Genomic DNA, 57,671 nt, shown 5'->3' with positions numbered 1-57,671 from the left:
GGTTAGCTCCCGCAGAATCAGTCAAGTCATTATTGGTGTCACCCCGACGTGCAGAGCCAGCAGCAGACCCTTGCAGTGATTCATCAGAACCGAGGGTCACCTCAAAGGTTTTCTCTTCAGAGCCGCGCATAACGGTAATCTTGACCTTCTCGCCCACCTCACGAGCGCGCACAGCCAAAATAAGTGCATCGGCAGACGAGATAGTATCATCATTAATCTTGGTGATAACATCGCCTTCCTTTAGTTCTGTAGCAGCGGCAGGACTACCAGAGGTAACGCCTGTGATATAGGCACCCTGATTAACCGAAAGCTTGTTGCGCGCAGCATTAGACGCGGTAACAGTTTGCAGAGAAACACCAAGGTACGCATGAAGAACCTGCTTGCCTTCAATAAGAGTTTTGGCAACCTTGATAGCATAATTAGATGGAATAGCAAAACCAATGCCTGCATTTGATCCAGAACTGGACTCAATAATGGAATTGATACCTACAAGCTTACCTTCTGCATTTACCAAAGCACCGCCCGAGTTACCGGGATTGATAGCCGCATCAGTCTGAATGAGATTAGCATAGATAGTATTACCAGAAGCAGAAGGCAACATAGTTGAACGATAAAGTGAAGACACAATACCGGACGAGACAGACTGGTCAAGTCCGTAAGGGCTACCAATACTCATAACCCAATCGCCAACAACCAAGGAATCAGAATCGGCAACTTCAATGGGCGTAAGTTGAGCACCATTAGGGTCAATCTTAAGGACGGCAAGGTCACTTGAAGAGTCAGAGCCTATAACCTTTGCCTCATAGCGCGTATTGTTGAGCGTAACGGTAATAGTCTCTGCTCCATCAACTACATGGTAGTTAGTAAGAATATGGCCATTGGTATCCAAAACAACGCCTGAACCAACGTAGTTTTTGCTGCTAGAGGCAACATAAATGGAGGCAACAGAAGGCAGACACTTCTTGGAAACCGCCTGAGCTGTTGTAGCTTTTTCATCCGTAGTGCGAATAGAAATAGTCTGCCCTGCAGAGCTTGTATTTGACGTTAAAGGCATGTTGAGAAACCCACCAAACTTAAGACCACATACAATAGCTGCAGCACCTACGGCACCACTTACTAAAGAGATGAGCACAACCCGCCCATAACGGGGCTTCTGTGGGTCAGGCATTGGGGTAGATGAGGATAATGTAGATGTGGGCGTGGCTGCAACTGGTTGAGAAACAGTCGCAGCATCGTCCATCGTTGTTGGATTGGGTTCATTGGAAATATCAGACATGGAGCACCTCTTTAGAACTAATGCAACTGGCTCACTCAATACATACGTATAGGATGTCCAAATTTTAACCGTCTTAAGAGCTGAATTTCTCCAAACCGCAATTCCAACAAAAACATGGTCTCAAGCTGTATGCCCAAGACCATGAAAAAACGTTCACATAAGTAACACTACGACTTGCGCGATAGCCTAAAGCTTAAACAGATAGCCAATACCGCGCACTGTAACAATATGACCAGCTATTTGAGGACCAACCTTGGAGCGCACTCGACGAATATGAACGTCAACGGTACGCGTACCGCCACAATACTCAAAGCCCCAGACACGATGTAGAAGCGTATCTCGAGAATAAGCACGTGAGGGATGTGTTGCCAAGAATGAAAGGAGCGAGTACTCCATAAGTGTCAAATCCACGGGTTTATCGTCCACATAAACCTGATAGGTTGCAAGGTTAATGGTCATGTTGTCTATGGTGACAATATCAGAAGGAGCGCTTTCTTCGCCTGGCCAAAGAAGCTGAGAAACGCGCACTTCCATCTCTGCTTCCGAGCAGTTTGAAACGACAAAATCCGTCTTAAACTGAATGGGAATCCTCATGTTAGGCAATGCAGATTTATCCACCACTAACAGCAGCGGCATCATCCCGTTATCAGAAAGATATGCCTCTACCGTTCCAAAAAAATCACTCGTTACACCCGCGAGATCTAAAATTACCAGGTCAAACTCACGATTAGAAGCGATTGCTTGAGCAAAGGTATCTGGAGATGCAATAAGTGCAGAGGCATCCAACGAGTGTGTAAGCTCACGCATATACTCACGATGACGGGAAGTCGTCGATACGTACAAAATATTCCTGTGGTGCACTGATTCCACCTCCAACCTGGTAGGGTAAGAAAGATGCTCGACGTTGAGAATACCATAGCATCGAGCATCTGTTATTGCTTGAACTTCACCGCACAGTAACTGCAAGTTTTAGCTTGTATTCTACCGCTTAATGCAGATTGTATTCAGCAATGTGTCTACACTATTGCTTTATACCATAAACAATTAGAAACCGCCGTAATACCGAGCCTGCTCCCAATCTGTAACAGAAGTACGATACTCTTCCCATTCGCGCTTCTTTACATTAAGAAGATAGGTAAAGATATGCTCACCCAACGCCTCTTGCATAAGCTCACTGCTCTCAAACCGAGCAATTGCCTCACCAAGATCACGTGGCAGCGGCTGAATACCCTTGGCGCGAAGTTGTGCACCGCTTAGGTTGGCATCTTCCAAAGTAGACTCAGGCTGGAGCTCCAACTCCTCCTGAATGCCACGCATACCAGCTGCTAAAGTTACAGCAAATGCCAGATACGGGTTGCATGTTGGGTCAGGGCTGCGCAGCTCAATACGCGTTGCAGCTTGTTTTCCAGGTTTATGCGTAGGAATACGAACCAACGCAGAACGATTCTTACGGCCCCACGTTGCGTAACAGGGAACCTCACCATTGGGAATGAGGCGCTTATAAGAATTGACAGTTGGGTTTGTAGCCAAAGAAAACTCTGGAGCATATTTAAGAATGCCTGCAATGTAATGCTTTGCCAAGCTGGAAAGACCAACACCACCCTCGAGTTTCTCATCATCTGACCAAAACAGATTGTTTCCGTCATGATCCATTAAAGACTGATGAACAAACATGGCAGAGCCAGGAATACCATTAAAGGGCTTGGGCATGAAGGATGCATAGCGACCTTGATTATACGCAGCCTCCTTGATGACCAAACGTGCAGTAATAATATTATCTGCGCAGGTACGAGCCTCTGCATAGCGAAGCTGGATGCCGTTTTGTGAAGGTGCAATTGAATGATAAGAATACTCTACGGGAATAGACATCTTCTCGAGCGCAAGCGTAGTGCTACGACGCAAATCCTGCGCATAATCAGAAGGAGTCAAATCAAAGTAACCGGCGCTGTCCAACAATTGAGGAGTCTTGTCATTATCGAGATAGAAATACTCAATACCAGAGCCAACGTTAAGAAAATACCCGTGCTTCTCGGCCTCGCGAAAAAGCTTTTCTAAGCGAGCACGAGAATCTCCAACAAAAGGCTCGCGGTTGGGTGTCTTAATCTCACAAAACATGCGAGCAACGCCATCTTCCTTGGAACGCCAAGGAAGCAATTGGAAGGTTTCTGGATCAGGAAATGCAAGCATATCCGACTCTTCCAAAGGAACAAAACCATCTACTGCAGAGCCATCAAAACCAATGCCCTCCTCAAAGGCTTCTTCGAGGTCTTCTGGAGAAATAGCGAGTGACTTTAAATTGCCCAATACATCGGTAAACCACAGCCGGATAAAACGAATGTTACGCTCTTCAACCGTACGAAGTACGAAGTCGATATTCTGCTCGTAGGACATAGTCCCTCCCGGAGGATTGAAGCTAAAAACTTACTTTCTAACATAGTGAGTTTGACACAAAGTTGTTTCACTCGTATTTCCAATATATAGAAAAAAGCAAATGGCTGTAGATTTCCGAAATGCGGTAGTCTACAACCATGACAAAAAGTATGTATGCCTCAGAATATGCCTCTTATTTATGAGAAGACAACTTAGCTTCCATTCCAGAAACAATAGATTCAGCTGCTGTACAACAACTTTTTTCTCCGCCATGAGAAGAACAGCCGGACGAGCTTCCGCAGCTTGCACACTCGCCTTTAGAACGCATAAGTGAACGAACAGCTAGCGCAATAATTGCCACGACAACAGCAAAAATAACAATATCCACTAAAGACATGTGGCGCCCCCAAGCTTTACCAAACGTTGTAGTGTTAACTGCATATAACTATACCCTGTTTTGAGTGTGTTTACCTAAAAAAGCTATGCGCACAAAGCTTGCAAAGTTCCTCGTGAGCACAGGAATACAAAACTTTTGCAGAACCAATGCACTGAAGCACCACACCAGCTACTGCACCGTAAATACGAGGTCACCCATATTAATTTTTGTGCCCTTATCCAGACCGACACCCTCACAAGACTGCGAAGTTGCCTTGAAAACAAGCAGACGAATACCCTGGTTACTACAGCCAAAAGAGAGATTGACGGAAGGTCCGCACACATGCAAAACAGAGGCAGTTTGTTTGGCGGAATCAGAAGCAGCTTGAATGAGCTTGTCTTGATTTTCCTGTATAGAAAAACCTGTCTTTGCTGCCGGGTTTTCTAGTTCTTCTAGGTTTTTAGCTTGTGGTTGAGGAAGTTGCTCATATACCTCTACAGGTACTTCATCTGCCACACCAATCTGAGGCGGTTCATAGGTCTTTGTAAAATCGTACAGGCAGCCATAACAGATATCCATATCTGCAAAAAGAGTTGCCCCGCAACTCGGACATACTTTTGTAGGCCCTCCATCTTGCTTGCTGCTTGTTGCCTGAGCTGTCATTTCTTCGGTAGTCATCTTCAATACTCCTTCTTTAAGAGAGCGGGCAAAGTCATAGGCAAAGCCATAAATAAGCGTTTTCTATACCACCACCCCCGACCGATACGGATCAACATACAAACGATATTCATACGTCATAAACGGCGGTGGGCTAAAGGTAATCCCAGCAATAACAAAATGAGATGGCCAAGGTTTTATGCGCAGAATACAAAGGTACTCATGAACCTTAGGCAAGAAACTAAATGTAGTGGTCTTTACAGCAAAATGATTGCGCTCACGCACCTGCACCTCCACCTCTCCCACGTCTTTGAGCTGCAAGTTTTTCTCGATAGCTTGCTGTACTGCCATGGGATTACCTATTTGTTGAGCAGCAGAGGTCCCGGTAGTTCCCAAGTTAACAATCGCGTGGGAACATTCAGCAGAAAACTTCATGCCTAATTCAAGGTATCGAGCAAGGTTATATACCACAAGCGACATAACCAGTACCACAGGCATCAGAACTGCCAGCTCTACACTCATTTGAGCATTATTTTGTCGAGCCCATATGTGAATGAATCGCCGAACCATCTGTCTCATGTAAGACCCACCAGCTTTCTTACGTCAATGGTAAGCGGGATAGAAAACTCCGTACCTGGTATAGGTAGGTCTGCAATAGTGAAATACTCATCGGGCAACTCGTTAATAAGAACAACACCCATAGCCTGAGCAACTTGCTGAGCCGTTGCATCTGCGGGCAGTGATTGTATCTTTGAACGCAGTACGTCCATACCGCTAAAACCAGCTTGTGTAAGCACGTTTTGCGTATTGGTAAGCACGGGCTTTCTTGCCTGCAAATTTACAGGTTTTAAACCAGTGTCCTCAATCAAACCAACCAGCTGATCTTGCAACATATGCGCAATAGTCCCGCCGGCAACACCCTCAAGCTTTTCAAAGAACGAATCTGCCACCTGAGCTGCAAAATCATAACCGTCTTCATATGACATCAGCAGCTTTCCCCATACGGTACAAATATGCTTTGACAAGCCAACGAGAAGCCCTTCGTGTTTAAGCGAAAAACCATCCAATAAATGAGAAAGCACGTTATCTTGTTTATCTGCAGCATCTGGAGCAAGTACTGCAGCAGAAATAGCCATACCAGCTGGAAGTGCTGGAGCCTTAATAAGGGATGAATGTAGTACTGGAGCCTTCGCAGACATACTTTTACGCATTACCAACGATACACATCCCCAGGCGCCAGGAGGACATAACTTAGGACGATTAACCTTAAGAGCATCAAGAGCTTCTCCAAAAGCACTACTTCCCTCTTGAGCTGTTTGCTTCATTTGTTTTTCTGCTTCAACCTGCTTATTTTTTGCAGCTTGGTAACGCTTTGAAGCGCGAACAATTGTCGCCCAATAATGCTCAAATCCATTGTCGATTGAAGTTGATGCAGCTGGTGTTTTACCCACATCACTCGTCTTAAAATGACAGATTGAACACTCTTGTACGATTCCCGCATCTAAATCTGCAAGTGATGCGAGTCCCAAATACGTTCCTTTTGCAGCAGGGCAACTGAGCGAATAGTGAATAGTAGGAACACCATTAACACTGGTTACCGGCCACATTTTTTTGGTATAGAGCTCGGTTTGTTTAAGTTCCTGCGTATTTGACGGCAAGGAAGGCAAATCCAAATCAACAGAGCCGTCTTCATGCTGCTGATAGTGACCTTCATTAAGCTTGTTAAACGCATACTCATAAAACGCCGTACGAGCCGCAGATTTGGATGCTTCTTCTACACTTGAAGATTGAGGCTGTTCTGCCATATACCGCGCACGATAATAGGCACGAGCTCGAAAGAGCGGAACGCCAAAGTTCCATCCATCAACCGACGCATAATACGGATTATTACTTGGCGAAATATGCGATAGCGTTTTTGCACGTTGATACAAACAATAGGGGTTGTCTACACAATCTGCTTGCCATCCCTCTAAAAGAGCATCATCCACCTCTTGTTGAGCCACTGCTACTTGGTCTGACTGTTCCCCCATTTTGCCAGCTAAATCCTCGAGTTTTCCAACATCTTGCGGTGACTCATCAAGCACAAATTTGCTTTGTGATGTTTGAGGAAACGGGATGGCCGCTCCAGAATATTCAAGCACATCTGTGTTGTTTGCCTTAATAACGTCTGCTGAATTTTTTGCAACAAAAAACGGAAGTGAGACTTCTATCTTTTGTAATCCAGAATTGGCGCTCTTAGCAAACTTTGCACGCGCATCTAAAATAGTTTTTGCTGTTTGTACTGTTTGTGCTCCTGCAGCAGACAAACCTGGTACAGCAGAGATAATTAAACCAGCTCCACCAACCAATACACCCGTGATTCCCATGCTTAAAACACATGCATCAAGCACTTGCGCAACAGTGGCATAGCCTGCTATAACATTTTGCCCAGCAAGAGCCGCACTATCTGCAATAGCCTGTGTTTTGTTTGCCTTTGCCACATACCAGCTGGCACCAACCATGCCAAACAAAAGGCTCAGACTTACCAATAAAGAGGTGACTACTGCTAAAGAGGTATAACCCCCTGTTTCCTGAAGAAACAGATTAAGAGGACCTCTTGACCTTCTTTGTAATGTAGAGGCTTTATTGATCCCACATACCAATCCAACTTTCATAGTCACCTCCTAACCAATCTGGTCTGACTTGGGAATGTGCGGTAACCGTCAAAATGATTCCTTTATCATCAGTCTGTGCAAACAGTTTTGAAGCTGTATAAAACAGCGGTAATGGCTTTACATGACCAGAGATTGAAACTTCAGCGTTTTTCTCGGTATATCCCGAGCAGGAAATATCCCAATCTTGAGTTCCACCTACATGAAAGAGCGGTATTTCTGGAATAGCCTTCAGACGGCGCTGTATGTAACTCGTAACCGCGAATGTATCCTGAGTTGTCTCTATGCACCGTAATGCCTGATTGGCGGTAGACCACATGGTTGCCTGGGTATACATCACACAAAGAGGCTGCAAGAGGCAAAGCAACACCAACATACACACAGGGACAATAAAAGCTGCTTCTACACTTGATTGAGCGTGAGTCTCAGAATAAAAGGACATCCTGCCACACCCCCAAACTCTGCGAGCCCCCAAAGGTAAAAGGCAACGCCGTAATTACATGAGATAAAAATCTCCCATCACTCATGGCGTGAAAAACAGCAGCTAATCCCAGTAGAATTGCCATAAATGCCAGTAGTACCACCGTGTATTCCACTGTTGCTTGGCCCGTATTACGTATCCAATACGTATGAACTCTTGGCAAGGTTGGCATATCGAGAAGCCCATTGCGCAGCTGTAAGGTGAACGGTTTTAACCTCGCACTGATCTTTTTTGCATTGAGAAACAAAGACAACATCCACCCACCCCTTCCCACATAGTACGCAGCTCCATACATTTCCACATATATCCAAGTATCCAGAGTGTGCAAGGGTACAATCCTGTCTTGATTGATACGTTTGTAAGATTGATGTGGCACACTCAAGTAACTCAGTCTGCTCGTAGCGTGTGCTCACCTCACCAGACTCGGTAGCCACTTTTGACAGTCCTGGTAAATCATTAAGCATGGTGTGGTTACCAGATGGCAGCGTCAGATTGTATTTTTGAGTAGGAGCACTCTTGTTACTAACTGAATCTTTTGTGCCTGTATGGTTATTGGGATGAGCGGCATTAACATATCCAAAAACCACTATAAAACAGACTAAACCTATCAATAAAATACCAGCTACAACCCGTCGCTTGTGCTTAAAAAACCGAGTTGTCATAGCGAATTAATGCCTTGTGAAATAGCATCCCAAAGCTGTGTAACCTTATCTTTAAACGACAAGATTGCCACAATAGCAATGACTACCAACACACCTACCAAAATAGCGTACTCGGTAGTACCTTGAGCCTCTTTTTCATCGCGTATCATTGTTATCGTGTGTAGCAGTGTGGTATATCCACGAGCTGCTACTGCCAACATACGTACTTGCATAGAAATCTCCTTCTATAGACTTCCTGACGCTGCACTGAGCAACGGTCCTAAAATTGCCAACAACATTGCAGGTACAATGAGCGTTCCTAATGGAATAAGCATCTTAATAGGCACTTTTTCTACCCGCTCTTCTAAGGCATTTCTTTGTTCTTCTCGAATGAGTTCTGCTTGAGCAGCCAAGGTATGCGCCAGTGGGGTACCAAACCGCAGTGCTTCATCTACCGTATGTGCAAAGCGAGTAAACGATTGTAAATGCAACTCTTTTGCCAGTGACTGAAGCGCTTCTGCACGACTTTGCTCTCCTATTTGCCAACTCAACAAAGATCTACGTAAGCGCATAGCTAAATCGGTATTGAACTTAGAGCAATACAACTCAAGCGATGCATCAAATGACATCCCCGCCGATAATCCCAAGTTAAGAATGTCGAGAAACACAGGAAAATGAGTCAGGCACTCCGTTTGCGCTTTACTAAGCTCTGCTCGTTTTTGTATGTTTTGCACCAAAGGTAGGTTTTGCCACCAAACAACCAGTAGAAAAAGTTTATTGCTTTGTTTGTTGTGCACGAGACCTGATTGCATTTTCGTTCTTTGCATAACAACAAATGACCAGGCAAACCCTACAGCTAAACATCCTGCAAGCAAGACCAGCTCATGCGCGTTCATTGTGAGATTCCTTGCATCAACTTCTTGATAATGAGCAATGCAATTCCATCAAGTATCAAAGAAATTGCCACACATACCACGCCTTGAATCGTAAAAAGTCCCTGCCGAAAGTCTTGTGAAATTGCCGATAGCACGCAGAGCATCAAAAAAGGAAGACCACAAACAATCTTGACCGAAAGACGCGCCTGAGCTGTCTTGGTGCGAAGCAGCCGGGCTAGCTTTTCTCGTTGCTCTACCATGCGCGAGGAGGTAGCTAAGATCTCTCCAAGGGGGCTGCCTGTTCTTTGAGAAATCTCCAAAGCAATAGCTAACAATTCCCCACCTGGTACTGAAATCGACTCATTAAGCTGTAACAACACTTCTTGCATAGGCATACCGCAACGTAGAGAAAGCGCTGCTACTGAAAAAGATTGAGAAAGAGTTCCTTTTGCATGGGTGCCAATGTATTCCATAGCCTGGAACAAGGTCTTTCCAGAACGCAAGGCAATGGACAACGATCGTAGGATTTCAGGCATTTCTTGTTGCACACTTTGCAGGGTATCCTGCTTTTTTTGATGCGAAAGCCATAATGCAGACCCAAACACGGCTGCAATCATAAAGAAGGGAGCAAGGAAAACACCAAAGACGAAACAAAATAAGACGCAGACTATGCAGCTCAAAAGTATATGCACTGCCGCTGCATTCAAAAGGTTTAATGAAAGACCATAAGCCTCTCCCACCCGCTGTATTTTTTCAAAGCTCGCTGCAAAGAAATCCTGCCGAGAAAACCAAGTAACTGCAGATGTTTTACTCAAAGCATATACGACAGCGGGTAGACGCTGCGCAGCGAGCGTATGCACATTGGAACTTATAGAACCCTTTGGCACACAAACAAAAACTCCTACGCCAGTTATAACTAACGCGCTTGCAAGCATGATTGCTTCCACGCTTCCACCTCCTTATAAGAAAGTCTTCCTTCCTCCACGCACTTCTGGATGAACGCTGGTACATAAAGCAAGTGCCAGCTGTGACTGGACAAGTCATAGGAAATAAAATCGCGCGCTTGTATGCCACGAGCAGCATCTCTAAAAACCTCTGCCGCAGAAGTAATGACACGAGAGCCATCAGGCAGACGTGCAGACATAACGATAAGATCGAGCGCTGTTGCTACCTGCTCTTCTATGACATCTACAGGCAAGTTCATACCAAAACGAGCCATAAGCACTAAACGCAAAAGTGCTTCTTGGGCAGTGCCTGCATGCAGTGTGGTAAGTGAGCCATCATGCCCTGTATTCATGGCCTGAAGCATGTCAATACACTCTTCGCCACGCACCTCTCCCACCACAATACGATCTGGGCGCATACGCAGTGCATTTTTTACCAAATCGCGAATGGTAATTTGGCCGGTTCCCTCTAAAGAGGACTCACGTACTTCTAATCTAATAACATGCGGATGCGTATCAAAACGTAGCTCAGCCGAATCCTCAATGGTGATAATACGTTCTGCTGGATCAATCTCACAGGACAGCGCGTTAAGCAAGGTTGTTTTTCCTGAACCTGTACCACCTGCAACAGCAATATCCTTGCGGCAGCTCACCGCCCATGACAATAGCTGTGCATACCAACCAGGCAAAGAGCCCAACTGAACCAACTCACGTAAGGAGGTAATCCTGTCAGAAAACTTGCGAATAGTTAGAATGGGTCCATCAAGAGCAACGGGCTTATTGACCACATTAACGCGATAGCCATTAGCTAGGCGCGCATTAACAATCTGATTTTGCTCATCTAAGCGACGACCTAACGGTGCCAAGATGCGATCCACTACCATCAGTATTTGCTCGTCAGATTCAAACACACGCTTTGCAGCATACATCTGACCTTCTCGCTCAAAAAACAATGCGCTTGGACCATTAACCATAACCTCGGTTACACTTGCATCATCCAGCAATGGCTGCAGGGGGCCTAGCCCCAAAATCTCATCAAGCACCTCTTTAATGAGCTGTGATTGGTTTTTGGGCGTAACACCTTCATAAGAATGTGTATTCAAAATGGTTTGACAGGCAACACCAAGCTCGTTATAGGCTGTACCAACATTTGACTCTTGGGCAATACGCGAGATGGTTGATAAGCCCATCGTAGCAATCAACTGTTCTTTAAGCTGCCTGCGCAGTTCATCTTTTGTTTGCTGCTCCTCTTGACCAGAAGAAGATACATCAACGCTCTGAGTTTTTTGTACACGCGCAAGCAGGGACATTAGCCTGCCTCCCTCATACGTGCAAAGAAACCTTTAGGCTTTTGAGTAAAACTTGCCGTAGACGCCTTTTGTGCATCTTCATTTTGGGGAAGACAACCAAGCTCAGACAGTACTTTCGCTAAGCAAATTTTGGTAGTGCGCATAAACGCGCCGCCTGATTGCATTATATGAGCTGCATGTCCCGTACTAAAAAGCTCGGGAATCTCTGCTCCGCCATCAGCCACACGTAATAAACGAGCAGCCTCTAAACCAATATCTGCTCGATATAAATGATGTTCATTCTTACTACTAACATCACTTCTACTGGATACGCGCATAATACGAGTACGCGCTACCCCTAAACGAACTGCTAAAGCAGCACATCTAGACATGGCACCCACTGCCCCATAGCGATCATCAGAAACAAGCAGCAAGCGATCACACAGCTGTGCAGCTAAACCAACGCAGTCAGTCCACAAGGTTGACGTATCCACCAACACCAGATCGTACGTATTGGAAAGTGAAATCAATAAATTGTTAATAAGCGGAGCTACGGTCTCTGCCAATTCTGGTTTAGAACAGGGACCCCATAACGTAATGTTTTCTTCTACTTTGGTGCCTGCTGCCAACACATCATCAATCTTTGTTTGTTTCACAAATCGCGCTAAATCGGTTCCCTGCTGCATGCCAAACATGCTAAACAAATTGCCCGAACCAAGATCAAGATCAACTAACGCAACCTTCAGCCCCCAACGCGCAGCATGTAAAGCACTTGCACAAATTAAAGTTGATTTTCCAACACCTCCACGACCAGAAGCCACAACTACAATAGGCGCACAACCCTTTTTGCGGACACTGGTTGGCGCAGGCGCTGACATATTTTGCGAGGGCTTTTGATGTATGGGTTTTTCAATTGCTGGCTCATCTAAATCACCTGCAAGCTCGCTGGGGAAATCGACAGCATCCTGAGCCTGCAACTCCTTTGCTTGTTTCGCTGCTGCCACTTCCCCAGCACGTATCTTCAGGTCTTCTAGACTATACACACGTGCAATACCCGCGCGCACAGCTCGAGACCTCAAAGATCCAGATGGCTTTTTGCCAACCAAAACAACTTCATCTGCATACCCATCGCGCACCAATGCCGCAGCAACATTGATTGCTGTTGGATCATTAACCTCTGGCCCCACTACCGCAGAAGCACGATGAGGTGCTTGTTCAAGTAATCTCTGACGCATAGTATGCGGACAAGGTTCATCAATAATCAAAGCATGAGGGTGCAAAGCACGCGTTGCAGATAAGATTTCATCTTTATATCTTTTACCAGTGCAGACAAACCAAATACGAGCCATCATGTTCCCTATCTTTTTGTGAACAACTGTTAAGGTATGGATTACTCAGCATTGCTGTCTTGCTGTTCAGTAACATCACAAGCAGCAACAGAATCTGGAGCTTCTTTTTTCTTATCAGGCAAGGAAGAGACGTCTTCCGCGGGTACCACTAAACGCAACTGGCCTGTTGCGCTTATCGATAAGATCTTCTCTACATCTGCAACAGGAACTGCAAGCGTAAGCACTGATGATTGACTTTGCTGCTTAGATCCCGATGCCAAAATTAATACATTTGCCGAGATAAGCGATGTACCTGAATCATTTGTTGCATACGCAGCAACACTTGTGCCTGGCAAGGTAGCAGCAGAAATACCAATTTTGTCCGACAAAGGAATGCTGATAGCAACCATGCCCTTAGGCACTTCAATGCCAGAACCAGCTTCTCTAAAATTGAACTCAGAGAGCGGAGCACCTGCACAAATAGGAACGGTTAGCGTCTTACCAATAATGGAATTTGCATCGGTAATAGCTCCTTGTGGCACTAATTCCGCCACCCAATCACGCATTTGAATATCGCTTGAATCGATTACTTTGCCAGCTTCAATCGTATTTGTTGCAACAGCAACCTGTGCGATTTCTCCTCCGTATTTAGACAGCACTTCTGAGCGCATAGCTTGTGCCTGCGCTTTAACAGACTGGGCATACGACAAAAACAATATGCCAACAAGTACCGCGCACGCTACCGAGAAAACAATCCTGAATTTTAGTGACATAGCTACTCCGCACATCGAATCCAACCAGTGATTCAAATTGTGCGGGAACTCACATCTATAGACGCAAGAAAATAAAGAAAGTCAGATGTGAGCTATCAGCAATCAAACAACTATCCAACTATCGGCCAATGGCAAGTATCTAACATCAAACAATCGCTGATAAACACCAGATACCCAGCCACTAACCTGCAACAAAAAAGCCACCAAACAAACAATCTGGCTCTGCTTAACTGTTATTTAAGCGTTATAACACGATGTCTGGATCGAGCGTTTGCCTAGATGAACGCATCTCTGCCGCCAAAGCAAGATATGCGGCTAGACGCTCTGGACAATACTCACCTGCAGCCGCATGAGACAAAACTTCACATCCTGGCTCATGCGTATGCGTACAATCTCTAAACTTACAGCCCTGAGCTGCAGAAGCAATCTCTGGAAAAGCCAGCGACAAACCGCGTTCATGTCCTACAAGGGGAAGACTTCTCAAACCAGGTGCATCCACAATAATGCCAGCACCAGGGATTTGTACCATTCGTCGCGTAACTGTTGTGTGACGGCCCGCATCATCCGAGCTACGCACGGCACCCGTCTCAAGAATCTCTTTACCAAGCAGCGCATTGAGTAAGGTAGATTTACCTGCACCAGATTCCCCTAGCACAATTGCTGTAGTCTGAGGAGCAACCAGTGCTGTAACTGATTCAATTCCCCAACTCACCTGCGCGGGAACTGCCATGGTATGTACATAAGCCTTCAAAGATGCAGCCTCATTAAAGTTAGAATCCGTATTTTTTGCCGCACCTTCGCGACCAGCTTGTGTACCAGCACTTGTAACCACAATGGGTACCTCTACACCAACAACAGCAGCGAGTTTATGCAACTGCTCTGCCAGCTGCATGGGACTAATACAGCGGTCTGCCTTGGTAAGCACAATCGCAGCACGTGCACCACAATCACGTGCAACAACCACAGAGCGAGCAATACGATTAACATCCAAGCCACGCTCAGAAAGCGCCTGAGCAATAAGCACCAAATCAACGTTAGCAGCCAGTGTCTGATGTTCTCCACGGCTATTTCCACGCCAGCGAGCCACATCACTTACGCGAGGTAAAATCGCCTCAATCACACCCATATCATGCATCTGTGGGCGGCGTACTACTACCCAATCACCCACTGCTGCATGGGTATTTGTGTTACGAGATAACACCACAGAATACTCAGCTCTAAAAACAGCATCTGCGCAGGAAATAGCAGGGAACCCACGATCAAGCCTCACCACACAGCCCAAGTGATACTCCGCAAGCTCAACGTTATTCTCGGCAGAAAGCTGAGCAGACGTATGCATAAAGGCAGTGCGTTGTATATCAGAAAGTGGCAGTGCATCAAATGTTGGCACATCCAACAATGAAGAAAGCGCCGGCAGGGACATATGCTCCCTACCGGCACTCTTACGATTGCGACTATGTTTACCTTTTTGTGCCATATGCACTAAGTGTAACGGTTCTGTTAGCACTTGTCCTTATCAACCGCGCGCATAATTGCCTTTTGCACCTCTACAATGGGGATGATAAGAACAGCAAGCAGCATTGCGGTGAGGTACTCTGCAAAACCAATCTCGGCAAAACCAAATGCATGAGCCAGTGGTGTCTCGATAACCACAAAGGTAAGCAACAATGCCATGGCAAACGAACACCATAGCCAAAGATTTTGCTTCTTAAGCGTAAAGATAGACTGACGACGACTGCGCATGTTAAGCGAGTGAAACATCTCAACCATAGATAACGTCAAGAAAGCCATGGTCATGCCCTCAACACCAGCAGCAGGATTGGCAAGTACCTGGGAAATGTCTAACGTACCGTACTCGTACCAATGGCCAATAAAATAACTTACCAGTGTAAGCAAAGCAATAACGGTACCCTGAACCACTGTGTCAATACCCATACCGTTGGAGAAAATACCATCTTTAGCATCACGAGGCTTACGCTTCATAATGCCAGGCTCTGCCTCCTCAGTTGCCATAGCAAGTGCAGGCAAAGAGTCTGTAATAAGATTAATCCACAGCAGATGGGTAGGCTCCAAAATGGTAAAGCCAATAAGCGAGGCTATAAATACCGAAATAACCTCTGCAAGGTTAGAAGACAGCAAGAACTGAATGCACTTACGAATATTGTCGTAAATGCGACGACCCTCTTCTACTGCGCCAATGATGGTAGCAAAGTTGTCATCCGCCAAAACCATGTCCGCAACATTTTTGGTAACGTCCGTACCGGTAATGCCCATGCCAATACCAATATCAGCGCGCTTGATGGAAGGTGCATCATTCACGCCGTCTCCGGTCATACCAACAATCTTGCCTTGCTTTTTCCAAGCATCAACAATGCGTACCTTATGTTCTGGCTGAACACGTGCATATACACCATAGTTTCCAATAGTCTGAGCAAGCTCCTCATCAGAAATGCGATCAAGGTCTGCACCAGAAATTGCCTGTGCACGCTCGGAAATAACACCAAGCTCCTTGGCAATAGCAACGGCAGTATCAATGTGGTCACCCGTAATCATAACAACACGGATACCAGCAGACTTAGCCTCTGCAACTGCATCTTTAACCTCAGGACGAACGGGGTCAATCATGCCGGACAAACCAACGAAGGTCAGATCATGCTCAAGATTTTCTGGGCTAAAATCACGAGGCTCTTCAGAACCCCAGTCACGACGAGCAGAAGCCATAACGCGCAGGGCTTTATCTGCCATTGCCTTATTGGACTCCATAATGCGAGCACGCAGCTCATCGGTCATGTCCACAATGCCCTCTGCCGATAAGTACTTGGTGCAGCGCGCTAATACAACATCAGGGCCACCCTTGGTATGCTGCATAAAGCCATCTTTGCCGCGCACAACAACAGACATCATTTTGCGGCCAGAATCAAAAGGAGCCTCGCCCACACGAGGACGAGAAGCGCTCAAGAGCTCGGTAGTAAAGCCAGCTTGAGCTGCATCCGCAACCAGCGCTGCCTCTGTGGGTTCACCTACTGCGATATTCTCGGCAGCATCCCATTTGGCATCAGATGCCAATGCCATCGTACGAATGTGTGCGGTCTTGTTATCGGTAAAGTGCTCTACCACTGTCATCTTGTTTTGTGTAAGCGTGCCAGTTTTATCAGAGCAAATAATTTGTGTGCTACCCAGCGTCTCTACTGCAGAAAGCTTACGAATAATAGCGTTTTGCTGGCTCATCTTAGTTACGCCAAGAGAAAGCACGATGGTTACAACAGCAACCAGACCTTCAGGGATTGCAGCAACTGCCAAAGAAACAGCAATCATAAAGGTGTTAAGCATAAGATTAATGTTGCCAAAGAAGCCCGTGCCGTACTTAAACAGGCCCGTAAGGAACACGACAACAGAAACACCAATGACCAAAAGAGTAAGGATATGAGAAAGCTCGGACAGCTTAATTTGCAAAGGTGTTTGACCGTCCTCTGCCTTGGCCAATGCATCTGCAATCTTGCCCATCTCGGTATCCATAGCCGTGGCAACCACAACAGCACGACCACGACCAAACACAACGGTTGAGCCCATGTAACACATGTTTTTGCGATCGCCTAAAGGAACATCATCTGCTCCCTCATCCAGCGCAATGGTATGAGCATGTTTGGTTACTGGCACAGACTCGCCCGTAAGAGCAGCTTCCTCAATCTTCATAGAGGCAGATTCCAAAATGCGACAATCTGCCGGAACAGAGTCACCTGCCTCCAAAATGACTATGTCACCCACCACAAGTTCGGATGAAGGCACCACTACCTGTACACCATCACGAATAACCTTACTTGTAGCAGCAGCCATTTCTTGCAAAGCTGCAAGGGCCTCCTCTGCCTTGGCCTCCTGTACAACACCAAGCACCGAGTTAAGGATAACAACGAACAAAATAATAATGACGTCTGCAAAATCTGCGGAACCCTTGTATAGGCCTTCTAATGCAGAAATTAATGCCGCAATAAGCAGCATAATAATCATGGGGTCAGCCATTTGCGAAAAGAAGCGCTTCCACAGTGGATCTTTTTTTGCTTCCTTAAGCTTATTGGGGCCATTTTCCTGCAAACGCTGATTTGCAACGCCTGCACCCAAGCCCTCAAGCTCGCTTACGCCAACCTCCTTAAGCACATCTTGAGCGTCTACAAGATACTCCCTCATGTGTCCCTCCTTGATCGGGCTGTGGCTCTATAAAACCACGTTACTCCACACTCGTTTGTTTGATGCCCGATCATAATTCCCCGTTTTTGGGGCAAGGGCTCACCAAGCTAAAATTGAGTGCCTTAAACGCTGTATTTTAGCAAATAAAAACGGGTTTCTCGACAGGATTTGAAGCCTATCGAGAAACCCTTGTATACAAGCAAGCGCCTTCAACAAGGCGTTTGCTGTAGCTATTTATTTTTGTACGTGCATGCCACCAATAAAGGTATCAACCACCATAAGATCCGCATCCAAGACGTTAAAGTCTGCAGAACGACCTGGCAACATCATGCCGCAAATGTCATCAATGCCTGCAGATTTTGCTGCCACCTCACTTGCCATACGAATGCCCTGCTCGGCCGTGACAATATTCCAATCCACTACGTTGCGCACCGCTTGATCCAACGTCAAAACAGAGCCCGCAATACTGCCCAACGTACCATCAGCAAGCTTGAGACGTGCCAAACCACCTGTGAGGCGAATGGGGAAATCACCCAAGAAGTAATCGCCCGCAGGCATGCCACCACAGCGCAAGCAATCAGAAACCAAAACCACGTGCTCCCAACCACGGGCACGCACAAGAGCTTGAATAGCACCAGGTAATACATGCATACCATCACAGATAATCTCTGCGTAGGTAGCAGAGGTGGTCATGGCACAACCAACCAAGCCAGGATTGCGATGATTCAAACCACTCATACCGTTATACGTATGCACAAATGCCGTAGCGCCAGCTGCAACAGCAGCCATACCCTGCTCGTAGGTAGCATCAGAGTGTCCCAGCGCCACTACAACACCCATTTCGTGCAACGTAGCACAATATTGAGTGGAGCCATCACGCTCGGGAGCAAGAGCACTTTTACAAATCAGACCATGTGCAGCTTCCTGCCAATCGCAAAACAAATCTACGTCTGGATCACACATGTTATCTGGGTTTTGAGCCCCCTTGTGTTTCTCTGTAAAGAACGGACCCTCCAGATAAATGCCATCTATATTGGCACCCATAAAGTCATCCGCACGCGCCTCCACTGCCTCGCGCACCGTAGCACAGGCAGCCTTAATCTGATCTGCAGGCTGCGTAAGTGTAGTAGCAACCCATGACGTTGTGCCATGCTTTGCCAGCTCCACGCTTGCCTCGTTAAGACCATCTACATCACAGTCCATAACATCATGACCAGCAAAACCATGAATATGCGTATCCACATAACCGGGAGCAACCCAACAGCCAGAATAATCCAGCACGTCTGCCCCCTCAGGAAGCTCAGATACAATCTCGCCAAACAGGCCGTCAATAACCTCCAAATAACCTTCGGATACTACGCAGCCAGGAAGAACAAATTTACTTGCTTTAACAAAATAGCTACTCATTACAGCCGTCCTTTTGTAGGCCTGATAAAGCACCAATACATCTGTAATTCTACTCATTTATTCGTAAGTTACACAGTAATAAGTTACCCAGTAATAACTACTATCCAAAAAAGCGACTACACTAGAGTGTACCTTTGTACAATTAGATACACCCTTCTCGCACTCTTGCGATGACATAAGAAAGGACTGCGCATGAAAATTTTAGTCTTTGGTGCCAAGAGTTATGACATCGAATCCTTCAATAATGAACTCATCAACTATCCCGATATAGAACTGGAGTACACTGAGTCCAACCTCACTCCTATGACAGCCCCGCTATCAAGTGGCTACGATGGTGTCTGTGCGTTTGTTAATGACAACCTATCCGCCATGACGCTAGAAATCCTCAGTGGTCTGGGCGTACAACTCATCTTGATGCGTTGTGCAGGCTTTGATGTAGTCAATGTTGCATACGCAAAAAAGCTGGGTATGACCATTACCCGCGTTCCCGCCTATTCCCCCGAGGCTATAGCAGAGCATGCCATGGGCCTGGCACTCACAGCAAACAGGCGTATACACCGTGGTTACAATCGTGTTCGCGAGAATGACTTCTCGTTGGTAGGTCTTGTAGGAGAAACGCTTTATGGTAAAACCGCTGGCATTATTGGCACGGGCAGAATCGGTGCTGCACTGTGCCGTATTTGCAAGGGTTTTGGCATGACCGTTTTAGGCTCTGACCCTTACCCCAACCAAAAGCTCATTCATGAAGAGCACGTCATTGATGAGTACGTATCTAACAAAGAGCTTTTTGCGCGCGCAGATCTTATCTCTTTGCATGCGTTTCTTAACGAAGAAAGCTATCACATGATCAATGATGTCAGCATTGCCAGCATGAAGGATGGTGTGATTTTTATTAACACAGGCCGTGGCGGTTTGGTAGACACTCACGCACTTATACGTGGCATTTTGTCTGGCAAGATTGGCGCCGCAGGCTTAGATGTGTATGAAGAAGAAAACCCCAACGTATACCGCGATCGTACGGATGAGATTTTTAATTCACCAACGGCACAGCTTTGCTCGTTTCCTAACGTAGTAATTACCAGCCATCAGGCATTCTTTACGAAGGAAGCATTGGCTCAAATTGCACATACCACCTTGGCAAACGCACGAGCTTACGCCGGCGATAAGAACTTTATTGAGCACAGTGTTGTTTGCTAGTTATACTTTGATGCCCATTTATAGTTCTGAGCGCGGTATACTTTTTTGTAACTACATGTTTAAAACGTATGCAACACCGTCACAAGTGGCCTTGTACCACAAAGAAAGGAAGAGCTGTGACCAGCAAGAAAACTAAAATTGTTTGCACTATGGGCCCCTCTACAGAGGATGAGAACGTCTTGCGTGAGCTTATTCGCAATGGCATGAACGTTGCTCGTTTTAATTTCTCCCACGGCTCTCATGACTATCATCGTGCTGGTGTAGAGCGCGTCCGTAAAATTGCTGCAGAACTTGGTGTTCCTGTAGCCATTATGCTGGACACCAAAGGTCCCGAGGTGCGTACGGGCGAGCTTGAGAATCACGAGAAGGTCACGCTTACCACCGGTGATGAAGTTGTTATTACTACTGATGATGGCGTTGTTGGTAATGCCAAGCGTTTCTCGCTTGACTACAAAAATCTTCCTAACGAGGTAGTTCCTGGATCCATCATTCTTATTGATGACGGCCTGATTGGCCTTGAGGTTGTTTCTGTAGATGGCAATGATATGCACTGCATTGTAAACAACGGTGGTGAACTGGGTGAGCGCAAAGGCGTTAACCTGCCTAATGTTGAAGTTGGCCTTCCTGCAGTTACTGAGCGCGACCGTGCTGACATCATTTTTGGTTGTGAGGTTGGCATTGATGCAATTGCTGCTTCCTTTATTCGTGATGCAGCAGGCGTAAATGAAATTCGTGCCATTTGTGCCGAGCAAGGTGCAGAACGCATCTCCGTATACCCCAAGATTGAGTGCGCACAGGGCGTTAAAAACTTCGACGAGATTCTAGAAGCTTCTTCTGGCATCATGGTTGCCCGCGGTGACTTAGGTGTAGAGGTCCCTGCAGCTGAAGTTCCCCACATTCAAAAGACCATTATTAGCAAGTGCAATCAGGCTTATAAACCTGTTATTACTGCAACACAGATGCTTGACTCCATGATTCGTAACCCTCGCCCCACCCGTGCAGAGGTTAACGATGTAGCAAACGCAATCTATGATGGTACTGACTGTGTCATGCTTTCCGGTGAGACCGCAGCTGGTAAATATCCTATCGATGCTGTTAAAACCATGGCATCCATTGCCACGGAAACCGAGAAATACCTCAAAGAGCGCAATACCTACTTTGACCGTGGTGGCGTAAAGAATGTTAATGGCGCTATTGGCTTTGCTGCTGTTACCACCGCTGAGCGCGTTGGTGCTACCTGCATTATTGCCCCCACAGCATCTGGTCGTACTGCTCGTTTAATTTCTGACTTCCGTCCCAAACTTCCTTTGTACGCCTTTACGCCTTCCGAGAAGACCTATCGCAAGTGCTCCTTCTATTGGGGTGTAAAGTGCTTTGTAACTGAGGATTCCGATAACTTTAACGGCACCATAGAGATTGCCCTTAAAGAAGCTAAGAATCTTGACCTAGTCAAAAAGGGTGATTTGGTTGTTATCACCGCTGGTGATCCCAAGACCTCTCCTGTTCAGGGTGACTACTCCACTTCCACCAACATGGTTATGGTCTGCCAGGTTAACTAGGGTTTGCCATACATGTAACTAGCGCACCAACGCATGCATGTAGCCTACTATCAAATGACGGTAGGCTACATTTTTACTATCTTTTTTGGAAGATGTTCAGATATGTTTAGGCAGTCTGCACAACTTCTGACGCAGAACTTTTGTGGATACACAAAGCTTCAATACAAAAATTAAGTAACAAACCTGCTGCAATTACCATACCACCTATAAGCGTGGCACCAGACTGCACATTACCCATAAGCGCATCAAGCAGAGCCCCCATGCCTACCTGCCCAATAAAGGTTAAGAGTGTTAAACGGAATGCAGGCACTTTAGGCACCGTAATATTGCATAACAAAATTACCGTTACACCGAGCGCTCCGCCCAGATACATCCAAACAGAACCAAGTTGTCCAGCAGCTACCTGTGGTAACGACGCGCCAGTAAAGCCAAACGCCAGCAGCAACGTAAGCGGCAAGCCAGTAATGTGAGCAACAAACGAGCTGCGCAGCACACTTGTTTGCTGAGCAAGACGAGCATTCACCATGCGAGAAAGGACAACGGTTACGCCCGCACTCAAAGACAATACAATGGCAACCAACGCAGATGCTCCAACTGAAGTATCCATCATAAGAAAAATGCCAGCAAAGCTACACACAAGACCAGGAAGCTGCTTACCAGAGAATGGACGTTTGGGACAATCAAATAATCCAAAGTGGTCAATAACGCACGAAGTAAGCGTTTGCCCCAGCAGGCCCAGCGCAATAAGACTTGTCACACTGATTTTGCCAAACGCAAAGTTTTGAAATACGGTAGTGATTAAGCCAATAGCACCACCCAAATATATCCAAACGGGACCCTGTCCAAAAATGGGTCTCTGTTCTTTTTCCATCTTACATAGCGCAAAGGCAACAAGACTACCTACGCAGTAAATAATAACTGCCGCCCAAAACGCACCATAGAGATTTGTTAAATTCCCGTTTATGGCAATCATTACCGATAAAACCACGCCGGTAAGCACAGATAAAAAGATACACATGTTGCTCCTTCCCGCCCTTACCTTAACGATGCAGTACTATAGATAGATAGGACATATGTCATACTAAAAAGAACAACACGTAGTCTCTCCACAAGTTGAGGTATATACCATGAAAACTAGGTGTCTTACCCAATTACAACAGGAAGCAATGGCGGCATATGGATTATCAAAAATTGATCTGACCAACTGCTGCCGCACACTATACAGCCCTGGAGAAGCCATAATTAACGAAGGAGACGTGTTTACGAGCTTTTGGCTGGTCACAAAAGGACGCGCAAAGGCATTTAGACTAGGTAATAATGGTAAAACGCTCATTGTAAGCTGGTATATCTCTAGTGGTGTTATTGGAGACATTGAGCTCATGAGCAATGCACCTCAAGCAAAAACTACGGTAAGCGCTATCACGCAGCTGGAATGTATTCAACTCCCCTATTCCCTATGCCAAAAGGAACTAACGCATAATATTGTATTCTCTAACAAATTGGGTAGTGGTCTTGCTCGTAAACTAGCAAGCTCTGCAGATTCCTACGTTTCATCCGCGCTCTACACGGGAAAGCAGCGCCTTTGCGCCTACATTATCAACAATGAAAACGCGGGGATTTTCTCTGACACGCTCACTGAAGTTTCTGCTTCTATTGGTATGAGTTACCGACATATGTTTCGTCTACTAGAGGAGCTTTGTAATCAAAATATTCTTCATCGAGAAAACCAAGGGTTTAGCATTATTAACAGAACCGCCCTTGAACGCGCTATACAAAAGTGATTGATTAATTACTTTCACATTTTTTAGATATGATAGCTACATTTACTTATACATTTACTTACTAAATTGTTTCTGTTCAATTAGTACGATACTTTTATGAGTATATTGGTTTCGTTCTTTCAATCTAGGAGCTATAGCTATATGTCAATCAGTGAAGAAACAATAGTTGATTTTGATGGAGCGACTCCTCAGAAACAAACTGGGCCTGTAAACTCGCCAAATATCACTGCCAACATCAAAAGAAATAACCTCAGCAAAGATTCCATTAGGATTATCTATACACCCACACCAACCGCAATTAGTACCTTCTTTTTCATTCAGCGGGTTGGTTACTATGAAGCAAGTAATGGCTTTATTCGCACTTCTCCTCATTTAGAGGGGTATAACATTTTTTTAACCACATCTGGATCGGGCTATTTTGATTTTGACGGTCAGCATCATGTTTTGCGCTCGGGAGATATAGTATGGCTTGACTGTAAAAAAGACTACACCATAGGTGTAGAAGATGAATCTTGGAATTACTACTGGATACAATTTAACGGCAACTCTGCTCGTGGTTACTATAAAGAATTTACGAAATACGGAAACAACTATACTCATGTAAATAACTTAGAAAGATTCAAGCATCTATTTGAGGTAATGCTTAACCTTGCAAAAAGCTCGTCAATTCGTAGAGAGATATTGGCTAACGACTCCATTGTACATATCATGACACTATTGCTTGAGAATAGAGTTGATTCAAGCCTTACGCTCAATTCAGTTCCTGAATACATTCGACAATCAATTAATTATCTTAATTGGAACTATACCAATAAAGTGAATTTAGATGATTTATCTGAACAGGTTGGAGTAAGTAAGTTTCATCTTTCTCGAAACTTCAAACGATATGTCGGTGTAAACATCAGTGAATACCTAAATGCAAATAGGATGCGATACGCACGTGATTTGCTAAAGTATACGGATTACTCAATTAAATCTATAGCACAGCTATGCGGCATACCTCAACCCAGCCATTTTTCCGCGCTATTTAAAGAGTTAGAAGGATATACCCCTCTTCAATATCGAAAAAAGTGGGAGGCAACTGGCTATTTTGAAGAAAATGAACCAAACCCTTAATACAGGAGGTATTTAAAGCAGTAACGCATACCATCTGTACAAAAACCGCTCACCATTTAAATGGTGAGCGGTCACAATGGAGAGATGACACAAAACCCTGCTATTTGATTTAAGAATTAGCTATTGAGCTCTTTCTTAATCTCAACATTACGAGCAGACATTTCCTTCATAAGCCATACAAAGCCTACAAGCCAAACAATTAAGACAATAATCCCAACAGGCTTGAGAGAGAGGCCATTTGCAATTGCCCAACGGAAATCAGGGCACTCAAGCGTAGACCAAGTAATGGAGGGATTGGAACCCATATTTGCAAGCGCGTCTGGAGAATACTGCTGTGCAAGCTGAGTACATGCAGGAGCAAATGAAGAAGCAACAAGCAAATAAACAGGAGTCGTAATGAGGCCAAGAATGAACATCTTTACAAGGTTGCCAGATGCGATAAAGAGCGCAGGAACAGCAACACAGATATTCACAATACCAGCAAATGGCAAAACGGTATTTCCAGCTGGGGCAAGAGCAACAGCAAGAACGATCTCAAATGGAATCAAAAGAATCGTAAGAACCCAAAGCTCATTAGAACCTGCAACAATAGGCCAGTCAAGACCAATGTAGAGTTCACGACCGTCATTAAACTTATTCTTCATCCAATCACCAACAGCATCAGAGATTGGAGAAAGAGCCTGCATGAAAAGCTTAGAAACCATTGGGAAAAGCTGCATTGCAGTAGCAGCCTGGATACCAAGCGTAAGAGCAGCTTGAAGCTCTCCATAAGCAACAAAGCCAAGTACAATACCAATAAGGAGACCCATTACAGCGTTCTCACCAAAAATACCAAGCTTATTGCGAAGCCACTTAGCATCATAATTCTGATTTTCAATAGCAGGAATCTTCTCGAGAAGCTTCTCAAAAGGAAGCATGAAAACTGCTGTGAAAGTCATAGAGTGAGGAACTGTAACACCCGGAATACCAGTTAATTTCTCCACAGTAGGTGCCCAAGCGTCACCAATCTTAAGACCAATAATTGCCATAAGACCTGCACCAACAAATGCAAGGACCATTGACACAACAGGGGTCATGCCGGCAGAAGTGCATGCAAAGTTAATGAGAACGGCTGTCAAAAGCAAATTCCAGACGTTCCAAAGATCAACATTAAGAGTATTGGTCTTATTGGTAACCAACATAACGATGTTGATAACAATAAGTAGTGGGAAACAAAGAACACCAAAAGGCCAGGCCCATGCAATTGCCGACATAGCTGGCCAACCAGTATCAATTGAAGTCAATACGATACCAGTTTTAGTTGCGAGGCCCTCTGCTGCAGGCTGAATTGCACCCGTCATAAAACCAGTCAAAACATTCATGCCTGTAAAAGCTACGCCAAGAGTAAGTGCAGCGATAAAAGCCTCGCCTGGCTTCATCTTAACCGCAAGGCCAAGAATGAACATAATCAATGGAACGAAGACTGCAGCTCCGAACCCAAGGATGTAATTAACGACATTTAGTAAAACATCCATTGAGAACTCCCTTCAAATCATTAAACATTGTTTGGCGTGCTCTCTCCTGCACGTGGTGCTGGCACTTCACCATGTATGCACAATATTAACACAAATAAAGAATTAATAGCTAATAAATATCTATCAAAACGAATTTTTTAGTGCTTTAATTCAAATAAATGAATTAAAGCACTATTTATACTACATTTTTGAACTAGATATTTAGATAGCCCTTACGAGGAGTAATACCCCACATGTCAGCAAGCTCCATCAGCTCAGCATCATTAATACCGCCGTTAAACTTGCCAGTACGAATAATCTCAAGATATACACCACAAAGCTTGTCAACAGATTCAAGCAAACCAAAGGCATCGTGCAAGGATTTGCCTGCTGAAAATACACCGTGATACTGCCAGATAACAAACTTACGATCCTTCATCTTTTCAAGCGTTAAATCAGCAATATTTTGTGTACCGCAAGCACAATATGGCACCATACCAATGCCCTCAGGAAATAAGAAAAGTGCCTCTGGAATTAAACGCCAAAGTGCAAGGGTAAACTCACGCTCATCCGTAGGACCAACATGCGTCATTGCTAAAACATTTGTCGCATGATTATGCATAACCACACGCTGTTCAGAATCAATTGCCAAACGAGCAGCATGTGTAGCAATATGGGCAGGGAATTCTGAGGTAGGCTTATTGTCATGCTCAAGGCCAAAAGCAATTTCGTAATAATCGCCTTCCTCAGGAATATATACAATTCCAATCAAATCATCAGGATTATCGCGAAGCTCACGGAAATATGACCCACTAGCAGTTGTAAGAATATACTTACCGCGAACAGCATCAGGTATTTGCAATTCTACTTTACGCCCAGAACCAATGGTATAGTTAAGCGAAGTTGCTTCATCTTCAGTCAAAATATAAGTGATATTGCCCCCATTAGCTTCATCCCAATTTTTATCCCACATTAGGTATGCAAGTTCTTGAACTTCCTTTGTTGCGCTAATTTCTTTCCAGTCAGTCGCCATTTTCTCTCCTTAGTTGTAGCAACGGATTGAAACTTTTACTCTGATTGATTTGTCTGCAATACCTCTTGCCGACGAATAAAATCAGCTTTTTCTTTTTCACGATATTCTTCGACCGTTAAACCACTTTTAGCTGCGACTTTTTCATACTCACGGGTAAGAGCAACTTCATAATCAATACCCTCTTTAATGGAAAGCCGTTTTGCACGCTTTTCACGACGCTGACGTAAACGTTCGTCACGCATAGCAGCCATGATTTCATTGCGCTGTTCAGTAGTCATGCCGTCTTTACCAAAACCAAAGCGCTGTCTGTATTCAGCAACCTGCATGTTGTAGTCATGCAAAATAAAATCTTTGCCATAGCGTTCAACAAAAATACCAATGGCCAATGCTCCTACTCCTAGAAGAATATTTGAGGTAAAGAAGCTTGCAATTAGCAGTAAAGCCTCCACGATAATAAAGATCAACCAACCAGCTTTTGAAATATTGAACTTATTATCAGGTTCTACATGAGCTTCTTCCCACCGCTTTTTAGAAGCTTTGCCAGGGAAAATTTGTTTTTTTCTACTTTTAGACACTTTGGTCTTCCAAATTCTATGTAAAAACTAGCGCTTATTTACTTCATCAATAGCAGCAAGAAGCTTCTTAAGCTCAGCATCTTGTCCCATGCCAGTCAAAAAACACACGCCATTAAATACAGGAATGCCCCAGTCAGTATCTTCTTTAACAATGGAAATATAAATATCAGCATTCTTGATGTAATGCTTAAGAGATTTGATATCAACTGCTTCACACTCTGCATCTGCTCCTTCAGCCTTCAGAAGGCGTTGGACCTTTGATGCAACAGTCTGAGAAGTTGCAACGCCAGAACCGCAAGCAACAATAATACGAGCCGTCATAGTAATTCCTTTCTCGACATTACGTCAAAACTCATGGCCCAATATGGCCGATTACACCTAATAGCTTAATGAACTTATATCATTCTGGTAATACGGACTTGATACACAATGCCATAGAAACAGCTCCGGCATCTGGAGTACCTAAACTCCGCTCAGCAGCAGGACGAGCACGCCCAACCTTAGGAACTAAGTTTGCAGTTGCTTGGGCAGATTCATCAGCCACAACAGATGCAGCAATCCATGCATCTTTAATGCTTAGATTCTTATCTGCAGATACTGCAAGAGATTCACCGAATGGAATTAGCACATCTAACATGGTTTTATCGCCACGTTTTGCTCCACCCAAAGAAAGCATTTTTTCATAGGCTACTTTTACAGCATTGGCAACCGTGTGGGTCGTGTATTCATCAGCAGTATCACCAATAACAGCACCTGCTGCTTGAAGGGCACTTCCCCACAACACACCAGATGTCCCACCAGCCTTTGCAGCCCATGCCTTTCCAGCTTCTTTCAAAACGGAACCTGCTGAAGCTCCCCTAGAGCGCGCCTCCCGAGCAGCTTCGAGTGCAAAGGAAGATCCTTTTACCATTCCACGACCATGATCTCCATCACCAGCAATACCATCAATCTTAGCCAACTCAGGTTCTGCATTTTCAATAGCTGCAGCCATACGACCAAAAGCATCTACTAAATAGTCAGCAGCAGCATTGGATGCCTCAGAACCTGCAACAAATGTTTCTACTACCTCAAACTGTTCTGCATAGACCTTGCGCTCGCCCGATGCCATGGAACTTGCACCTTTACGAAATGAAGCGGTATCTGCCGGAGCACTCCAATAAGTCTCCAATTCATCATCTAAATACTCAACAGCAAGCGCAATACCTTCCATGTCAAGAGAGGTTACATACTCGCCAACCAGAGGCTCTACTAGGGTATATCCCTTGTCTTCAAGAAGTTGGCGTACGGTACCCCACACAACAAAAAGTTCCTCATACTTAGTAGAACCAAGGCCATCAAGAATAACAGCAATGCGCTTAGAATCATCTGCAGGAGCTTCAGCAAGAACACGGTTAACTAAAACCTGAGCGACTTCCGCCGCAGGTTTAAGATTGTCCTCACCTACACCAGGCTCACCATGAATACCTTGGCCAACTTCCATTTTGCCAGATGGAACATGGAATAATGGCTCATTCGCACCAGGAAGCGTACAACCACGAAAACCCATAGACATAGTGCGCGTACGATCATTTGCCTTAGTGGTAATACGAACTAAATCATCAAAAGAAACTCCCGCAGCTGCAGCAGCACCAGCAGCTTTAAAGACCATAAAAGTACCTACATTACCACGACGCTTTTCAGTTTCTTCAGGAGAGGCAGACGCTACGTCATCGGTAATATAAAATGAACGAGCATCAATGCCTTCTTCGATAAGAATGTCACGCGCCATATTAAAATTCATTTTGTCGCCAGCATAATTACCGCCAACGATAAATAAACCACTACCTTGTTCAACAGCGCGCGCTACACCCAAAACATCATCAGTAGATGGAGAAGTAAAAACATTTCCGACGACCGTTGCATCCATAAAGCCATCGCCAATAATTCCACAAAAGGCCGGATAGTGACCAGAACCACCGCCATTAATAACAGCAATCTTGCCCTCAGGCATCTTTGTTGCACGGGCAACACCACCAGGTACCTCAACTACGTAGTCAGGATAAGCTGCAACATAACCACGAAGCATATCCTCACGAAAAGTTTTTGGGTCATTAAAAAGCATGTATACACTCCTTAGTCTTATTTAGAAAAGAAGTTCTTCATACCGATGTATAAATACAACCCTGCAAGCGCACCTTGGTCAATAACGCCCTGGGCCTTAGCGGCATGCACTGCTGCTTTGCCATATTTTGGAAGCATATCTTTAGTAGCTTCACAGCCTTCAGCTGCACCAGCAACCAATGCATCAACTACCTCAATAAAAGTCGCATTTACATTACTTTCTAAAAGTACAGTTGCTTTCTTCGCTGCAGCATCAACAGAATCAAGAATAGTTCTATCACCCAGTTCACATTTGCCACGCTTCTTAATACCGTCAGCAAACGCAGTTGCAAATGTCACAAGATCTGCTGGCACAAGATTTATTTGACCTTTTAAATTCTTGCCAGCTTCCATAATGCCGGACGCCATAAGTGTCCCCATAGTAGAAGGAACGAGATTTTGCATTTTCATGGCACCCTTAAAAAGCATCTTTCCTATATCACCCTCAGGCTTAAGTTCACGCAAAAAGCCTGGAAGAGCACCGTAACCTTTGCTCATAGTCAAGCCAAGATCACCATCGCCCATGGCTGCGTCCATTTCACAAAGTTCATCTTTTTTCTCAGCAAAAAGACTGCCCACAGACTCAAAAAGATTAGGTACATCCTCAAGAGACAATGTATCCATTACGGTACCTCTCTGCTAAAACTACTTCTGGCAAATGAAAGGAGTATTTACGGGATAATCAAAGTAGCTCTTAAGCTCCTCATCTACTTTGCAGATGGAAATGGAAGCTCCCATCATTTCCATGGAAGTTGCAAACTCACCAGTCCAAGAGCGATAAACCCTGATTCCTTTGGTCTCAAGCTGTTTACGAACAGAGTTATTAAGGATATAAAGCTCTTCAATACTTGTTGCCCCAAGACCATTAATAAGAACCGCAACCTCATCGCCATCGTGTAGAGGCATATCCTTTAGAATCTCGTCTACAGACTCCATGGCTAGCCCATCAGCAGTTTTAATAGGACCATTCCAAATACCAGGCTCGCCATGAATGCCCATACCAAAAGCCATCTCATTTTCATTGAGCATAAAATTTGAATGTCCAACCTCGGGAACAATGCAGGGAGTTAATGCAAAGCCAACAGTACGAACGTTATCCCCAGCTTTTTTAGCTGCTGCCGCGACTTCTTCCAACGTACCCATTTGATCAGCTTTTGCACCAGCAGCCTTATACATGAAATAGATACCAGCTACACCACGACGAGCCGCTGGATTGCTGTTGGATAAAACATCATCAGCACCAACTAAAGAAATGGATTTAATATCGTCCATTTCTAGCATCTCTGCTGCCATATCAAAATTCATGATATCGCCAGTGTAATTACCGTATAAATAAAGAACACCGGCACCAGCCTCAACTTCTTTTGAAATGTTATAAATTTGCTCAGCAGAAGGAGACTGAAATACTCCACCAACACCGCAACCATCAATAAGACCTTCACCAACATAACCAAGAAAAAGTGGAAGGTGTCCGGTTCCACCACCAGTGATAATTGCAACCTTACCATTTTTCTTTACAGCATTACAGTAACACCGAAGGTCATCTGCAGCATACGTAACCATATCGGGATGAGCTGCATAAATACCTTGAAGCATCTCGTCTACATAATCTTCTGGCTCATTGATGATCTTTTTCATACCTGTATCCCTTCATAAAATCGAACACAAGTGACCTTGTTTTGTAATTATACTGTGTGCATATAAAAAACAGACATACGCCCTTGAACACCGCGCATGTCTGCTATTTGGTAGCAATATTTTTATATTTTTATTATCTCAATTAGCTAAAATTAGTGTAGAAAATAACAAATAATCCTATGCAAATAGGTTATATTTAGTCATCTCGAACCGTCTGAGAACTGATTACGCAACGATTTGCTGGCAACCAAATGCTGCCCCACTCAAAGGGGGAACCATTTTCCAAACGGACTAACTGATCAAGATTAAGCACGGGTGCATGCTCATCACAACGTAACCATTCAGATCGTTTTTTGCCAGCCGTACGAGCGCTGTAAATCATCTCTGACTTACCAATACTGTGACCACTCAGACGCTCTACCGCTTCAAATAGACCTTCTTCATTAAAGTCAACATCCACTAAATCAGGAAGCAATTTCAAATTAAGGTGACTCTCAATAAACATAACAGGCTCGCCAAAAACCTCACGCACACGCGCAAGATACAAATATGAATCACCACGATCAATGCCAAGCGCATCTGCACAAGCTTTACCTGCAGGCAACACGCTTTTCTCGACAACGGTAGTTTGATAAGGGATACCCTGCTCGTTCATGGATTCAGCAAATGAGAGCAGTGAATTAGAAGAAGGACGTGCCATAACAGGCTGAGTCACATACGTGCCACGGCCGCGTTGTTGAACAAGAAGACCTTCGTCTACCAAGGTGCGAATACCCTTTTGAACCGTACCGCGCGATAAATCAAGCATATCCATGAGTTCGTGCTCGGACGGAATACGGTCATCAACACCCCATTCTTTGGAGTAAATTTTTTCACGCACAAAGTCAGATACCTGCACGTACAAAAGTGAATCAGACGATTTTTCAAACTGCGCCATGTCTCCCCTTAAGTAACAAACAAAGCTATGAACTGCTCATAGTATACTGTGTTGCAACATCTAATAAGGTCGAAATTATGATATTGTGAGCTGCCGTCGCCGTTGCTTCAAAAAACTCCGTGCTCAGTAGTTGATAGGCTGGACGTGGCAGATTTGGTGCATTGGCATCTACAATGCACTGTACCACAGCAATAGATGCTTCTACATCGGGCTTCTCGATAGGATACTGCACAAAGTTGCGCGCAGCGTGGATAAGCGTAGGCGTATCTTGTACCACCATGGATATGGATAAGCTTTTACCGTACGCATCAAAGTCAGACTGCTTTAGGATGCGCACACCATCCCCTGGCTTGTAACCAGCACTATAGGCCACCTTACGTGCGGCTAAGTTATACGTATGGTCACACACCAAATGCGCCCAGGCTCCAAGAGCTAAATCACGCTCAGGCGATGGACCATGCGATAATAGTGGTGCCACATATAAGTCCCAAAACTCATCATAGCGTGGTGTGGGCATAAACTCATCTGCCGCTACATGGGTATCACAATACGTACGTGTCTTGGTAAGTGGCTGCACCATATACCCCACGTAAATATCTGGCACCAAGTTACCAAATAAAAAACAGTTGGCGTCAGAAATACCCAAAGCGTGCGGCTCCCTTGTCTGAAAGAGCCGCTCAACGTGAGCAATATGTACGTTCCAGCTTGGCACGTTAACCGCGCAATTCAGCGCCCAAGCTTCGCCTCAGTTTCTCAATAAGCTTGGAATGAGCGGCTTCTACCTCTTTGGAACTCAGCGTATGATCCGAAGCACGATACACCAAAGAAACGGTCATGGACTTCTTGCCCGCAGCAATAAGCACAGGATCGCGGTATACATCAAACAAACGCGCTTCTGCGAGAAGCTTGCCACCTGCAGACGTTACACGTTGCATAAGGGTCTGTGCCGTAACCTCCTCAGGTACCAAGAGCGCAATATCCACGCTTACACCAGGTAGTGTAGGCACTTCCTGATAGGGAAGTTCACGTACGGCCAAAGACAACAATGCGTCTTGAGCAAGTTCAAAGGCAACTACATCTGCATCAATAGCAAAGTTGGCAAGAGAGCTGGGATGCACATTGCCAATCCAACCCAACAAATCTTTACCAGCAAAAATCTGAGCGCTGCGTCCAGGTTGCAACCAAGGGTACACCTCAGGATCCGCAGGAACAAAACGAACTTTCTGTATACGCAAGGCATGCAACAGTTGCTCCACAATGCCTTTTGCATCAAAGAAATCGTAAGCTTTGGGTTTAGCATTCCAGCTAGGCAGCCTATTCTCGCCACAAAGCACAGCCGCTACAAAGGAAGACTCCGTTGGTTGGCTTGTATCCGCACTGCCAAAGAAGCAACGACCCATCTCATACAAAGCAATGTTTGCAACACCGTGGTCCAAATTATACGCAACCGAACGCAACAGGCCAGGAAGCATAGAACGACGCATCTCTGACTGGTCTGCCACCAAAGGATTAAGAAGCACAACGGGCAAACCTCTGCCTGCTTCTGGCATGGTAAGAAGATCAAGATCACGATGGTCTGCAAAACAGTAATTGCTCGTCTCATTAAGACCGCACGCGCGCAGCGTAGCACCTATCTGACGTATACGCACCTGGTCCTTAGTAAGGCCACCGTGATGATTGCGCGCTGCAGGAAGCGTGGGCGTCACACGGTCCATACCCCACAAGCGGAGCACCTCTTCCACCAAATCTGCCTCACGCGTAAGGTCAGGACGGTTAGAAGGTGCAATTACGTTCCAGTGCTCAGAACTGGAATCTACCGAGCAACCCAAACGAGTAAGGAAGGTTTCCATTTCTTCATTGGTAATAGAAGCGCCACACAAGGCACGAACACGATCAGGACGCAGGCAAATAGTTACAGGCTCAAACGTTTTTATCAAACAATCTACATGCCCAGGACAAACCTCGGCACCACAGCATTGCTCAAACAAAGCGGCAGCAATATTGGCAGCAGCAACGCAAGCAGTAGGGTCAACCTTACGCTCATAGCGAATAGATGCCTCGCTCATAAGATCAAGATTGCGACTTGTACGAGAAATGTGTCCAGCGTTAAAAACAGCACTTTCCAACAGCACATCAACGGTATTCTCGCCCACCTCAGAGTCCAAGCCACCCATAACACCTGCAAGCGCAATAGGAGTCTGACCATTGTCTGTAATAACAGCCATATCGGGTGTAAGGATGCGCTCTTGCTCATCTAAGGTAATGAGCTTCTCTCCCTCATGAGCAGCGCGCACAACAATATGGCGTTTGCCATCTGCTTGTTGGGTAAGCTTGCCAAGGTCAAAAGCATGAAGAGGTTGTCCCGTAAGATACATAACATAGTTGGTTATATCCACCACATTATTGATGGTACGACCCCCCGCCGCCACAACACGACGAGCAAGCCACTCGGGGCTGGGTCCAATGGTAACGTTACGCACAACACGTGCCACGTAGCGAGAACACAACTCGGAATCTGCTATGTCTACCGAGACAAGCTCAGAGGATGGTACGCCCGTCTCTGCAGTTATAACAGGGTCATCAAAGTAAACATCCTTGTTGTAAAGAGCGCCTACTTCAACAGCAACTCCGTGCATAGATAAACAATCGGGGCGATTGGGCGTCATTTCTGCATCGATAATAACGTCAGACAGTCCCATATATTGAGCAATGGGCACGCCTATTGGCGCGTCAGCAGGCAAGATGGCAATGCCATCAGATTGTGCTGCCAAACCAAGCTCACGCAAGGAGCAATTCATGCCATAGGAATCTACGCCACGAAGTTTAGATTTTTTAATGGTTATGCCACCAGGAAGCTCGGCTCCAATCATGGCAACAATAATGTGGTCACCCTCATTAAAGTTTTGGGCACCGCAAACAATCTGCAAAGGAGCAGGTTGACCATCTTCATTCACATGAAGTGTGCCCACGTTGATTTGCGTAAGCCACATATGGTCAGAATTAGGGTGAGCAACCTTAGACACAACCTGCCCAGTTACTACATGATCTAAGTGTGCGCCGGTTTTCTCGACAGACTCTACTTCAGTGCCAGTGCGAACAAATTCACGGCAAAGGTCATCGGGGTTCTCTGGAAGCTCAACCATAGATTTGAGCCACTCATATGAAATGCGCATTGATGATATGCCTTTCTCTTAGAACTGACGAAGGAAACGCATGTCACCAGTTACCAGCATGCGCAAATCAGGGAGGTCATAACGAAGTGCAGCTACGCGCTCAGCACCAATACCAAAGGCAAAACCAGAGTACTTCTCGGGGTCAATGCCTACATAGCCAAAAACATTGGGGTCAACCATACCGCAGCCCAAAATCTCAAGCCACCCCGTGTTCTTGCAAAAACGGCACCCCTTGCCATGACAGATATTGCAAGAAACATCCACCTCACAAGAAGGCTCCGTAAACGGGAAAAAGTGGGGACGATAGCGGGTTGCGCGGTCCTTACCAAACATCTCTTGGCAGAAGTAATCCAAGGTTCCCTTCAAATCACCAAAGGTAATGCCCTCATCTACCACCAAGCCTTCAATCTGAGTAAACTGAGGCAAGTGGTTGGCATCTGCAGTATCAGGACGAAATACCGTACCAGGGCAAATCATATAAATAGGCGGCTTTTGCTCTTCCATAGTATGGATTTGCACGCCAGAAGTTTGCGTGCGCAGCAAAATATCCGACTCACCTCGAACATGGGTGTGCTCACCGTGATCTGCACGATCAAGCACATAAAAGGTATCGCGAGCAGAGCGAGAAGGATGATCTTCAGGCGCATTAAGAGCAGTAAAGTTGTAATAGGTGGTCTCTACATACGGACCATCCTGCACGGTATAGCCTAAGCCCACAAAAATCTGCTCAATCTCTTCTACAATCTGAGAAATGAGATGTTGCGTACCAACACGAAGCGGAGTTCCTGGAAGAGTCACGTCTACCGCATCAGCTGCAATACGAGCTTCTAATGCCGCTGCCTGCAATTCCTTCTTAAAGGACTCAAGTGAAGCCTCAAACTGTGCCCGCACTTCATTGGCTCTTTTACCAATAATGGGACGTTCTGCTGGATCCACGCTCCCCATAGAGCGCAAAACACCTGCCAGCGAACCCTTTTTGCCCATGGTTGCCACACGGACCTTCTCGAGCTCTTCTAATGTTTTTGCAGCAGCAAGCTGCTCATTTGCCTGCTCGGCAATGAGTTTGAGGTCGTCAACGAGCGACATTTACCTTCCCCTTCCAATAAAAACCGCCCCTGAGCATGATGCTCAAGGACGGGAAGTTACCGCGGTACCACCTTGATTGACCTGTGCGTTTTCTCTCGCACAGACCCACTTATGTATCCTTGTTTCGTAAGGAGTACGGTTTCCCTACTAAGAAGCCCGGCGTAGAAGCACGGCACTTCCGTTAAGGTCACAGCTGATAGAGTGAACGCACTTCTCTACCCGCGTAGGCATCTCTCAACCAGCAACCACCGCTGGATGCCCTCTCTGTCCACAGATACCGCGAGAATATACCCTCTCCGTCATAGCCTTGGTTTACCTTAGCACAAACTAGTGGACAAAGGGCCACTCACCACGAGCTATCGCACGAATATCATCTGCAACTGCATCATCATTTACGCTGCCCGTATGCCAGCGTGCAGCAGCTATTGCTTCGGGCATGGCATCCGCTACCGCAACGGAATTGGGCACGTGCGCCAACATGGGCACATCATTGCCACCGTCACCAAATACCGCTACCTCATCTAAGGTAATGCCCAAATGAGCAGCAAGCGCATCTATGCCCGATGCCTTATTGCGCCCCTCAAGCATTACATTAAGAAATGAAGGACTGGGAACATCAAAATCTAAGCCAGCGACACGCTCATTCAAACGATCACACAGCTCAACAGTAGCGCTCATATCGCCATCGAGAAACACGTTGCACTTGGTCATCTTGTTTGTATCTGGAATGGTTTTCTCGATAATTGCCGTTTTTGCATATTCCGCATACGATGCCAATAAGGAAGATGGATCACCACACAAAATATGAGGTGCACCATCCATAAACACTGCAACACCTGTACCAGGAATATCGGAAAGCTCGTCTATGAGCGGACGCAGCAGCTCTGGAGTAAAACGAGTTTCTACAATGGCTTGCCCATCAAGATAAACGCTCTGCCCGTTTGTACCAATGGCTGTGGCATAGGCAGCAGCATCATCGCAAAACAAGGGTGGCAACCACTCTACGCCACGACCAGTACACGGACCAAAGCGTACGCCCGCATCCAATGCCTCATGAATGGCGTCCAACATAGTATCTGACACACGTTTATGTCCATATGGCAAAATTGTTCCATCAATGTCCGACAAAATGAGCTTAATCACAGGCTCTCCCATCCATAAAGTTTACGAAACGTTACACTTACGTTTATATAACAATTCCCGAGCAAAAGGAGCGCTATGGCAACTAATACCGAGCACCTCACAGCCGATCTTGCCGAGCTTGATCACATAGAGAAGCACTTGTTTGCACACAATTATGCAGCAAGTGGCATTTATTTTAGCGGAGCTACAACAGACCCTGTCAAGGGCGCTGCTGGTCGCGGTGAAGCACTTGCAATTTTAGACGAAGAAAACCATGAACTGTTGTGCTCTCAGGCAACGGGAGAGCTCCTTGAACGCTTGGTAGCTGCCGAGAAAAACGGTGAGCTTGATGAGTTCCGCTCTGCCGAGGTGCGTGTGTTGGCGCGTGACCGTTCCAGAGAAGCAGATATTCCTGCCCAGCTTGCAAGTGATTACACCCGCCTGCGTGTAGAATCTGGCGACGCTTGGCATAAGGCTAAGCCTGCGGGTGATTGGGAGAGCTTTGCTCCCTATTTAGACCAGATTGTAAGTTACATGCGTCAAATCGCTGAGTTTAAGGACGCTTCTCGCAACCCCTATGAGGTATGGCTTGATGAGTTTGAGCCTGGCACGTCTTGCGAGTTTTACAACCGCTTCTTTGATGCCGTTAAAGCAACCGTTGTTCCTCTCGTAAATGACATCGTAAAACAGGGATACCAACCAAGTCGAGCCTGCATAGAAGGCAGCTTTGACACTCAAAAACAGTGGGATTTGGGCATTGAGCTTTGCAAGATTGAAGGCTTGGATATGGATGCGTTGGTATGTGCCCATACCGAGCATCCCTTCACAGATTCATTAACATCGCGCCATGTCTTTGTTGCTTCACACGTATATGAACATGACGTCCTATCCAATATTTTCTCAATGTTACATGAGGGTGGGCATGCCCTGTATGAGCAAGGCGTTAACCCTGCTTATGACTATACCTGTCTTAAGGGTGGCACCTCTATGGGCATCCATGAGGCGCAGTCTCGTTTCTACGAGAATCTAGTTGGCCGCAGCGAAGCTTTTGCGCCCGTCCTACTTGACTTGCTTAAAAAATATTTCCCCGAACAAATGGCAGACGTTACAGCCGAGGAGCTCTATGCAGCCGAGAACCGCGCCGAGCCGTCTCTCATTCGTACCGAAGCAGATGAGCTTACCTATCCTTTGCATATTTTGATTCGCTATGAGCTGGAGCAAATGCTGTTTAATGGCGAGGCAAAGGCAGCAGATATTCCTGGCTTGTGGGCCCAAAAGTACAAGGACTACCTTGGCGTTGATGTTCCCAACCATACCGTAGGTGCTTTACAGGATATGCACTGGTCTGACGGATCTATTGGCTACTTCCCCACGTATGCCTTAGGCAGCGCTTATGGCTCTCAGTTTGCTGCAAAGATGATTGAAGAGGGCATGGACCTTAACTCTATTATTGCCTCTGGCAACCTTGCTCCTATAGGCACTTGGCTGGGCAGCCGCATTTGGACCTATGGTCGTGGCAAAGACCCTGTTGACCTCATCAATGGTGCCGTTGGTGCAGACTTTGATCCCAGCTTCTACACCACATACCTGGAAGAAAAATTCAGCAAGATTTACAAACTTGCATAAGTCTTTGTTGTAGCTGTTACCGCGCTCGCCAGTTCGTACGAACTGGCGAGCACATGTCAGATAGCACACTCATATCAGCAAAGTTTTACCAAAGGAGACCCCATGTCTGTACCCAAAAGGAGACTTCCCGACGATGATGCATGGCGCATTCTTCCTGAGTGTAAGTGGGGCACATTGTCTCTTATTTTGCCTGATGGAACACCGTATGCCACTCCTGTTAATGCCGTGTTAGATGATGACGACCACAGTTTATGGTTCCACTGTCGCCGCGGTGGCACACGTGCCAAGGCATTGGCCATTAACCCCAACGTCTGCTATGTAGCCGTCAAAAACGTAGAGATTCCTGAAGAGAAATACACCACCTGGTATGAAAGCGCTATGGTATTTGGCACTGCTGAATTTATAACTGACGAACCAACCTTGCGCGAGCGTCTTGCATGGATGAGTCGCAAGATTGCCCCTGAATGGGAAATGCAAAGGTTGGACGAGGTTATTGATAGCTATATTCGCGCCGTTCAATTCGTAAAAATTACACCAACACGCTGGTCTGCCAAGCAAAACCATGATGACTAGTGCTCACGCTCACGGTACGATAAAGTAAGGAACCATCATGCGAGCATGTTTGCAACGTGTAACTCACGCATCCGTTCGTGTTACTAACAACCTTGTTGGCTCATGCAAACAAGGTTTCCTTATCCTGTTGGGCGTTGGCCCTCAAGACACGCAACAAACTGCCCAAGCCATGTGGAACAAGATATATGGCCTTCGCGTCTTTAATGATGCTGTTGGCAAAATGAACCTTTCGCTTGCCGATATTAACGGAGAGGTCCTGGTAGTGAGCCAGTTTACCCTCTATGCAAACGCCCGTCGTGGCAAACGTCCTTCTTTTGTAGAAGCTGCTGGACCTCAGCTCGGCAATGAGCTCTACGAGAAGTTCTGCGAATGTGCAGCGCAAGACATAGCCCACGTTGGCCGTGGCATATTTGGCGCAGATATGCAGGTTGAATTGGTAAACGATGGCCCCGTTACCATCTGGCTCGACAGCACAGAACTAGGCCTGTAATCAGGTCTTTGTTTTGTGGCTAGTTTTTGTTACTCGCTCGACTTGGAGCCTTCACCAGAAGGACGCTTACGCCTACGGCGCGCCTTAGGAGCAGCAGCATTCTCTGCCCCAGAGGCTTGTGGGGCACCTTCAGGCTTACGTACCTGTTTAGCTGCCCGTTGTGAGCGAGAAGAACGTCCAGGACGATTGGTGTTCTCTGCACGCTCAGACCATGGCGCTCCAACAGAGCCGCCTTTATCGCCAGGACGACGGACACGACGTACCTTATGAGTATGTGCTGGCTTAGAGGCCGGATGCGCTACAGTCTTTGCTGCTGTAGCTGTAACATCCGCAGCTTGAGCAGGCAGAACAACTCGATGATGGCGGCGCTTGTTAGGCATCTTGTTCTGAGTGGCCTTAGTGGCACCCTGTTGCTCGGGTACCGTAGTTTTACGGCGCTCACGACGAGTCTTTGTAGAAGAACCAGTGGGACTCTGTGCATTGTGACGCTCACGAGGTGACTGCTTTACGTGCTCTACAAAAATATCCTGCTCGTCTGTTTCTTCTTCTGGAAGCAAGCCGTTTTTGCGATCAAGCTCAGCAAGTGCCATTTGAATTTCAGGTGAGCTGAGTTTGTCCAAGGTGGAGCGCAAAACCGTATCGGGACGACACGCACAACCAAGCTCCTGAGATTTCTCGCACGCAGCTTTAGAAGCATCCATCTCTGCCAAAGGCACGCGAATTTGCTTGCCGCTTTCTAAGCGCAAGCACAACTCCTCTTTAGGCGTGTTGTACTCAATGATTTTTGCCTTACCCAAAGGAGTATCAATAACAGCGTTGCGCTTAGGTGCGCGGGACTTAAAATCACGATATGCCTCAAACTCATAGCGCAAGCAGCACATAAGCCTGCCACATGCACCAGATATTTTACTGGAGTTAAGGGGAAGATCCTGCTCCTTTGCCATACGAATGGACACAGGTTCAAACTCGCGACCAAACCTACGACAGCACAGTTCCTGACCACAGTGCGCATAGCCACCAACAATAGCAGCTTCTTCACGCACACCAATTTGGCGCATATCAATACGCTCATGCAACTCATGCGACAAGTCACGCACAAGCTGGCGGAAGTCTACGCGCTCTTCAGCAGCAAAATAACACACTGCCTTTTGCCCATCAAAGAGGTATTCCACACCAACAGGCTTAATTTCCAAGCCGGACGCCTTAGCCAAACGGTGAAACACAGGCAGAGCCTCTTCACCTTTACCAGCCAGTTCATCCGCACGAGCTAAATCTTCTTCTGTGGCAATACGAACAACAGAACTAAGTTCAGCTTCGCCGATTGTCTCGCCAAGCTCTTCTTCAGGAACGTTAAAGGGATTGCGTAAAGCAAGACCAATTTCGGTGCCGCGCTCAGTGGTTACAATGACGTGATCGCCAACGCAAGCACCTGTTGTACCTGGGTCAAACCACAGTTCATGGACAATATAGGGAAACTTCACCGGCAAAACGGTGGGCATTACAGTGCCTCCTTGGCAGATAACAGCATGACTTCCAAAGCCAACTGAGGTGTTACATTGTGATTGACGTCAGCAATTGCTACATCAACGGCCTCGAGCGCGCGGATTACTCCTGCAGTAGTGGTGGCTGCACCCATGCGTTGAATGGCATCAATATGGTCCGCATTAACAGGTGCTACGTCCACATGCTCGCAGTACATAAGCACGTCACGCAAAAGAGACTTTGCCGCAGCTAGAGCCTCTATCATACCTGAACGGTCTCGTGAGGTTGCTTCACGCTTTTTTATAGCTTCCAGTTCATTCTGAGCTTTTTTAGAAAGATACTGTTCCACAATAGCTGCTTCTTTTTGCTCTTCCTCACTCAGTTCAGCCTCTTCTACCTTCTTTTTACTCTTTTTAGACGGTGTAATGGCATAAGCAATTCGCCGTGCTGACTGCACAATATCCCACGAGTCAGCATGGGCTAATTCACTAAAAGCACGTATGACCTGTGCACGAATTTCTTGGCGCGCAGCAGATAACACATACTGCTCTGCCTGCTGAGGCGTACCAGTAACAGCAAGTGCAATCTGTGCGCGATAATCTCCCACTCCTGTTGCCAGCTCTACCGCACGAACTTTTGTTTGTGGAGAAAGCACGCTAAAAGGCACCACCTGACAGCGAGAAACAATAGTAGGCAGCACGTTATCGAGCGTACGTGCAATAAGAATAAACACAACGCCTGCTGGAGGCTCTTCAATGGTCTTGAGAAGAGCATTTGCACTTGTACCACGCAGCATATCGGCACGTTGAATGATGTATACCTTTGTTTTTGCGCGCACTGGTGTAAGTTGTACATCATCTATCAGTTCACGAACTTGTCCTGCTAGATAATCAGAAACGCCTGCTGGGGTATACCAATGCACATCTGGATGTGTATGATGAGCCACTCGGATGCAATCATCACAACGTGCATCGCCCCCTTTGGGGCATACCAAACTTTGAGCCAATGCTTGCGCTGCAAGTGTTTTACCTGCACCAGGAGTTCCCACAAATAAATACGCATGAGAAATATGCCCGCCCAAAAGAGCAGACGTCAAAAAACGCTTAACTCGCGGTTGAGCCACAATCTGATTAAGCGCAGGAATCTCCTGAATATGTTGTGTGTTTTGCGTCACGTTAAGCACCTAGCTGTGGAATAAGATCACTCAAGGCATCGCAAATCCGCTGGTAAACCTCATCTGGACTACCGGATGCATTAACCAATTGTGCGCGCTGGGGATTTTCTTGAGCAACTGTTAAATAACCCTTACGAACAGCCGTTTGAAACATGAGGCCTTCTGCCTCTAGACGGTCTGCACCACCTTTTGTAGCACGTGCAAAACCCTCACGAGGATCTATATCTAAAATGAGCGTTCTTGTAGGATCAACGCCACAGCTGCCGAGCTTATTTGCTGCCTGTACACGCTGAGCATTAATGCCGCGTCCTCCCGCCTGATACGCAAAGGTAGAGTCATAAAACCGATCACATAACACGATTGTGCCAGCAGCGAGCGCTGGTTCAACTACCTGTTTAACCATTTGAGCGCGGGATGCTTCATACAGAAGTAGTTCACACTCATCGCACATCTCAGCATTATCTTTATCTAATAACACCGCACGAATGGCCTCAGAAATCCTGGTACCACCAGGTTCTCTAAGACGAATCACATCCATACCAGCAGACAGAAGCGTGTCATACACACGCTGAACTTGCGTTGTTTTACCGCAGCCATCAATGCCTTCAAAGGTAATAAATACGCCTGCCATTATGAGGACTTCTTTACCGTAGTTGCAGACACCTTTTTGGCGGCTGTCTTCTGAGCTTTTGTCTTTTTAGAAGCGGTCTTCTTGGTAGTTGTTTTTTTAGGAGCTGTCTTCTTAGATACAGGTTTTACACTACGACGCGCGCTCTTCTCTTTAGAAGGACACTCAGGATTGGGGCATAACTTCCAAGGGCCACGAGCTGTTTGCACCTCTACCATGGGAGCGCCACAATCAGGGCAACGGTCTGAAGTAGCATGTAGCTCACCACGAGCAGGCAATGGATAGCTCGTTCCACAGTCTTCATAGTTGGTACAACGAATAAAACGTTTGCCGGTCTTCTCGGACTTGTGAGCAATAAGCTCTCCTGTACGACCCTGCTCGGCACACACATGGCAGGTGCCCACCACAACGTCAGGCTCTTGATTAGTAGGGCATGCAGGATTTACGCACACCTCAAATGCCTTACCTCTAAAGGGGCGACACTTAATACGCGGAGCTCCGCACTCAGGGCAAACAGCTGCGGACCCTTCCAAAGCGTCAATACGCACATTGGAAGGAACAGGGAATGTTACATCACAGTCAGGCCAGCCCATACACCCAATAAAGCTACCACGCGTCTTTGCAGAAGACTTAAGCACTAAGTCCTTACCGCACTGAGGACATGTTCCCACACGAGCATCTGCCATTACGGCATCCGAAATAGACGCTCCCAAATCTTCAGTATGCTCAATTAGGCCTTCCATCATTTCTGCGAGAAGTGCGCGCGAATGGCTCACCACGCTACTTTGAGTGTCACCACCCTCAGCAACCTTGGTCATATCCTGCTCAAGCTGGCTTGTCATCTGAGGAGACGTAATGTGAGGCGCGTATGTTTGCAACGCATCAATGATAGCTATACCAAGTTGGCTGGGCTCTACCGGGTCATTTTTAAGATACTTAACTGCATACAGACGTTCAATCATAGAGGCGCGTGTAGACTTAGTGCCCAGACCCAAGCGCTCCATCTCTTGAATGAGTTTGCCCTGACTATAACGTGCAGGTGGCTCAGTTTGCTTTTGAGCAAGCTCAACCTTTTTAATGCTCACCTCATCGCCCTTCTCGAGCGCAGGGAGTTGCTCGTCTTTTTTGAGGCCAAAGGGATATACGCCACGATAGCCAGCAACCTTAAGCACATCACCAGAAGCCTGGAACAGCTCATTTGCAATGGTGATTTTGAACTTGGTACCCTCAATAACGGCAGGTTCCATAAGTGTTGCCAAGAAGCGGCGGGCAATCAGGTTGTATAACTTCCATTCTGCTGGCTGTAAATCATCTGGATTTGCAGCAGCCGTCGGATAAATGGGCGGATGGTCAGTAGTTTCTTGTTTGCCGCGCGTTGGATGAAGCTTTGGAGCAGACAAAATACTGTCACAAGCATCCGCATACGCTGGCACGCTTTTAAGTGCCAAAACCACACCACGCAAATCAAGCGAAGACGGATAGACGGTATTATCTACGCGTGGATAGCTGATAAGACCGTCCATGTATAAAGACTCTGCTAAGCGCATGGTACGTGCAGGAGAAATACCTTCTGCTGCAGCTGCGGCTTGCAAAGACGTTGTGTTAAAGGGAGCAGGCGGATTAGACTTACGTTCGCGCTTGATAACCTCAACCACCGTACCAGGTGTTACGCCATTACAAGCAGTAAATGCTGCCTGAGCGTCATCACCATTAGTAAAGCGATTGTTGGCATGAGCAATCTTAAACTCATCATCGCCAGACGTGGCAATACCGTTAATCACCCAATAATCTTCTGGAATGAACGACATACGCTCACGTTCACGCTCTACAACCAGTGCCAGCGTTGGTGTTTGCACGCGACCGGCGGAACGTGTATTACCAAACCCGCTGCGCTTAGCAACGGTAAGATAACGCGTTAAAACGGCACCCCAAATAAGATCTATGTAACGACGAGAATCACCTGCGTCTGCAAGATCTTGATCAAGCTCTACCAGATTACTAAACGCATGGTCTATCTCACGCTTGGTAAAGGCAGAATAGCGTGCACGACTTACTGGAACATGAGGTGCAACTTCACGAATTTGAGTAAGGGCATCCGAACCAATAAGCTCTCCCTCACGATCAAAGTCTGTGCCAATGATGACAAAATCTGCTTTCTTGGCAAGATTTTTAAGTGCACGAATGATTTCCTTCTCGGCAGGAAGCTTTTCTACAGGAGCCCACACTAAATACGGCAATGAAGCAATATTCCATGACTTAATAGAGATGCCATCTGCTAGATACGGACGACGCTTGGACTCAAAAGGAGGTGTGGGAAGGGACTGAGGAACCTCACAGGGGAGCATCTCCCCCTCTTCCGTCACACCAAACCAGCCGCCACGTTTACGATAGTGCATCTCTGGCGGAAAGTTTGGCTCCAGAATATGACCGCGCAAGCCAATGGTTACCCACTCGTCACCTTCGTGCTCAAAGCGGTATACCGGCGTGTTATACACCTTGTCAGACTTGGGCTTACCCGTATCACACAACAGGCGTGCGATTTGCTGGGCTGCATCGTTTTTCTCTGCAACTACAAGCTTCACTCGCATGCTCCTTTAAAGTAATTAGCAACTCTATACTCGCTCATCACAAGCTATGGTATGAGCATAACCGCAAGATGAGCACTCGTAAACACTAGTCGCGATGAGCGTAATCCTCGCGCGTCCATCTAAGCGCTTGTTTACCATCACGAATAATAATGACTTGACGTGCCACTGCCAAAGAAATCTCATACAAAGAAATGAGGGCTGCAAACATCAATACCATAGTAACGGGTGAGGCATCTGGTGTTACAACAGCCGATAAAATCATGAGGCCAACGTATACGTAGCGCCAACCACCACGCATGGTTGCATAAGGAACCGCATGGAGCGCCGTAAGGTAAAACACTACCAGTGGCAGTTCAAAAGCAATACCAAAGCCAGTTTCCATCAGAGTAATAACATTGATGTAATCCTCAGCCTGAGGAATGACACGCGCAAGAGCGCTTGACTGCTCATACAACCAACCAAAAGCAGCAGGAAGGGCTATGAAGTAGCAAAAAACCATACCAAGATAGAACAATACAACCATTGCTAATACGGTAGGAACAACCCACCTGCGCTCATTTGGTTTAAGTGCTGGCAAGAAAAATGCCAGAATCTCCCAGATGATAATAGGCGTACACACAACAATACCCGTATATAGAGCAACTTTAAAACGAACGGTAAAACCACCTAAAGCAGTAAGTACAGCAAGTTGCCCACCAGGAATATACTCACGTACAGAATCGATAAGCACATCAACAATGGTAGGTGTTGCTTCATACACCACAAGCGTTGCAATAATAACTGAAACAACAATGATAGTAAGGCGACGACGAAGCTCTCCCAGATGGTCAAGCAGCGGCATGCGAGCTGGTCCGATAGGCATACTTAATGCGGGGTCAAGGCTGATGCCTACTTGTCCCCCTCCTCCTTTACAGAATCGCTTGCATCCTTCTTTGTGGCAACTACGGCAGGTGTTGCAGTGGTAGTAAGACCGTACAAAGACGCGGCACTGGTAGAAATCTCTGATTCAGATGCTGCTGGAGACTCAGGCTGCGGCTCACTATTGGAAACAGCTTCCTCTCCAGATTGCCCACCATCGGTAGGCGCAGCGTCCGCAGCAGCATGAGCTGTTGTTACCTCAGCAGTATGCTCCGATGACTTCTGGGCAGCAGCCTCTGTAGCAAGACGAGCTTTCTTTTGAGCAAAGGTTTCCTTTTTGCCTGCATCAATATCTGCGTCAAGTTCATCCTCAATGGAAGAACTCATATCTGCATCAGCACTCTTGCTAATAGGATCAATAATTTCAGACTGGACAACTTTGGTTACGCCATCTTGTGCAGTCCTAAATTGACGTAAGGCACGCCCGATGGTCCTGCCCATACCAGGTAACTTATCTGGTCCAAACAGCAAGAAGCCAAAGAGCAAGATGAGTACAAGCTCTGTCTCTCCAATACCAAACACGCGACTCCTCCTAGTCCAGTACTACGTTAAGCTCAGAGTCTACGCCAAGCAAAGCAAGTACGCGCGCAACATTTTTTTGAGGGTGAGTAACTGACAGCATGCCATTTTGCTCAGCAGCCTTATGTGCAGCTCCAACCAATACACCAATACCAGTAGAGTCGATATAGCTTACCTCAGAAAGATCAACGGTAATCTGAGTAGCTCCATCTTCCAATGCGGCAGCAAGAGCGCTCCGAAGTGTATCTGCACAAGATACATCTACCTCGCCTGTTACTTTGATAAGAGAGCCAGACGTTGTGGTTTGTGTTGTAACCAAGAGGTCCATAGTGTGTCCTTCCAAACTTGCTTACTGAGACGAGCTTCCTAAAAGGCTCTGCAAGCTTTGATTCGTAGTATTTGAGTTAGTAGTTTGCTTGTTAGCAGAGGCGTTTTCTAAACTAGCAAGCTGGTTTTGTGCAAAAGCTTTTGCGCCATATGTGTTGTTTGCATCAATAGAAATTGCAGAAGTATAGGCTGCCTTTGCCTTATCTGTAGTACCAGCAGTCTGATACATCAAGCCTAGATATGCCCAGGCGGGACCGTACTCTTTACCAGCACCTGCAGTGTAGGACTCCATAGCTGCAAGCGCACCATCCGTATCCCCAGAATAATACTGAGCCATGGTACGACGGACACGAACGTCCGCGGAATCATTAAGCGCCAAGTACTTGTCGTAAGCATCCATGGCCTGCTTGTACAAATCTGTTACCTTCGTCTTGCCTGCATCATCTGTAGCAAAGGAAGTAGCCGCCCCTGCCCAAGCCATATAGCTGTTTCCTAAGTTAAGAAGAGCAGCCAGATTATTAGCATCGGATGTGAGGGTAGCTTTGTAGGTTTCTACCAGCTTGCCGTATTTGTTGTCCACATCAGACAAAGACTTAGCAGCACCAGAGGCACCGCTTGCTCCTGCCGAAGCCTGCGCAGATGATGCCGTATTTTTTTGCGCACTTGCCATGAAGATGGACGACAATGAGGGCAGCAAAATGGACAACACCATCAGAACTGCAAGGATAGCAACGACAATAACGGTAAACCGCTCACGCGCCGTTTTTTGCTTCTTCTTTGCCATAACCAACCCTTCGTGGAATCAAAATGTAATATACCTTCAGAGCACTCTATATAAAGTGACAGTTTTTTATTTTACAGAAGTCTTTATAGGCTACGCTTGACGGCTTTGTTTTTCCAAACGAGCAGCACTGTATTTAACACAGACGATAAAAACATCAAGCGCTTGACTCAATTCCTCCATAGATGGAAACGTGGGAGCAATACGAATGTTGGTATCGCGCGGATCCTTACCATAGGGCCACGTAGCCCCAGCGCTTGTCATCTTGACGCCCAGCTCTGCTGCAAGTGAAACAATGGCCTGAGCTGAACCCACAGGACCATCAAAACTAATGAAGTATCCGCCCTGAGGACGAGTCCAGCTTGCAATCCCTAATGTACCTAACCCTGCTTCTAACTTGGAACATACCAATTCAAACCGTGGCCTCGCAAGCGCTGCATGTTTTTTCATATGCTCAGTTACATGTTGAGCATCTTGTAAAAAGCGTACATGTGCCAACTGAACCATCTTATTAGGACAGACGCGATGGAAGGAAAACGCAGCTGCAAGCTCTGCAATATCGTCATCTGAGGCAGCAACCCAAGACATGCCCGCACCGGGGATGGTAATCTTTGACGTGGACGCAAACTCATATACAAGATTGGTAGTGCCCGCTTCTTCCAAGGCATCAAAAATGTTAAGAAGCTCGTCGTGTGGTTCCACTAAATCATGCACGCAATAGGCGTTGTCCCAATACACCCTAAAGTCTGGTGCTGCAGGCTTGAGTGATGCAAACCGCCGAACTACTTCATCAGAGTAGGTAATGCCTGTTGGATTGGCATATTTTGGTACACACCAAATACCTTTAACAGATGCATCCGTCTCTACCAGACGGCACACCTCATCCATGTTAGGTCCGTCTTCGCCAAGCTCTATAGGCACATTTTGAATGCCAAAAGATGCTGTTAAAGCAAAGTGACGATCATAGCCAGGACTCGGGCACAAAAACGTAACCTTACCCTGCTTATACCAGGGTTCACAGCCACCAATGCCACGCGTAAATGCGTTGTCTATAACGTCATACATAATGCTTAAGCTGGCAGAATCTCCCACCAATACCCTATTGGGAGCAACGCCTAAAAGCTCTGCTGCTAACTGCCGTGCTGAAGGCAAGCCCTCGGGACACCCATAATTTGCAGCATCCACGCCCTTATCGATAAAATCTGCGGAAGAAGACAACATATCCAACAGGGGACGAGACAAATCCACCTGATCAGAATGAGGCTTGCCGCGCGCCATGTCTAAGGTCAAATTTTTGCTACGAAACTCAGAAATCTGTTGCTCAAGCACAGCAAGCTCGAGGTCAAGTTGGCTGTCCGTAAGTGACTGATAATAATTTGACACGATTGCTCCAAACGCCAATGTGATGTGCATCCATGATGTACCTTCTTACTATCCCACAATTGTCGGACTGTATTGGGTACTATGCCTATATTCATATGAGTGATGTAAGGAGTCGCATGAACACGCAAGCACAAGACTATGGTGAACTGCAGCGTTTAGTTGATGAACTGTATGCAACTGATGAAGTCGTTTCCCATGTAGACCTAGTTGTTCGTGCCGAAATGAACGACCTCTCGAGCGACCTTATGGAGGTTGTTGAGCTGGTGCCTACGGGCAACTATCGTCGCGCACGTTTGTGTGACCAGCTCAACTCCATTATTACTGCTCATGGTTGGGGCTATGTATATGGGACGGTAAGCTAGCTAACGCAAGCAACTAATCCTTAGTTAATCCTCAGTTGTTTTTGCAAGCGCTCTGTGCGCTATAGCGTCATGCACGCGCACAAACAAGATGCCCACAACGCCCGCAATAACACTGCCTAGCAAAATGGCGCACTTTGCTGCCAATACCTCATCTGCGCTGCGGAAAGCCATGCCCGCAATAAGGATGGACATAGTAAAGCCCATACCGCCCATAATGCCCACAGCAATCACCTGATCCCAACTTACATGCTTGGGCAACTTTGAGAATCCCAGCGTAACAAGCACCCATGTAACCCCAATGATGCCCAAAGGCTTACCCAATACAGCGCCAAAGAACGCACCTAAAGCAACGGGGTCTGCAACAATGGCACCAAAATCTGCCCCAACAAGACGAATCTGAGCGTTTACAAAAGCAAACAGCGGCAAAATAATAAAGTTTACTGGTACTGAAATCTCTCGCTCCACACGAACCAGTGGTGGCGTGACATGATGCAAAACATGCTCGACCTTCTCGGCATTTTTAGTAAAGCTATGCTGGCCCAAAACATGGGACTCGTCATCGTAAACATCATCTAATTTGCGAGCCTGACCATTAAGCCAATCGCGCAATGCGCTCAAACGAATGTCAGATTTTGCAGGCAAAAAGAATGCCAGAATGACACCAGCCAACGTAGCATGGATACCGGACTTATACATACACGCCCAGAGCAGCAAGCCAACAATAATGTAGGGCTTAACGGTGTAAATACGTGCTCGGTTGAGGCCCCATAGAATAAGAATGGCTACGCCCGAAGCAGCCATCCAAAAGATAGAGGGACTGTGACCATAGAACAGAGCTATGACCACAATGGCCAAAATGTCATCTGCAATGGCAAGCGTCTGAAAAAACACTTTGGTCTCTGCAGCAATCTTATCGCCCAAAAGTGACATAACACCAAGCGCAAAAGCAATATCTGTAGCAATGGGAATAGCCCAGCCATGCTGCTGACCTCCCCAATTAAAGGCAATAAAGATAAGTGCAGGAATTGCTACGCCACCAACAGCGGCCAACATAGGAAGCGCTGCCTGGCGAGGACGACGAAGCTCACCAACGGTTACCTCATATTTAAGCTCAATGCCCACGAGCAAGAAAAAGATAGCCATGAGGAAATCATTCACAAAGGCTTCAATGGACATGGTTAAAACAAAATGACCAAATTTGACGCCGATTTGTGTCATAAAAATATGGTGAAGTGGCTCAAACAAAGCTGAATTGGCCACCATAACCGCAAGCAATGCAGCAAACACCATAACCGCTGCTGCGATGGTACCATCCGACGCAAACTTACTTATTTGAGAACTGCGAGCAAGGCGCCTTACCACAGCAGGCTCTCTAATAATGGTCGAACGCTTTGGCATTTCATGCTTAGTGGGATTGCCAGAACGATTGGCCATACATACTCCTTTAGGGTTGTAGGTAAAAAGGTTTATAAAAAATATACCCGCTCACATGACTGACTGCACAACACCGTTTGTCTGAAGTAGAAATACTTCACAAGAATGGATAGCCTATACTTTATGTAAGATTTACGCTCTTATTAGTGCTGGAAAGGACTCACATGAACAGCCAGCGAATTGCAATTCTTACCGACTCCGGTACTGACACAGGTACCACCTTTGCGCGCGAGCATGACATACGAATTGTGCCACTTACCATTAGTTATTCTGATGGCAGTTCCTATGAGTCCACGGTTACCATTAGCTCTGAAGAGGTTATTGCGCGCTTTGATGAAGAGATTCCCACAACATCGCTTCCCAGCCCCCATAGCATCTTAACGGCTCTGCAAAAAGCTAAAGATGATGGGTATAACCAGGCAATTTTTGTGACCATTTCCAGTGGCTTGTCCTCCACCAATCAAACCGTACGCCTCATTGCGTCTCAGGTAAATGATTTTGCCGTACACGTGATTGATACCAAGAATATTGGCCTTGGTGCTGGCTTAATTGTTCAGGCCGCCACACTCCTTGCCGAGAAAGGCCTGGAGCTTAATGACATTGTGTCCAAGTGTGAGCAACTCGTAAGCGATACGCGCCTTTGGTTTTGCACCAAAACCTTATCCTACCTGCGTAAAGGTGGTCGTATTTCTGAAGCAACATACCGTTTGGGCACCATACTTAACATCAAGCCTGTTATTACATGTGACCCTGAAGGCATGTACACACCCGTTAAAAAAGCGCGTGGCTTTGAGAAGGCCATAGAGGAAGAGCTGAAGTTTGTAGAGAAGCACGCCAAGAACTTCTCGCACGTTGTTGTAGGCATTTGCGTTTCCAATTCTGCAGAAATTGCCTCCTACCTTGAGTCAGAAGTCAAAAAACGCCTCAACAACGTTACTCGCATTGTATTTTCTGCCGCAACGCCCGAGCTTTTGGTACACACAGGTCCTGACCTTGTTGGCATATGTGTACAACCAGATGTTTTGGCCCAGTAGCTGAGCAGTTACGAGTGCGCAGCAAGCTGTGCCGCCACAAGCATGACGACCTTGGCGCTTTGATGTGCTGCAATCTTTTCAAAAACAGGATACTCAATCTGCTTTGAGTCATCCGCTTTATCAGAAATGGCACGGATAATAACAAAAGGCAGGTCATTAAGCCAGCACGCCTGAGCTATAGAAGCGCCTTCCATCTCGCAGCAACAGGCATGGAATGTATCACGGATGTGAGCTTTAGTTGTATCATCTGCAATGAATTGATCACCAGAAGCAATGCGCCCCTCAAACACCGCGTACTTCTCGTGAGCCTGAGCAATGGCCTGAAGTACCACACGGCGCAGTGCTTCATCCGCAGGGAAGGCCGCTACCCCTAAACCAGGAACTTCACCAGCTGCATAACCAAAAATAGTTGCATCAACATCATGATGGATAACATCGGTTGAAACCACAATGTCCAAAATATCAATACGGTTATCCAGCGATCCCGCTGCTCCTGAGTTAATAATATGCGTTACGCCAAAGTGATTTACCAGATTTTGCACGCACACCGCTGCGTTGCTTTTACCAATGCCGCAGCGTACTACCACAACCGAACAGTCTTCAAGCATACCTTCAACGTAATCCATGTGTGCGTAGGTAGTAACTGCCGTATTGTGCATATGCTCCTTGAGCAGCGCTGCTTCCACATCCATGGCACAAATAATACCGAGCTTCATGGCTATCCCTCTACCTTAACAATGGGCGCAAAACCCTTCATGAGCTTTTTCTTCTTTCCTGTACGGCTAAAGACAACCTCAATAGTGTCTCCATCCACAGCAGTTACCACACCAGGACCAAACGTCTTGTGAGAAACGTTATCTCCCGCAGCAAAGCTTTGTGAATCCGTACACTCTGTACGAGCAACGCTGTCTGTAGCAAAGTCCGCAAAACTCGAGCCCGTATGAGCACTTTTGTGAGCACCCAAGTTAGATGAACGGGTAGCAGCACCAAAGACACGCCCACCATACATATCAGAGCCTTGCCCAGAACCATAGGTTCCCCGGCGGTCACCACGCTTTTCCCAACCCACTCCCGAGAAGGCATATGAACCTACACCTACCTTGGTAATATGCTCCTCTGGAATCTCGTTAAGAAAACGACTGCGTGGATTAGCCTGCGTAGAGCCGTACGTTCGGCGAGTTACGGCATAGGTAAGATATAAACGGCGCTCTGCTCGTGTAATAGCAACGTATGCTAAACGGCGCTCTTCTTCCAATGATGCAGGATCTGCTTCATACGCAGTATGTGGGAAAATGCCATCCTCCATACCCGCCACAAAGACAACGGGAAACTCAAGGCCCTTAGCAGAGTGAATGGTCATCATAGTAACTGCACTTGTAGAACCTGCAAGAGAATCCAAATCACTGCGCAGGGCAAGCCATTCTATAAGAGCTGGAAGTTTTTCTGCTGCCACAGGAGGTCGCAGGTTGGCAGCCGTAACGGCGCTACCTGTTGCAGCTATACCAGAGGCATCAAGCTCGCCGACAGGTATAGCACCAGCCTCTTTGAGTTGCTCGATAGATTCAAGTGTTTCTGCCGCGTCTTCATGATCTTCATCAAACTCCGCTGCAACACCAAAGAATTCCTGCACGTTCTCGATGCGGCCGCGCGACTCCATAGTATTCTCGGCTTCATACGCATGAATAATGCCGCTTTTCTCGACAATAGCTTCTACTACATCTGCCAAATCCCCAGAAAGGTGGCGGCTGGATTCAATAGCATTGGTAAACTCCGCCAGGGCATTGCGCACCTTAGTGGATAGTAGGCCCACTTCAGCCACACACGCCTGCGCGGCACTAAAGAAGGAAATGCCCTGAGAAGCTGCATACTCTGCAATCTTATGTATGGACGTAGTGCCAATGCCGCGCCGTGGTGTATTGATAACACGAAGAGCTGCTACGTCATCATCGGGATTAACAACCAGCTTGAGATAGGCCATTACATCACGAATTTCTTGACGATCAAAGAACCGTGTTCCGCCCACAATCTTGTAAGGGACACCTGCACGCAAGAGCATGTCTTCTAAAATACGGGATTGTGCATTTGTACGATAAAATACCGCAATGTCATCGTAGCTTGTGCCTGCATCATGGACTTTATCGATTTCTGAGCCAATCCAACGACCCTCATCGCGCTCATCGGCAGCTTGATATACCCGCACCGTATCCCCATCACCACGCGACGTAAACAAGCGCTTTGACTTGCGACGCGAGTTATTGGAAACCACGGCATTTGCTGCTGCCAAAATATGACCCGTAGAACGATAATTCTCTTCAAGCTTAACTACCTTGGCATCTGGATAGTCCTTCTCAAAGTCCAAAATATTTTGGATATCTGCACCACGCCATGAGTAAATGGACTGATCATCATCACCAACAACCATAAGATTGCGCGTACGAGCTGCCAACAAATTGGTAATTTTGTACTGCACATGGTTGGTATCCTGGTACTCATCCACAGAAATCTGCACAAAACGCAGCTGATATTTTTCTAACACATCGGGATGTTTGGACAACAACTCATACGCATTAACAAGAAGGTCATCAAAATCCATGGCGTTTGCGCGCAACAAACGACGCTGCAGCTCAAGGTAAACCTGTGCACTTTTGCGCTCAAGCGGACTTTGTGCCTCATCACTCATGTGCTCAGGAGTAATTAGAGCGTTTTTAGCAGCGGAAATCTGAGCGCGAATAGCAGTAAGTGGGAACGACTTAGGCTCAATATCCAAGTCATTCATAATGGCTTTTATCAGACGTTTTGAGTCATCATCATCATAAATAGTAAAGTTTGGCTGAAAGCCAAGACAATCCGCATCCTCGCGCAACATACGCACGCACATGGCATGAAACGTGCATACCCACATGCCGCGTGTGCCATTGGGAAGCAATGCATTAAGACGCTCACGCATCTCTGCGGCAGCCTTATTCGTAAAGGTAATAGCCAGAATTTGCCACGGACGCACGCCTTCATCTGCAATCATATGTGCAATACGATAGGTAAGTACACGCGTCTTACCCGAACCAGCCCCTGCAAGCACAAGCAATGGACCAGACGTACAGGTTGCAGCTGCACGCTGAGCCTCATTAAGGGTGGCTAAATCAATGCTTGGCCTGGCAACAAATAAAGAATCTTGCTCGTTAGACATGTATGCTCCGCAAAAATCAAATCTGAGTGCAGCATGGTGCCCCATGAAGCACCGCTTGTGTTACAAACTGTTTTACGGACTAAGTCTAACGGTGTGTTCGGACATTTTTTCTCTCAGAAAGCCAATTCGCACGATAGCCAAAGCTCAACTGGGTAAATATCACCGTAAAGCACACCAGAGCCTCAAGTTGAAATGGATACCACGTTGGAACAATGGATTATGAGCCATTTGGCTCCCGGTGCAACCGACTTAACAAACCCCAAAGACCGTCGCGCTTACGGCGCTGCCGCCGCGCTTGCAGGCATTGGCTTTAACGGAGTTTTGTTTGTGTTTAAAGCACTTGTTGGCCTGCTATCCGGTTCAGTTTCTATCTTTGCAGACGCCGTTAACAACCTCTCTGATGCAGGCGGTAATATCATTTCCCTCTTTGGCTTTAAGTTGGCTGCTAAACCAGCAGATCTTGAGCACCCCTACGGTCATGGTCGCTATGAATACCTAAGTGGCCTGGTTGTTGCTGTTATTGTCATGGTCATTGGCGTGGAGCTGTTCAGAACATCTCTTGAGAAGATTGTAAGTCCTACACCTGCCCACTTTGGTGTTCCCGCTGCTCTTGTCCTTGTTGCGTCCATCATAACCAAACTGTATCTATCTTCGTTTAACGAGTCCGTTGGTGAGAAAATCGATTCTAGTGCGCTTATTGCCGCGTCAGTAGACGCGCGCAATGACGTTATTAGCACCTCAGCTGTTTTAATGGCAAACCTGTTATCTGCACTTATCGGCTTTAATTTTGATGGCTGGGCTGGCCTAGCTGTTGCTACATACATTGTATATAGTGGTTTTGGCCTGATTAAAGATACTATCGATCCGCTTTTGGGATCTGCGCCAGACCCTAAGCTGGTGAAATACATCCATGATGCCATCATGAGCTACGAAGGTGTCTTGGGCACCCATGATCTTATGGTGCACAACTATGGCCCTGGACGAGTGTTTATCAGCGCTCATGTAGAGATGGCAGCAGAGCTTGACCCCTTACAAAGCCATGACACCATAGACAACATTGAGCAACGCT

The 57,671-nt window shown here is 46.4% G+C and carries 53 protein-coding genes (2 of these 53 cut by a window edge); 10 read left to right on the top strand and 43 right to left on the bottom strand.

Annotation, left to right across the window (positions count from 1 at the left end):
- The 18 genes from SPD80_RS00760 to nagA all read right to left on the bottom strand — a co-directional run.
- Positions 1 to 1,276 carry the 5' portion of a S1C family serine protease gene (locus tag SPD80_RS00760; protein ID WP_320605130.1) on the bottom strand. 5 nt of this gene lie to the left of the window's left edge, so the window shows 1,276 of its 1,281 coding nt (coding positions 1-1,276); its start codon is at positions 1,274 to 1,276; the stop codon falls past the left edge of the window.
- A 186-nt stretch (positions 1,277 to 1,462) separates the two neighbouring features.
- Entirely contained in the window at positions 1,463 to 2,137 is a 675-nt protein-coding gene (locus tag SPD80_RS00755) for a winged-helix domain-containing protein (RefSeq protein ID WP_320605132.1), read from the bottom strand.
- 183 nt (positions 2,138 to 2,320) lie between these two features.
- Complete coding sequence (locus tag SPD80_RS00750) at positions 2,321 to 3,667, bottom strand: glutamine synthetase family protein (RefSeq protein WP_320605134.1); 1,347 nt, start codon at positions 3,665 to 3,667, stop codon at positions 2,321 to 2,323.
- Between the two features lie 172 nt (positions 3,668 to 3,839).
- Positions 3,840 to 4,043 carry a FeoB-associated Cys-rich membrane protein gene (locus tag SPD80_RS00745; protein WP_320605137.1) on the bottom strand — a complete coding sequence of 68 codons (204 nt, stop codon included), beginning with the start codon at positions 4,041 to 4,043 and terminating at the stop codon, positions 3,840 to 3,842.
- 168 nt (positions 4,044 to 4,211) lie between these two features.
- On the bottom strand, positions 4,212 to 4,700 hold the full coding sequence (locus SPD80_RS00740) for a hypothetical protein (protein ID WP_320605139.1): 489 nt from the start codon (positions 4,698 to 4,700) through the stop codon (positions 4,212 to 4,214).
- 63 nt (positions 4,701 to 4,763) lie between these two features.
- The gene (locus tag SPD80_RS00735; protein ID WP_320828005.1) at positions 4,764 to 5,249 is read right to left on the bottom strand and encodes a hypothetical protein; all 486 of its coding nucleotides are present in this window, start codon (positions 5,247 to 5,249) and stop codon (positions 4,764 to 4,766) included.
- A 5-nt stretch (positions 5,250 to 5,254) separates the two neighbouring features.
- Positions 5,255 to 7,333: a hypothetical protein gene (locus tag SPD80_RS00730; RefSeq protein WP_320828004.1), complete on the bottom strand. Its 2,079-nt coding sequence runs from the start codon at positions 7,331 to 7,333 to the stop codon at positions 5,255 to 5,257.
- Complete coding sequence (locus SPD80_RS00725) at positions 7,302 to 7,772, bottom strand: pilus assembly protein (RefSeq protein WP_320828003.1); 471 nt, start codon at positions 7,770 to 7,772, stop codon at positions 7,302 to 7,304. Before SPD80_RS00725 ends, SPD80_RS00730 begins: the two co-directional genes overlap by 32 nt.
- A gap of 170 nt (positions 7,773 to 7,942) precedes the next feature.
- Positions 7,943 to 8,473, bottom strand: a complete 531-nt coding sequence (locus SPD80_RS00720) for a hypothetical protein (protein ID WP_320828002.1) — start codon at positions 8,471 to 8,473, stop codon at positions 7,943 to 7,945.
- Complete coding sequence (locus tag SPD80_RS00715; RefSeq protein WP_320605170.1) at positions 8,470 to 8,685, bottom strand: hypothetical protein; 216 nt, start codon at positions 8,683 to 8,685, stop codon at positions 8,470 to 8,472. The genes SPD80_RS00720 and SPD80_RS00715 overlap by 4 nt, the downstream gene beginning before the upstream one ends.
- 12 nt (positions 8,686 to 8,697) lie before the next feature.
- Complete coding sequence (locus tag SPD80_RS00710; RefSeq protein WP_320828001.1) at positions 8,698 to 9,348, bottom strand: type II secretion system F family protein; 651 nt, start codon at positions 9,346 to 9,348, stop codon at positions 8,698 to 8,700.
- Positions 9,345 to 10,142 (bottom strand): type II secretion system F family protein, encoded by a 798-nt coding sequence (locus tag SPD80_RS00705; protein WP_320827999.1) that lies wholly within the window; start codon positions 10,140 to 10,142, stop codon positions 9,345 to 9,347. The genes SPD80_RS00710 and SPD80_RS00705 overlap by 4 nt, the downstream gene beginning before the upstream one ends.
- Positions 10,143 to 10,243: 101 nt before the next feature.
- A complete protein-coding gene (locus tag SPD80_RS00700) occupies positions 10,244 to 11,581 on the bottom strand; it encodes a CpaF family protein (RefSeq protein WP_320827997.1) in 1,338 nt (445 codons plus the stop codon).
- The gene (locus tag SPD80_RS00695; protein ID WP_320827995.1) at positions 11,581 to 12,912 is read right to left on the bottom strand and encodes a MinD/ParA family protein; all 1,332 of its coding nucleotides are present in this window, start codon (positions 12,910 to 12,912) and stop codon (positions 11,581 to 11,583) included. Before SPD80_RS00695 ends, SPD80_RS00700 begins: the two co-directional genes overlap by 1 nt.
- Positions 12,913 to 12,950: 38 nt before the next feature.
- Positions 12,951 to 13,661: a Flp pilus assembly protein CpaB gene (cpaB, locus tag SPD80_RS00690; protein ID WP_320827994.1), complete on the bottom strand. Its 711-nt coding sequence runs from the start codon at positions 13,659 to 13,661 to the stop codon at positions 12,951 to 12,953.
- Between the two features lie 244 nt (positions 13,662 to 13,905).
- Positions 13,906 to 15,084 carry a ribosome small subunit-dependent GTPase A gene (locus tag SPD80_RS00685; protein WP_320827992.1) on the bottom strand — a complete coding sequence of 393 codons (1,179 nt, stop codon included), beginning with the start codon at positions 15,082 to 15,084 and terminating at the stop codon, positions 13,906 to 13,908.
- A 77-nt stretch (positions 15,085 to 15,161) separates the two neighbouring features.
- Positions 15,162 to 17,843 carry a cation-translocating P-type ATPase gene (locus SPD80_RS00680; protein WP_320827990.1) on the bottom strand — a complete coding sequence of 894 codons (2,682 nt, stop codon included), beginning with the start codon at positions 17,841 to 17,843 and terminating at the stop codon, positions 15,162 to 15,164.
- Positions 17,844 to 18,077: 234 nt separating this feature from the next.
- The gene (gene nagA, locus SPD80_RS00675) at positions 18,078 to 19,250 is read right to left on the bottom strand and encodes an N-acetylglucosamine-6-phosphate deacetylase (RefSeq protein ID WP_320827988.1); all 1,173 of its coding nucleotides are present in this window, start codon (positions 19,248 to 19,250) and stop codon (positions 18,078 to 18,080) included.
- 192 nt (positions 19,251 to 19,442) lie between these two features.
- Between nagA and SPD80_RS00670 the strand changes: the two genes are divergently transcribed.
- Positions 19,443 to 20,447, top strand: a complete 1,005-nt coding sequence (locus SPD80_RS00670) for a 2-hydroxyacid dehydrogenase (protein ID WP_320605161.1) — start codon at positions 19,443 to 19,445, stop codon at positions 20,445 to 20,447.
- A 116-nt stretch (positions 20,448 to 20,563) separates the two neighbouring features.
- Positions 20,564 to 22,006 (top strand): pyruvate kinase, encoded by a 1,443-nt coding sequence (pyk, locus tag SPD80_RS00665; protein ID WP_320827987.1) that lies wholly within the window; start codon positions 20,564 to 20,566, stop codon positions 22,004 to 22,006.
- Positions 22,007 to 22,112: 106 nt separating this feature from the next.
- On the opposite strand, the gene SPD80_RS00660 is transcribed toward pyk, so the two are convergent.
- Entirely contained in the window at positions 22,113 to 23,024 is a 912-nt protein-coding gene (locus SPD80_RS00660; protein WP_320827985.1) for a DMT family transporter, read from the bottom strand.
- Between the two features lie 109 nt (positions 23,025 to 23,133).
- On the opposite strand from SPD80_RS00660, the gene SPD80_RS00655 reads away from it, so the two are divergent.
- Positions 23,134 to 23,787 carry a Crp/Fnr family transcriptional regulator gene (locus tag SPD80_RS00655; RefSeq protein WP_320827983.1) on the top strand — a complete coding sequence of 218 codons (654 nt, stop codon included), beginning with the start codon at positions 23,134 to 23,136 and terminating at the stop codon, positions 23,785 to 23,787.
- 141 nt (positions 23,788 to 23,928) lie between these two features.
- Entirely contained in the window at positions 23,929 to 24,903 is a 975-nt protein-coding gene (locus SPD80_RS00650; RefSeq protein ID WP_320827981.1) for an AraC family transcriptional regulator, read from the top strand.
- 116 nt (positions 24,904 to 25,019) lie between these two features.
- Here SPD80_RS00650 and SPD80_RS00645 read toward each other — a convergent pair whose 3' ends face one another.
- From SPD80_RS00645 to SPD80_RS00590, 12 genes are all read right to left on the bottom strand, one after another.
- Positions 25,020 to 26,417, bottom strand: coding sequence for a PTS galactitol transporter subunit IIC (locus SPD80_RS00645; protein WP_320827979.1), 1,398 nt, complete (start codon positions 26,415 to 26,417; stop codon positions 25,020 to 25,022).
- A gap of 193 nt (positions 26,418 to 26,610) precedes the next feature.
- Positions 26,611 to 27,429: a rhamnulose-1-phosphate aldolase gene (rhaD, locus tag SPD80_RS00640; protein WP_320827977.1), complete on the bottom strand. Its 819-nt coding sequence runs from the start codon at positions 27,427 to 27,429 to the stop codon at positions 26,611 to 26,613.
- A 35-nt stretch (positions 27,430 to 27,464) separates the two neighbouring features.
- Complete coding sequence (locus SPD80_RS00635) at positions 27,465 to 28,004, bottom strand: hypothetical protein (protein ID WP_320827975.1); 540 nt, start codon at positions 28,002 to 28,004, stop codon at positions 27,465 to 27,467.
- A 27-nt stretch (positions 28,005 to 28,031) separates the two neighbouring features.
- The gene (locus SPD80_RS00630) at positions 28,032 to 28,325 is read right to left on the bottom strand and encodes a PTS sugar transporter subunit IIB (protein WP_028263332.1); all 294 of its coding nucleotides are present in this window, start codon (positions 28,323 to 28,325) and stop codon (positions 28,032 to 28,034) included.
- Between the two features lie 79 nt (positions 28,326 to 28,404).
- On the bottom strand, positions 28,405 to 30,105 hold the full coding sequence (locus tag SPD80_RS00625; RefSeq protein WP_320827973.1) for a dihydroxyacetone kinase family protein: 1,701 nt from the start codon (positions 30,103 to 30,105) through the stop codon (positions 28,405 to 28,407).
- Positions 30,106 to 30,122: 17 nt separating this feature from the next.
- Positions 30,123 to 30,767, bottom strand: coding sequence for a dihydroxyacetone kinase subunit L (locus tag SPD80_RS00620; RefSeq protein ID WP_320827972.1), 645 nt, complete (start codon positions 30,765 to 30,767; stop codon positions 30,123 to 30,125).
- Positions 30,768 to 30,788: 21 nt separating this feature from the next.
- Positions 30,789 to 31,781 (bottom strand): dihydroxyacetone kinase subunit DhaK, encoded by a 993-nt coding sequence (locus SPD80_RS00615; protein ID WP_320827971.1) that lies wholly within the window; start codon positions 31,779 to 31,781, stop codon positions 30,789 to 30,791.
- A 196-nt stretch (positions 31,782 to 31,977) separates the two neighbouring features.
- A complete protein-coding gene (locus SPD80_RS00610) occupies positions 31,978 to 32,718 on the bottom strand; it encodes a GntR family transcriptional regulator (protein WP_320827969.1) in 741 nt (246 codons plus the stop codon).
- A gap of 25 nt (positions 32,719 to 32,743) precedes the next feature.
- Positions 32,744 to 33,364: a hypothetical protein gene (locus tag SPD80_RS00605; protein ID WP_320827968.1), complete on the bottom strand. Its 621-nt coding sequence runs from the start codon at positions 33,362 to 33,364 to the stop codon at positions 32,744 to 32,746.
- Positions 33,365 to 33,431: 67 nt separating this feature from the next.
- Positions 33,432 to 35,891 (bottom strand): phenylalanine--tRNA ligase subunit beta, encoded by a 2,460-nt coding sequence (gene pheT / locus SPD80_RS00600; protein WP_320827967.1) that lies wholly within the window; start codon positions 35,889 to 35,891, stop codon positions 33,432 to 33,434.
- 18 nt (positions 35,892 to 35,909) lie between these two features.
- Positions 35,910 to 36,977: a phenylalanine--tRNA ligase subunit alpha gene (gene pheS / locus SPD80_RS00595; protein WP_320606029.1), complete on the bottom strand. Its 1,068-nt coding sequence runs from the start codon at positions 36,975 to 36,977 to the stop codon at positions 35,910 to 35,912.
- Positions 36,978 to 37,304: 327 nt separating this feature from the next.
- On the bottom strand, positions 37,305 to 38,120 hold the full coding sequence (locus SPD80_RS00590; RefSeq protein ID WP_320827965.1) for an HAD family hydrolase: 816 nt from the start codon (positions 38,118 to 38,120) through the stop codon (positions 37,305 to 37,307).
- A 75-nt stretch (positions 38,121 to 38,195) separates the two neighbouring features.
- Between SPD80_RS00590 and SPD80_RS00585 the strand changes: the two genes are divergently transcribed.
- The 3 genes from SPD80_RS00585 to dtd all read left to right on the top strand — a co-directional run bounded on the left by SPD80_RS00585 (position 38,196) and on the right by dtd (position 40,788).
- Complete coding sequence (locus tag SPD80_RS00585) at positions 38,196 to 39,725, top strand: carboxypeptidase M32 (protein WP_320827963.1); 1,530 nt, start codon at positions 38,196 to 38,198, stop codon at positions 39,723 to 39,725.
- A 102-nt stretch (positions 39,726 to 39,827) separates the two neighbouring features.
- On the top strand, positions 39,828 to 40,298 hold the full coding sequence (locus SPD80_RS00580) for a pyridoxamine 5'-phosphate oxidase family protein (RefSeq protein WP_320606032.1): 471 nt from the start codon (positions 39,828 to 39,830) through the stop codon (positions 40,296 to 40,298).
- 37 nt (positions 40,299 to 40,335) lie between these two features.
- Positions 40,336 to 40,788, top strand: coding sequence for a D-aminoacyl-tRNA deacylase (gene dtd, locus SPD80_RS00575; protein WP_320827962.1), 453 nt, complete (start codon positions 40,336 to 40,338; stop codon positions 40,786 to 40,788).
- Between the two features lie 29 nt (positions 40,789 to 40,817).
- Here the strand turns inward: dtd and ricT are convergent, their stop codons facing one another.
- From ricT to SPD80_RS00530, 9 genes are all read right to left on the bottom strand, one after another.
- The gene (gene ricT, locus SPD80_RS00570; RefSeq protein WP_320827960.1) at positions 40,818 to 42,287 is read right to left on the bottom strand and encodes a regulatory iron-sulfur-containing complex subunit RicT; all 1,470 of its coding nucleotides are present in this window, start codon (positions 42,285 to 42,287) and stop codon (positions 40,818 to 40,820) included.
- A complete protein-coding gene (locus tag SPD80_RS00565; protein WP_320827958.1) occupies positions 42,287 to 43,444 on the bottom strand; it encodes a DNA polymerase III subunit in 1,158 nt (385 codons plus the stop codon). Before SPD80_RS00565 ends, ricT begins: the two co-directional genes overlap by 1 nt.
- A 1-nt stretch (position 43,445) precedes the next feature.
- On the bottom strand, positions 43,446 to 44,075 hold the full coding sequence (gene tmk / locus SPD80_RS00560) for a dTMP kinase (protein WP_320827957.1): 630 nt from the start codon (positions 44,073 to 44,075) through the stop codon (positions 43,446 to 43,448).
- A complete protein-coding gene (locus SPD80_RS00555; RefSeq protein WP_320827955.1) occupies positions 44,075 to 46,654 on the bottom strand; it encodes a DNA topoisomerase I in 2,580 nt (859 codons plus the stop codon). The genes tmk and SPD80_RS00555 overlap by 1 nt, the downstream gene beginning before the upstream one ends.
- 91 nt (positions 46,655 to 46,745) lie before the next feature.
- Positions 46,746 to 47,522 (bottom strand): twin-arginine translocase subunit TatC, encoded by a 777-nt coding sequence (gene tatC / locus SPD80_RS00550; RefSeq protein WP_320606038.1) that lies wholly within the window; start codon positions 47,520 to 47,522, stop codon positions 46,746 to 46,748.
- Positions 47,523 to 47,548: 26 nt separating this feature from the next.
- Positions 47,549 to 48,100, bottom strand: coding sequence for a twin-arginine translocase TatA/TatE family subunit (locus SPD80_RS00545; protein WP_320606039.1), 552 nt, complete (start codon positions 48,098 to 48,100; stop codon positions 47,549 to 47,551).
- A 10-nt stretch (positions 48,101 to 48,110) separates the two neighbouring features.
- Positions 48,111 to 48,425, bottom strand: coding sequence for an STAS domain-containing protein (locus SPD80_RS00540; protein WP_320827954.1), 315 nt, complete (start codon positions 48,423 to 48,425; stop codon positions 48,111 to 48,113).
- A 21-nt stretch (positions 48,426 to 48,446) separates the two neighbouring features.
- A complete protein-coding gene (locus SPD80_RS00535; protein WP_320827952.1) occupies positions 48,447 to 49,208 on the bottom strand; it encodes a hypothetical protein in 762 nt (253 codons plus the stop codon).
- Between the two features lie 90 nt (positions 49,209 to 49,298).
- The gene (locus tag SPD80_RS00530) at positions 49,299 to 50,588 is read right to left on the bottom strand and encodes an aminotransferase class I/II-fold pyridoxal phosphate-dependent enzyme (protein ID WP_320827950.1); all 1,290 of its coding nucleotides are present in this window, start codon (positions 50,586 to 50,588) and stop codon (positions 49,299 to 49,301) included.
- Positions 50,589 to 50,704: 116 nt separating this feature from the next.
- On the opposite strand from SPD80_RS00530, the gene SPD80_RS00525 reads away from it, so the two are divergent.
- On the top strand, positions 50,705 to 50,950 hold the full coding sequence (locus tag SPD80_RS00525; protein WP_320606043.1) for a hypothetical protein: 246 nt from the start codon (positions 50,705 to 50,707) through the stop codon (positions 50,948 to 50,950).
- Between the two features lie 24 nt (positions 50,951 to 50,974).
- Here the strand turns inward: SPD80_RS00525 and nhaA are convergent, their stop codons facing one another.
- Positions 50,975 to 52,384 carry a Na+/H+ antiporter NhaA gene (gene nhaA / locus SPD80_RS00520; RefSeq protein ID WP_320827948.1) on the bottom strand — a complete coding sequence of 470 codons (1,410 nt, stop codon included), beginning with the start codon at positions 52,382 to 52,384 and terminating at the stop codon, positions 50,975 to 50,977.
- A gap of 164 nt (positions 52,385 to 52,548) precedes the next feature.
- On the opposite strand from nhaA, the gene SPD80_RS00515 reads away from it, so the two are divergent.
- A complete protein-coding gene (locus SPD80_RS00515; RefSeq protein WP_320606045.1) occupies positions 52,549 to 53,418 on the top strand; it encodes a DegV family protein in 870 nt (289 codons plus the stop codon).
- A gap of 8 nt (positions 53,419 to 53,426) precedes the next feature.
- Here SPD80_RS00515 and SPD80_RS00510 read toward each other — a convergent pair whose 3' ends face one another.
- The gene (locus SPD80_RS00510; RefSeq protein WP_320606046.1) at positions 53,427 to 54,134 is read right to left on the bottom strand and encodes a 5'-methylthioadenosine/adenosylhomocysteine nucleosidase; all 708 of its coding nucleotides are present in this window, start codon (positions 54,132 to 54,134) and stop codon (positions 53,427 to 53,429) included.
- A gap of 2 nt (positions 54,135 to 54,136) precedes the next feature.
- Positions 54,137 to 56,602 carry an ATP-dependent helicase gene (locus tag SPD80_RS00505; protein ID WP_320827946.1) on the bottom strand — a complete coding sequence of 822 codons (2,466 nt, stop codon included), beginning with the start codon at positions 56,600 to 56,602 and terminating at the stop codon, positions 54,137 to 54,139.
- Between the two features lie 204 nt (positions 56,603 to 56,806).
- Between SPD80_RS00505 and SPD80_RS00500 the strand changes: the two genes are divergently transcribed.
- Positions 56,807 to 57,671 carry the 5' portion of a cation diffusion facilitator family transporter gene (locus SPD80_RS00500; protein WP_320606048.1) on the top strand. It continues 311 nt past the right edge of the window, so 865 of the gene's 1,176 nt are visible here — the first part of the coding sequence; its start codon is at positions 56,807 to 56,809; the stop codon falls past the right edge of the window.

This window comes from Atopobium sp., from assembly GCF_034113385.1.
In the GTDB taxonomy this organism is placed as follows: domain Bacteria; phylum Actinomycetota; class Coriobacteriia; order Coriobacteriales; family Atopobiaceae; genus Atopobium.
This window is presented reverse-complemented; position numbering and strand designations above follow the sequence as displayed.

Bases quoted from the DNA above. Each gene is read 5' to 3' on its own strand.
- SPD80_RS00750 (WP_320605134.1), bottom strand. From the start codon at position 3,667: ATGTCCTACGAGCAGAATATCGACTTCGTACTTCGTACGGTTGAAGAG.
- SPD80_RS00745 (WP_320605137.1), bottom strand. From the start codon at position 4,043: ATGTCTTTAGTGGATATTGTTATTTTTGCTGTTGTCGTGGCAATTATT.
- SPD80_RS00740 (WP_320605139.1), bottom strand. From the start codon at position 4,700: ATGACTACCGAAGAAATGACAGCTCAGGCAACAAGCAGCAAGCAAGAT.
- SPD80_RS00735 (WP_320828005.1), bottom strand. From the start codon at position 5,249: ATGGTTCGGCGATTCATTCACATATGGGCTCGACAAAATAATGCTCAA.
- SPD80_RS00730 (WP_320828004.1), bottom strand. From the start codon at position 7,333: ATGAAAGTTGGATTGGTATGTGGGATCAATAAAGCCTCTACATTACAA.
- SPD80_RS00725 (WP_320828003.1), bottom strand. From the start codon at position 7,772: ATGTCCTTTTATTCTGAGACTCACGCTCAATCAAGTGTAGAAGCAGCT.
- SPD80_RS00720 (WP_320828002.1), bottom strand. From the start codon at position 8,473: ATGACAACTCGGTTTTTTAAGCACAAGCGACGGGTTGTAGCTGGTATT.
- SPD80_RS00715 (WP_320605170.1), bottom strand. From the start codon at position 8,685: ATGCAAGTACGTATGTTGGCAGTAGCAGCTCGTGGATATACCACACTG.
- SPD80_RS00710 (WP_320828001.1), bottom strand. From the start codon at position 9,348: ATGAACGCGCATGAGCTGGTCTTGCTTGCAGGATGTTTAGCTGTAGGG.
- SPD80_RS00700 (WP_320827997.1), bottom strand. From the start codon at position 11,581: ATGTCCCTGCTTGCGCGTGTACAAAAAACTCAGAGCGTTGATGTATCT.
- SPD80_RS00695 (WP_320827995.1), bottom strand. From the start codon at position 12,912: ATGATGGCTCGTATTTGGTTTGTCTGCACTGGTAAAAGATATAAAGAT.
- cpaB (WP_320827994.1), bottom strand. From the start codon at position 13,661: ATGTCACTAAAATTCAGGATTGTTTTCTCGGTAGCGTGCGCGGTACTT.
- SPD80_RS00685 (WP_320827992.1), bottom strand. From the start codon at position 15,084: ATGTCCCTGCCGGCGCTTTCTTCATTGTTGGATGTGCCAACATTTGAT.
- SPD80_RS00680 (WP_320827990.1), bottom strand. From the start codon at position 17,843: ATGAGGGAGTATCTTGTAGACGCTCAAGATGTGCTTAAGGAGGTTGGC.
- nagA (WP_320827988.1), bottom strand. From the start codon at position 19,250: ATGAGTAGCTATTTTGTTAAAGCAAGTAAATTTGTTCTTCCTGGCTGC.
- SPD80_RS00670 (WP_320605161.1), top strand. From the start codon at position 19,443: ATGAAAATTTTAGTCTTTGGTGCCAAGAGTTATGACATCGAATCCTTC.
- SPD80_RS00660 (WP_320827985.1), bottom strand. From the start codon at position 23,024: ATGTGTATCTTTTTATCTGTGCTTACCGGCGTGGTTTTATCGGTAATG.
- SPD80_RS00655 (WP_320827983.1), top strand. From the start codon at position 23,134: ATGAAAACTAGGTGTCTTACCCAATTACAACAGGAAGCAATGGCGGCA.
- SPD80_RS00650 (WP_320827981.1), top strand. From the start codon at position 23,929: ATGTCAATCAGTGAAGAAACAATAGTTGATTTTGATGGAGCGACTCCT.
- SPD80_RS00645 (WP_320827979.1), bottom strand. From the start codon at position 26,417: ATGGATGTTTTACTAAATGTCGTTAATTACATCCTTGGGTTCGGAGCT.
- rhaD (WP_320827977.1), bottom strand. From the start codon at position 27,429: ATGGCGACTGACTGGAAAGAAATTAGCGCAACAAAGGAAGTTCAAGAA.
- SPD80_RS00630 (WP_028263332.1), bottom strand. From the start codon at position 28,325: ATGACGGCTCGTATTATTGTTGCTTGCGGTTCTGGCGTTGCAACTTCT.
- SPD80_RS00625 (WP_320827973.1), bottom strand. From the start codon at position 30,105: ATGCTTTTTAATGACCCAAAAACTTTTCGTGAGGATATGCTTCGTGGT.
- SPD80_RS00620 (WP_320827972.1), bottom strand. From the start codon at position 30,767: ATGGATACATTGTCTCTTGAGGATGTACCTAATCTTTTTGAGTCTGTG.
- SPD80_RS00615 (WP_320827971.1), bottom strand. From the start codon at position 31,781: ATGAAAAAGATCATCAATGAGCCAGAAGATTATGTAGACGAGATGCTT.
- SPD80_RS00610 (WP_320827969.1), bottom strand. From the start codon at position 32,718: ATGGCGCAGTTTGAAAAATCGTCTGATTCACTTTTGTACGTGCAGGTA.
- pheT (WP_320827967.1), bottom strand. From the start codon at position 35,891: ATGCGCATTTCATATGAGTGGCTCAAATCTATGGTTGAGCTTCCAGAG.
- pheS (WP_320606029.1), bottom strand. From the start codon at position 36,977: ATGTCGCTCGTTGACGACCTCAAACTCATTGCCGAGCAGGCAAATGAG.
- SPD80_RS00585 (WP_320827963.1), top strand. From the start codon at position 38,196: ATGGCAACTAATACCGAGCACCTCACAGCCGATCTTGCCGAGCTTGAT.
- SPD80_RS00580 (WP_320606032.1), top strand. From the start codon at position 39,828: ATGTCTGTACCCAAAAGGAGACTTCCCGACGATGATGCATGGCGCATT.
- dtd (WP_320827962.1), top strand. From the start codon at position 40,336: ATGCGAGCATGTTTGCAACGTGTAACTCACGCATCCGTTCGTGTTACT.
- ricT (WP_320827960.1), bottom strand. From the start codon at position 42,287: ATGCCCACCGTTTTGCCGGTGAAGTTTCCCTATATTGTCCATGAACTG.
- tmk (WP_320827957.1), bottom strand. From the start codon at position 44,075: ATGGCAGGCGTATTTATTACCTTTGAAGGCATTGATGGCTGCGGTAAA.
- tatC (WP_320606038.1), bottom strand. From the start codon at position 47,522: ATGCCTATCGGACCAGCTCGCATGCCGCTGCTTGACCATCTGGGAGAG.
- SPD80_RS00540 (WP_320827954.1), bottom strand. From the start codon at position 48,425: ATGGACCTCTTGGTTACAACACAAACCACAACGTCTGGCTCTCTTATC.
- SPD80_RS00535 (WP_320827952.1), bottom strand. From the start codon at position 49,208: ATGGCAAAGAAGAAGCAAAAAACGGCGCGTGAGCGGTTTACCGTTATT.
- SPD80_RS00525 (WP_320606043.1), top strand. From the start codon at position 50,705: ATGAACACGCAAGCACAAGACTATGGTGAACTGCAGCGTTTAGTTGAT.
- nhaA (WP_320827948.1), bottom strand. From the start codon at position 52,384: ATGGCCAATCGTTCTGGCAATCCCACTAAGCATGAAATGCCAAAGCGT.
- SPD80_RS00515 (WP_320606045.1), top strand. From the start codon at position 52,549: ATGAACAGCCAGCGAATTGCAATTCTTACCGACTCCGGTACTGACACA.
- SPD80_RS00510 (WP_320606046.1), bottom strand. From the start codon at position 54,134: ATGAAGCTCGGTATTATTTGTGCCATGGATGTGGAAGCAGCGCTGCTC.
- SPD80_RS00505 (WP_320827946.1), bottom strand. From the start codon at position 56,602: ATGTCTAACGAGCAAGATTCTTTATTTGTTGCCAGGCCAAGCATTGAT.